General features: G+C 66.0%; 53 protein-coding genes (2 of these 53 cut by a window edge). 12 read left to right on the top strand and 41 right to left on the bottom strand.

Translation table 11 applies throughout. From position 1 onward, the window contains the following. The 5 genes in view from carA to pyrR are tightly spaced (each overlapping or abutting the next) and all read right to left on the bottom strand, a layout consistent with a single transcriptional unit that may run on beyond the window. A protein-coding gene (gene carA, locus VXJ37_RS08325; RefSeq protein ID WP_440589786.1) for a glutamine-hydrolyzing carbamoyl-phosphate synthase small subunit crosses the window boundary here: on the bottom strand, window positions 1–811 show its 5' portion. 431 nt of this gene lie to the left of the window's left edge; the window shows 811 of its 1,242 coding nt (coding positions 1–811); it begins with the start codon at window positions 809–811; the stop codon falls past the left edge of the window. Further along, window positions 792–1,310 carry a PH-like domain-containing protein gene (locus tag VXJ37_RS08330; protein ID WP_331322577.1) on the bottom strand — a complete coding sequence of 173 codons (519 nt, stop codon included), beginning with the start codon at window positions 1,308–1,310 and terminating at the stop codon, window positions 792–794. Before VXJ37_RS08330 ends, carA begins: the two co-directional genes overlap by 20 nt. Beyond that, complete coding sequence (locus VXJ37_RS08335) at window positions 1,310–2,650, bottom strand: dihydroorotase (RefSeq protein WP_331322578.1); 1,341 nt, start codon at window positions 2,648–2,650, stop codon at window positions 1,310–1,312. Before VXJ37_RS08335 ends, VXJ37_RS08330 begins: the two co-directional genes overlap by 1 nt. Then, window positions 2,650–3,678: an aspartate carbamoyltransferase catalytic subunit gene (locus tag VXJ37_RS08340; protein WP_331322579.1), complete on the bottom strand. Its 1,029-nt coding sequence runs from the start codon at window positions 3,676–3,678 to the stop codon at window positions 2,650–2,652. Before VXJ37_RS08340 ends, VXJ37_RS08335 begins: the two co-directional genes overlap by 1 nt. Continuing rightward, window positions 3,675–4,262 carry a bifunctional pyr operon transcriptional regulator/uracil phosphoribosyltransferase PyrR gene (pyrR, locus tag VXJ37_RS08345; protein WP_141941541.1) on the bottom strand — a complete coding sequence of 196 codons (588 nt, stop codon included), beginning with the start codon at window positions 4,260–4,262 and terminating at the stop codon, window positions 3,675–3,677. The genes VXJ37_RS08340 and pyrR overlap by 4 nt, the downstream gene beginning before the upstream one ends. 174 nt (window positions 4,263–4,436) lie before the next feature. Here pyrR and VXJ37_RS08350 point away from each other — a divergent pair, with 174 nt between their 5' ends. Next, window positions 4,437–5,714, top strand: coding sequence for a PrsW family intramembrane metalloprotease (locus VXJ37_RS08350; RefSeq protein WP_331322580.1), 1,278 nt, complete (start codon window positions 4,437–4,439; stop codon window positions 5,712–5,714). Between the two features lie 68 nt (window positions 5,715–5,782). Here VXJ37_RS08350 and nusB read toward each other — a convergent pair whose 3' ends face one another. The 14 genes from nusB to VXJ37_RS08420 all read right to left on the bottom strand — a co-directional run bounded on the left by nusB (window position 5,783) and on the right by VXJ37_RS08420 (window position 19,319). Then, on the bottom strand, window positions 5,783–6,193 hold the full coding sequence (gene nusB / locus VXJ37_RS08355; RefSeq protein ID WP_331322581.1) for a transcription antitermination factor NusB: 411 nt from the start codon (window positions 6,191–6,193) through the stop codon (window positions 5,783–5,785). Then, window positions 6,193–6,756, bottom strand: coding sequence for an elongation factor P (gene efp, locus VXJ37_RS08360; protein ID WP_141941547.1), 564 nt, complete (start codon window positions 6,754–6,756; stop codon window positions 6,193–6,195). Before efp ends, nusB begins: the two co-directional genes overlap by 1 nt. A gap of 173 nt (window positions 6,757–6,929) precedes the next feature. After that, window positions 6,930–7,448 carry a tetratricopeptide repeat protein gene (locus VXJ37_RS08365; protein WP_331322582.1) on the bottom strand — a complete coding sequence of 173 codons (519 nt, stop codon included), beginning with the start codon at window positions 7,446–7,448 and terminating at the stop codon, window positions 6,930–6,932. After that, window positions 7,448–8,539 (bottom strand): 3-dehydroquinate synthase, encoded by a 1,092-nt coding sequence (gene aroB, locus VXJ37_RS08370; RefSeq protein ID WP_331322583.1) that lies wholly within the window; start codon window positions 8,537–8,539, stop codon window positions 7,448–7,450. Before aroB ends, VXJ37_RS08365 begins: the two co-directional genes overlap by 1 nt. After that, complete coding sequence (locus tag VXJ37_RS08375; RefSeq protein ID WP_331322584.1) at window positions 8,536–9,105, bottom strand: shikimate kinase; 570 nt, start codon at window positions 9,103–9,105, stop codon at window positions 8,536–8,538. Before VXJ37_RS08375 ends, aroB begins: the two co-directional genes overlap by 4 nt. After that, complete coding sequence (aroC, locus tag VXJ37_RS08380) at window positions 9,105–10,304, bottom strand: chorismate synthase (protein WP_331322753.1); 1,200 nt, start codon at window positions 10,302–10,304, stop codon at window positions 9,105–9,107. The genes VXJ37_RS08375 and aroC overlap by 1 nt, the downstream gene beginning before the upstream one ends. A gap of 23 nt (window positions 10,305–10,327) precedes the next feature. Then, window positions 10,328–11,188 (bottom strand): shikimate dehydrogenase, encoded by an 861-nt coding sequence (locus VXJ37_RS08385; protein ID WP_331322585.1) that lies wholly within the window; start codon window positions 11,186–11,188, stop codon window positions 10,328–10,330. Next, window positions 11,185–12,897, bottom strand: coding sequence for an endolytic transglycosylase MltG (mltG, locus tag VXJ37_RS08390; protein WP_331322586.1), 1,713 nt, complete (start codon window positions 12,895–12,897; stop codon window positions 11,185–11,187). The genes VXJ37_RS08385 and mltG overlap by 4 nt, the downstream gene beginning before the upstream one ends. Continuing rightward, complete coding sequence (gene ruvX / locus VXJ37_RS08395; protein WP_331322587.1) at window positions 12,894–13,493, bottom strand: Holliday junction resolvase RuvX; 600 nt, start codon at window positions 13,491–13,493, stop codon at window positions 12,894–12,896. Before ruvX ends, mltG begins: the two co-directional genes overlap by 4 nt. A 7-nt stretch (window positions 13,494–13,500) precedes the next feature. Beyond that, a complete protein-coding gene (alaS, locus tag VXJ37_RS08400) occupies window positions 13,501–16,179 on the bottom strand; it encodes an alanine--tRNA ligase (protein ID WP_331322588.1) in 2,679 nt (892 codons plus the stop codon). Between the two features lie 123 nt (window positions 16,180–16,302). Beyond that, a complete protein-coding gene (locus VXJ37_RS08405; RefSeq protein WP_331322590.1) occupies window positions 16,303–16,533 on the bottom strand; it encodes a DUF6167 family protein in 231 nt (76 codons plus the stop codon). A gap of 16 nt (window positions 16,534–16,549) precedes the next feature. Continuing rightward, window positions 16,550–16,924: a DUF948 domain-containing protein gene (locus VXJ37_RS08410; protein WP_141941563.1), complete on the bottom strand. Its 375-nt coding sequence runs from the start codon at window positions 16,922–16,924 to the stop codon at window positions 16,550–16,552. Between the two features lie 144 nt (window positions 16,925–17,068). Further along, entirely contained in the window at window positions 17,069–17,695 is a 627-nt protein-coding gene (gene rpsD / locus VXJ37_RS08415; protein ID WP_141941565.1) for a 30S ribosomal protein S4, read from the bottom strand. 169 nt (window positions 17,696–17,864) lie between these two features. Beyond that, complete coding sequence (locus VXJ37_RS08420; RefSeq protein ID WP_331322591.1) at window positions 17,865–19,319, bottom strand: replication-associated recombination protein A; 1,455 nt, start codon at window positions 19,317–19,319, stop codon at window positions 17,865–17,867. A gap of 76 nt (window positions 19,320–19,395) precedes the next feature. Between VXJ37_RS08420 and VXJ37_RS08425 the strand changes: the two genes are divergently transcribed. Beyond that, entirely contained in the window at window positions 19,396–20,058 is a 663-nt protein-coding gene (locus tag VXJ37_RS08425) for an acVLRF1 family peptidyl-tRNA hydrolase (RefSeq protein ID WP_331322592.1), read from the top strand. 45 nt (window positions 20,059–20,103) lie between these two features. Here VXJ37_RS08425 and VXJ37_RS08430 read toward each other — a convergent pair whose 3' ends face one another. Both VXJ37_RS08430 and aspS read right to left on the bottom strand, forming a co-directional pair. Further along, window positions 20,104–20,883 carry a GNAT family N-acetyltransferase gene (locus tag VXJ37_RS08430; RefSeq protein ID WP_331322754.1) on the bottom strand — a complete coding sequence of 260 codons (780 nt, stop codon included), beginning with the start codon at window positions 20,881–20,883 and terminating at the stop codon, window positions 20,104–20,106. Window positions 20,884–21,004: 121 nt separating this feature from the next. Continuing rightward, complete coding sequence (gene aspS / locus VXJ37_RS08435; protein WP_331322593.1) at window positions 21,005–22,801, bottom strand: aspartate--tRNA ligase; 1,797 nt, start codon at window positions 22,799–22,801, stop codon at window positions 21,005–21,007. 97 nt (window positions 22,802–22,898) lie between these two features. Between aspS and VXJ37_RS08440 the strand changes: the two genes are divergently transcribed. Continuing rightward, window positions 22,899–24,152 carry an APC family permease gene (locus VXJ37_RS08440; protein WP_331322594.1) on the top strand — a complete coding sequence of 418 codons (1,254 nt, stop codon included), beginning with the start codon at window positions 22,899–22,901 and terminating at the stop codon, window positions 24,150–24,152. Window positions 24,153–24,161: 9 nt separating this feature from the next. Here the strand turns inward: VXJ37_RS08440 and hisS are convergent, their stop codons facing one another. Next, a complete protein-coding gene (gene hisS, locus VXJ37_RS08445; RefSeq protein ID WP_331322595.1) occupies window positions 24,162–25,532 on the bottom strand; it encodes a histidine--tRNA ligase in 1,371 nt (456 codons plus the stop codon). 230 nt (window positions 25,533–25,762) lie between these two features. On the opposite strand from hisS, the gene VXJ37_RS08450 reads away from it, so the two are divergent. The 3 genes from VXJ37_RS08450 (at window position 25,763) to VXJ37_RS08460 (ending at window position 28,944) form a co-directional block, all read left to right on the top strand. After that, window positions 25,763–26,581 carry a peptidylprolyl isomerase gene (locus VXJ37_RS08450; RefSeq protein WP_331322596.1) on the top strand — a complete coding sequence of 273 codons (819 nt, stop codon included), beginning with the start codon at window positions 25,763–25,765 and terminating at the stop codon, window positions 26,579–26,581. Window positions 26,582–26,647: 66 nt separating this feature from the next. After that, window positions 26,648–28,147: a DUF349 domain-containing protein gene (locus VXJ37_RS08455; protein WP_331322597.1), complete on the top strand. Its 1,500-nt coding sequence runs from the start codon at window positions 26,648–26,650 to the stop codon at window positions 28,145–28,147. Between the two features lie 98 nt (window positions 28,148–28,245). Then, entirely contained in the window at window positions 28,246–28,944 is a 699-nt protein-coding gene (locus VXJ37_RS08460; protein WP_331322598.1) for a hypothetical protein, read from the top strand. On the opposite strand, the gene VXJ37_RS08465 is transcribed toward VXJ37_RS08460, so the two are convergent. The 9 genes from VXJ37_RS08465 to pdxT form a co-directional block, all read right to left on the bottom strand. After that, window positions 28,873–31,263 (bottom strand): RelA/SpoT family protein, encoded by a 2,391-nt coding sequence (locus VXJ37_RS08465; protein ID WP_440589787.1) that lies wholly within the window; start codon window positions 31,261–31,263, stop codon window positions 28,873–28,875. The genes VXJ37_RS08460 and VXJ37_RS08465 overlap by 72 nt on opposite strands. 150 nt (window positions 31,264–31,413) lie before the next feature. Beyond that, on the bottom strand, window positions 31,414–32,430 hold the full coding sequence (gene secF, locus VXJ37_RS08470; RefSeq protein ID WP_331322599.1) for a protein translocase subunit SecF: 1,017 nt from the start codon (window positions 32,428–32,430) through the stop codon (window positions 31,414–31,416). Continuing rightward, the gene (secD, locus tag VXJ37_RS08475; protein WP_331322600.1) at window positions 32,430–34,187 is read right to left on the bottom strand and encodes a protein translocase subunit SecD; all 1,758 of its coding nucleotides are present in this window, start codon (window positions 34,185–34,187) and stop codon (window positions 32,430–32,432) included. The genes secF and secD overlap by 1 nt, the downstream gene beginning before the upstream one ends. 100 nt (window positions 34,188–34,287) lie before the next feature. Then, window positions 34,288–34,704, bottom strand: a complete 417-nt coding sequence (gene yajC / locus VXJ37_RS08480) for a preprotein translocase subunit YajC (protein WP_331322601.1) — start codon at window positions 34,702–34,704, stop codon at window positions 34,288–34,290. A 208-nt stretch (window positions 34,705–34,912) separates the two neighbouring features. Continuing rightward, entirely contained in the window at window positions 34,913–35,998 is a 1,086-nt protein-coding gene (ruvB, locus tag VXJ37_RS08485) for a Holliday junction branch migration DNA helicase RuvB (protein ID WP_331322602.1), read from the bottom strand. Further along, window positions 35,991–36,635: a Holliday junction branch migration protein RuvA gene (ruvA, locus tag VXJ37_RS08490; RefSeq protein ID WP_331322603.1), complete on the bottom strand. Its 645-nt coding sequence runs from the start codon at window positions 36,633–36,635 to the stop codon at window positions 35,991–35,993. Before ruvA ends, ruvB begins: the two co-directional genes overlap by 8 nt. A gap of 90 nt (window positions 36,636–36,725) precedes the next feature. Beyond that, entirely contained in the window at window positions 36,726–37,304 is a 579-nt protein-coding gene (ruvC, locus tag VXJ37_RS08495) for a crossover junction endodeoxyribonuclease RuvC (protein WP_331322604.1), read from the bottom strand. 68 nt (window positions 37,305–37,372) lie between these two features. Next, window positions 37,373–38,128: a YebC/PmpR family DNA-binding transcriptional regulator gene (locus VXJ37_RS08500; RefSeq protein ID WP_018761454.1), complete on the bottom strand. Its 756-nt coding sequence runs from the start codon at window positions 38,126–38,128 to the stop codon at window positions 37,373–37,375. A 4-nt stretch (window positions 38,129–38,132) separates the two neighbouring features. Then, window positions 38,133–38,843 carry a pyridoxal 5'-phosphate synthase glutaminase subunit PdxT gene (gene pdxT, locus VXJ37_RS08505; RefSeq protein WP_331322605.1) on the bottom strand — a complete coding sequence of 237 codons (711 nt, stop codon included), beginning with the start codon at window positions 38,841–38,843 and terminating at the stop codon, window positions 38,133–38,135. Window positions 38,844–38,933: 90 nt separating this feature from the next. On the opposite strand from pdxT, the gene VXJ37_RS08510 reads away from it, so the two are divergent. Beyond that, a complete protein-coding gene (locus tag VXJ37_RS08510) occupies window positions 38,934–40,226 on the top strand; it encodes a MurT ligase domain-containing protein (protein ID WP_331322606.1) in 1,293 nt (430 codons plus the stop codon). After that, on the top strand, window positions 40,223–40,978 hold the full coding sequence (locus VXJ37_RS08515) for a type 1 glutamine amidotransferase (protein ID WP_331322607.1): 756 nt from the start codon (window positions 40,223–40,225) through the stop codon (window positions 40,976–40,978). Before VXJ37_RS08510 ends, VXJ37_RS08515 begins: the two co-directional genes overlap by 4 nt. A gap of 40 nt (window positions 40,979–41,018) precedes the next feature. On the opposite strand, the gene VXJ37_RS08520 is transcribed toward VXJ37_RS08515, so the two are convergent. Beyond that, complete coding sequence (locus VXJ37_RS08520; protein ID WP_331322608.1) at window positions 41,019–42,380, bottom strand: ferredoxin reductase family protein; 1,362 nt, start codon at window positions 42,378–42,380, stop codon at window positions 41,019–41,021. A 164-nt stretch (window positions 42,381–42,544) separates the two neighbouring features. On the opposite strand from VXJ37_RS08520, the gene VXJ37_RS08525 reads away from it, so the two are divergent. Beyond that, window positions 42,545–44,557: a M3 family metallopeptidase gene (locus VXJ37_RS08525; RefSeq protein ID WP_331322609.1), complete on the top strand. Its 2,013-nt coding sequence runs from the start codon at window positions 42,545–42,547 to the stop codon at window positions 44,555–44,557. A 302-nt stretch (window positions 44,558–44,859) separates the two neighbouring features. Here the strand turns inward: VXJ37_RS08525 and pdxS are convergent, their stop codons facing one another. The 6 genes from pdxS to VXJ37_RS08555 form a co-directional block, all read right to left on the bottom strand. Beyond that, a complete protein-coding gene (gene pdxS, locus VXJ37_RS08530; RefSeq protein WP_141941605.1) occupies window positions 44,860–45,786 on the bottom strand; it encodes a pyridoxal 5'-phosphate synthase lyase subunit PdxS in 927 nt (308 codons plus the stop codon). A 137-nt stretch (window positions 45,787–45,923) separates the two neighbouring features. Then, window positions 45,924–46,547: a phosphatidylinositol phosphate synthase gene (gene pgsA / locus VXJ37_RS08535; RefSeq protein WP_141941607.1), complete on the bottom strand. Its 624-nt coding sequence runs from the start codon at window positions 46,545–46,547 to the stop codon at window positions 45,924–45,926. Continuing rightward, window positions 46,537–47,124 (bottom strand): HIT family protein, encoded by a 588-nt coding sequence (locus tag VXJ37_RS08540; protein ID WP_331322610.1) that lies wholly within the window; start codon window positions 47,122–47,124, stop codon window positions 46,537–46,539. Before VXJ37_RS08540 ends, pgsA begins: the two co-directional genes overlap by 11 nt. A gap of 18 nt (window positions 47,125–47,142) precedes the next feature. Next, window positions 47,143–49,152, bottom strand: a complete 2,010-nt coding sequence (thrS, locus tag VXJ37_RS08545; RefSeq protein WP_331322611.1) for a threonine--tRNA ligase — start codon at window positions 49,150–49,152, stop codon at window positions 47,143–47,145. A gap of 127 nt (window positions 49,153–49,279) precedes the next feature. Beyond that, window positions 49,280–52,771, bottom strand: coding sequence for a DNA polymerase III subunit alpha (locus VXJ37_RS08550; protein ID WP_331322612.1), 3,492 nt, complete (start codon window positions 52,769–52,771; stop codon window positions 49,280–49,282). Window positions 52,772–52,783: 12 nt separating this feature from the next. After that, window positions 52,784–53,134, bottom strand: a complete 351-nt coding sequence (locus VXJ37_RS08555) for a DUF6504 family protein (RefSeq protein WP_331322613.1) — start codon at window positions 53,132–53,134, stop codon at window positions 52,784–52,786. 131 nt (window positions 53,135–53,265) lie between these two features. On the opposite strand from VXJ37_RS08555, the gene VXJ37_RS08560 reads away from it, so the two are divergent. After that, a complete protein-coding gene (locus VXJ37_RS08560; RefSeq protein ID WP_331322614.1) occupies window positions 53,266–53,655 on the top strand; it encodes a hypothetical protein in 390 nt (129 codons plus the stop codon). Window positions 53,656–53,674: 19 nt separating this feature from the next. On the opposite strand, the gene VXJ37_RS08565 is transcribed toward VXJ37_RS08560, so the two are convergent. Continuing rightward, complete coding sequence (locus VXJ37_RS08565; protein ID WP_331322615.1) at window positions 53,675–53,998, bottom strand: chorismate mutase; 324 nt, start codon at window positions 53,996–53,998, stop codon at window positions 53,675–53,677. A gap of 16 nt (window positions 53,999–54,014) precedes the next feature. On the opposite strand from VXJ37_RS08565, the gene VXJ37_RS08570 reads away from it, so the two are divergent. Both VXJ37_RS08570 and VXJ37_RS08575 read left to right on the top strand, forming a co-directional pair. Then, on the top strand, window positions 54,015–54,437 hold the full coding sequence (locus VXJ37_RS08570) for a VOC family protein (RefSeq protein WP_331322616.1): 423 nt from the start codon (window positions 54,015–54,017) through the stop codon (window positions 54,435–54,437). A gap of 140 nt (window positions 54,438–54,577) precedes the next feature. Further along, entirely contained in the window at window positions 54,578–54,835 is a 258-nt protein-coding gene (locus VXJ37_RS08575) for a mycoredoxin (protein ID WP_043454512.1), read from the top strand. 37 nt (window positions 54,836–54,872) lie between these two features. Here the strand turns inward: VXJ37_RS08575 and VXJ37_RS08580 are convergent, their stop codons facing one another. Both VXJ37_RS08580 and VXJ37_RS08585 read right to left on the bottom strand, forming a co-directional pair. Then, window positions 54,873–55,622: a lipoate--protein ligase family protein gene (locus tag VXJ37_RS08580; RefSeq protein ID WP_331322617.1), complete on the bottom strand. Its 750-nt coding sequence runs from the start codon at window positions 55,620–55,622 to the stop codon at window positions 54,873–54,875. A 109-nt stretch (window positions 55,623–55,731) separates the two neighbouring features. After that, window positions 55,732–57,074 carry the 3' portion of an ABC1 kinase family protein gene (locus VXJ37_RS08585; protein ID WP_331322618.1) on the bottom strand. 367 nt of this gene lie beyond the right edge of the window, so only the last 1,343 of its 1,710 coding nucleotides appear in the window; its start codon lies off the right edge, out of view — the gene reads right to left on this strand; the stop codon is at window positions 55,732–55,734.

Here is a 57,074-nt window from a genome sequence, read left to right on the forward strand (position 1 = left end):
CGTCCAGGACGGAGCGCAGCAGCTTCACCTGGGCGTCGGCGGTGGCGGGGTCACCCGGGCCGTTGGACATGAAGAAGCCGTCCGGGTTGACGGCCTTGACGTCCTCCAGGGTGGCGCTGGCGGGAAGTACGTGGACGCGTACCCCTCGCTCCGCGAAACGGATGGGGGTCATGGATTTGATGCCGAGGTCGATCGCCGCGATGGTGAAGCGGGGTTCATCTTCCCAGCCGTGGTCCTTCGGTTCCACCACGTAGGCTTCGTCGACGCTGACTTCCTCGGCCAGGCGCGAACCCTCCATGGGGGCGCTGGCGAGGACGGCGTCGAGCAGTTCCTTGTCCGAGGCCTCGGCAGCCTCGCCGGAGAAGATGCCGGCGCGCATGGTCTTGTGCTCGCGCAGGTGGCGGGTGATGGCGCGGGTGTCCACGCCCTGGATGCCGACGATGCCCTGGGCCACCAGTTCCTCGTCCAGCGATCGCTCGGACCGCCAGTTGGAGGGCCGCCGCGCAGCGTCGCGGACGATGTAGCCGGCCACCCAGATGCGCCGGGACTCGGCATCCTCATTGTTCACGCCGGTGTTGCCGATGTGCGGGGCCGTCTGCACCACCAGCTGGCGGGCATAGGACGGGTCGGTGATGGTTTCCTGGTAGCCGGTCATGCCGGTGGCAAAGACGGCCTCGCCCAGGGCGGTGCCGGTGGCGCCGTAGCTGGTGCCGCGGAAAATGCGCCCGTCTTCGAGAACTAGCGCTGCCGGAGCGGAGGTGGTTGCTGTCAATGTATTCGCTTTCACTGTCTTACTTTCCACTGGTGGCACCAGCCGCTGGGGCTGACGAAATCAAATCCTGAAGGGCTTGGTACAGCACATCCTTGTCCGCGGCGCGGCGTGTCCGGAAGCCGGTGTCCAGCTCGTGCCTGCCAAGTGTCCAGGCAAGCACCAGCAGGCCATCCTTTTCTACGAACTTACCCGCCATGCCGCTGTCCTGGCGTACGCCGGTGAGGGACGCCGCCGGGATGTACAGGGCGGGCGCCCCGGCTCTTTCGTAAAGGACGCCGTGCGGGTACACGGCGAGGCTGGAATTGGTGCGGATGCCCAGCCCGTGAACCGCGATCCGGTCAAGCCAGTCGCCTGCGGTGGTGGTGGCCACATACTGGCCCTCGGCGACTGCGATGGGCTCCCCCGGTGCGCCGGGCACCTGGGGCAGCTGCTCGACGTCGGACTGGCGCTTCAGGCGGTTGCGCCACCCCACGGCGAGAAGGACAAAGACGACGGCGACAACCGCCAGCATGGCAAGGCCGGGAAGGATCTTGTCCATCAGGCCGCGCCCGCCGGGGTTGCGGCGGCTTCGGGGTGGGGCGTGTTGAGGACGCCGCCGAGTACGGTGGGGTGCCCCCTGAAGAAGGTGGCCACGACCTTGCCCGGAAGTTCCCTGCCCTTGAACGGGGAGTTGCGCCCCATGGTGGCCATCTGGAACGGGTCCACCGTCCAGCGTGCCGCCGGATCAACCAGGATGAGGTTGGCGGGTTCGCCTGCCTCGATGGGCCTGCCCTGGTCGCTGAGCCGGCCAATCTTCGCCGCCGCGGTGGACGTCACCCTGGCGAAGTCGGCCCATGTCATCAGGCCGGTGTCGATCATGGCGTGCTGGACCACGGAGAGTGCTGTTTCCAGGCCCGTCATGCCCATGGCTGCCTGCGCCCACTCGCATTCCTTGTGCTCGCTGGGGTGCGGGGCGTGGTCTGTGCCCACCACGTCGATGGTGCCGTCTGCCAGGCCGGCGCGCAGTGCCTGGACGTCGGCGTCGGTGCGCAGCGGCGGGTTGACCTTGAAGACGGGGTCGTAGCTGCGGACCAGGTCATCGGTGAGGAGCAGGTGGTGCGGGGTGACCTCGGCCGTGACGTCGATGCCGCGTTCCTTGGCCCAACGGATGATTTCCACCGAGCCTGCGGTGGACACGTGGCACACGTGCAGGCGGGAGCCCACGTGCCGGGCCAGCAGGACGTCGCGGGCAATGATGCTTTCCTCGGCCACCGCAGGCCAGCCGGTGAGGCCCAGCACGGCGGAGACGTCGCCTTCGTTCATCTGTGCCCCGGCGGTCAGGCGGGGTTCCTGGGCGTGCTGGGCCACGACGCCGTCGAACGCCTTGACGTACTCCAGGGCGCGGCGCATCAGGACGGGGTCATGGACGCAGATGCCGTCGTCGGAAAACATCCGCACCCGGGCACGGGAATCGGCCATGGCGCCGAGCTCTGCCAGCTGCTCTCCTGCGAGGCCGACGGTTACAGCGCCCACCGGGCGGACGTCCACCCAGCCGGCCGCACGGCCCAGGGTGTAGACCTGCTCCACGACGCCTGCGGTGTCGGCAACGGGCGTGCTGTTGGCCATGGCGTGCACGGCGGTGTAACCGCCGAGCGCAGCCGCACGCGTTCCGGTCTCCACGGTTTCGGCGTCCTCGCGGCCGGGTTCGCGGAGGTGCGTGTGCACGTCCACCATGCCGGGCAGTGCCACCAGGCCGGTGGCGTCGATAACGGTGGCGCCGTCGGCGGATAGGCCACTGCCGATCTCGGCGATGATACCGTCGCGGACCAGCAGGTCTGCGGGCTCGCCGCCGAGGATGGCGGCGCCCTGGATGAGGTAGGTTCCGGTGTTGGCTGCCATCAGATGCTCTCCTTGGTGGAAGGGGCGGCGGCAGCGTAGGCCGGTGCCCGGTGGGCGGCTGGTTCCCGGGTGTCACCGGAGAGCAGCAGGTACAGCGCGGCCATCCGCACGGACACGCCGTTGCGGACCTGCGCCAGGACGGTGGACCGCGGCGAGTCCGCGGCGGCGGCACTGATTTCCAGGCCTCGGTTCATGGGCCCGGGGTGCATGATGATCGTATCCGTCATGCCAAGGTCATCCAGGGCACGGAGGCGGTTGTCGTCAAAGCCCCACCGGCGCGAGTATTCCCGGGTGCTGGGGAAGAAGGAGGCGTTCATCCGTTCGCCCTGCACGCGGAGCATCATCATGGCGTCGACGCCGTTTGCGAGCGTCTGGTCCAGGTCGTAGCTGACGCTGCAGGGCCATTTTTCGACGCCGACGGGCAGCAGAGTGGGCGGGGCCACCAGGGTGACTTCCGCGCCGAGGGTGCGGAGCAGCCAGACGTTCGAACGCGCCACACGGGAGTGCAGAACGTCGCCTGCGATGGCCACCCGCATGCCTTTGAGGTCTGCCCCTTCGGAGCCGGTGCCCGCGAGGCGGGCCCAGTGCCGGCGCATGGTGAAGGCATCGAGCAGGGCCTGGGTGGGGTGTTCGTGGGTGCCGTCGCCTGCGTTGATGACGGCTGCGTCGATCCAGTCGGTCGCGGCGAGCCGGTGGGGTGCGCCTGACGCCCAGTGGCGGATGACGACGGCGTCCGCACCCATGGCGGACAGCGTTTGGGCCGTGTCCTTGAGGGATTCGCCCTTGGAGACGGATGATCCCTTGGCGGCGAAGTTGATGACGTCCGCCGAGAGCCGCTTGGCTGCGGCTTCGAAGGAAATGCGGGTGCGGGTGGAGTCCTCGAAGAAGAGGTTGACCACGGTGCGTCCGCGCAGGGCCGGGAGTTTCTTCACTTCCCGCTCCCCCACGGCCGACATTTCCTCGGCGGTGTCGAGGATGCGGATGGCGTTCGAAAGGCTGAGGTCCTCCGTGGACAGAAGGTGCTTCATGCGCCGCCCTCGATCACGACTTCATTGACGGGGACGCCGGCGTCGGACATGTCCGTTTCTTCGAGCCGGACCCGGACCTTCTCGGAGGCAGCGGTGGGCAGGTTCTTGCCAACGTGGTCGGCGCGGATGGGAAGTTCCCGGTGCCCGCGGTCGATGAGGACGGCCAGCCGGACGATGCGGGGTCGGCCCAGATCGACGAGGGCGTCGAGGGCAGCCCGGATGGTGCGTCCCGAGTAGAGGACGTCGTCGATGAGCACCACCACTTTGTTGTCGATGCCGGTGCGGGGCAGACGGGTGGGATACGGCGGCCGTGTGCCCTGGTGGGAGAGATCGTCACGGAACATGGTGACGTCAAGCTGTCCCACGATGGCTGCGGCGTCAACGGTGTTGTCCGCGGCGGCAATTTTTTCGGCAAGCCGGACAGCCAGCGGGTAACCGCGGCGGGGAATGCCCAAAAGGACCAGGTCCCGGGATCCCTTGTTGGCTTCGAGGATCTCATGGGCGATACGAGTGAGTGCCCGGTCAATGTCCGCCTGGCTCAGGACGACCCTGGCTGGAACCGGTGCGCTGGTGACAGAAGTCAACGCTCGTCTCCCCTTTCCCCGCCTCACAGGACGGAATTAAAAAAGGAATGTTTGCTTTTCAAAATTACCACACGGTCCCCGGGCCCCGGCCCCGGAACAACGCGGCGCTCATCACACCCGGTCCCCGGACGCGGGTCCTTGGTGGCGCGGTAGGCCCAGCTTAGGCTGTCGGTTATGCCGATGTATTCGCAGCACCCTTCCCCCGGCCTGCCCGACGACCCTTACCACGGGCCGGGCGGCCCCGTCCCCCGGCAGGCCAACCCGAGCTGGATGGGACAGGTGCAGCCGCAGCACTACCAGGCCGCGCCGGGCCACCAGGGCCAGCCGCTGGCTGCCGTGGTGCCGATGCAGGCGCAGGGGGCGGTGCTGCAGGCATCCCGCACGCGCAGCGGGCTGGTGGGCCTGGCGGTGGCCGGTGGCATCCTGGCTTTCCTGAGCCTTTTCCTGGTGGTGCCGTTCCTGTTGTCCAACACCGGCGTCGCCGGGTTCGTGATTGGCTTCCTGGCCTCGCTCATTCCGTTGACGGTGGTCCTGGCGGCGGTGCACATCATCGACCGGTGGGAACCGGAACCCAAGCGGCTGCTGTTTTTCGCTTTCATATGGGGCGCGGCGGTATCCGTTGCCGTGACCCTGCTCATCCAGCCGTTCTTCGTGATCGCCTTCCAGTTCAGCGGTGAACCTGACCTGCAGACCTACATGGCCACCGTGCAGGCCCCCATCGTCGAGGAGTTCGCCAAGTCGTTGGGCCTGCTGATCCTCCTGCTCGCGGCGCGGCGGCAATTCGATGGACCGGTGGACGGTGTGGTGTTCGCCTTCACCATCGCCGGCGGGTTCGCGTTCACCGAAAACATCCTCTACTTTGGCCGGGCCGTCGCGGAGTCGGCGTCCCCGGCCAGCGACTTCGCCCAGATTTTCTTCCTCCGCGGCGTCATGTCCCCGTTCGCCCACGCGATTTTCACCGGCACCACCGGCCTTGTCATGGGCTTTGCCGCGAGGCGGTTGCACACGGGCGCGTCGATCGGGGCCTTCTTTGTGGGGCTGCTGCCGGCCATGTTCCTGCACAACCGGTGGAACAGCATGGGGCAGGGGTTCGTGCTGGACTACATCGTGGTCCAGGTGCCGATATTCCTCCTGGCGGTGGGCGGCATCATCTTCCTGCGGGTTGCCGAGAAACGCCTGACCCGGCAGCGCCTGCTGGAATACTCGGCGGCGGGGTGGTTCACGCCCGCCGAGGTGGAACTCCTGGCCACCCGGGCGGGGCGGCGCACAGCCCTGGCATGGGCGGCGGGCTCAGGCAGGAAGCCGCAGATGAAGCAGTTCGTGAAGACGGCCACCCAGCTTGCCAACACCCGCCAGCGGATCCTGAGTGGACGCGACGTGCCGCTGCACCAGGCGGAGGAAAGGCAGCAGCTACAGCAGATCCTCTCCCTGCGGGCAGCTGTGGCCGCCTGAACTGTTCCGCGGCAACGCAAAAGGACCCCGCCAACGGCGGGGCCCTTTGCATGTTCCTGAGGCGGAGCCTACGCGAGCAGCGAAGGCTTCAGCTGCTGCAGGCGGCCAAGAAGGCCGTTGATGAACTGGGGCGACTCGTCGGTGGACAGCGACTTTGCCAACGCAACTGCCTCGCTGACGGCTACGCCGTCGGGGACGTCGTCGTTGTAAAGAAGTTCCCAGGTGCCGATGCGCAGGATGATGCGGTCTACCGACGGCATACGCTCCAAGGTCCAGCCCTGCGAGTAGGTCTCCAGGAACTCATCGATTGCAGCCTGGTGGGACAGCACGCCTTCGACGATTTCCAGGGTGTAGGGGTTGACCACCTGGTCGGTCTTTTCCCGGCGTGCACGGAGCACGTCGAACGCCGAAACAGAGCGCTGCTCCGCTTCGAAAAGAACATCCAGTGCCCTGTTGCGGGCTTTACCGCGGGCGCTCACTACTCAGTGACCCGGCCCAGGTAGCTGCCGTCGCGGGTGTCCACCTTGACCTTGGTGTTGTTTTCGATGAACAGCGGAACCTGGATCTCGTAGCCGGTTTCCAGGGTGGCCGGCTTGGTGCCTGCCGAGGAGCGGTCGCCCTGCAGGCCCGGCTCGGTGTAGGTGATTTCCAGGACAACGCTCGGCGGCAGCTCGATGTAAAGGGGGGTGCCGTCGTGGATGGCGATGTTGACCATCTGGTTTTCAAGCATGAAGTTGGTGGCGTCGCCAACGGTGGCGCCGGAGACCGTGATCTGGTCGTAGTCGGAGGTGTCCATGAAAACGAAGTCCGCGCCGTCCTGGTACAGGTACTGGTAATCGCGGCGGTCCACCGTGGCAGTCTCGATCTTGAGGCCGGCGTTGAAGGTTTTGTCAACAACCTTGCCGGACATCACGTTGCGCATCTTGGTGCGCACAAAGGCGCCGCCCTTGCCAGGCTTGACGTGCTGGAATTCGATGATGTTCCAGAGCTGGCCCTCGAGCTTCAGGACCGTTCCGTTCTTAATGTCATTAGTGGTTGCCACTGGGTTCCTCTGGTTTCTTTGTCCGGCCGCGCGGGCCGGATGCTGTATGCCGGGCGGGCACGCCACAACGGCCCGCCTGCACGTGTTTGTCAAAAATCGCGTGGATGCAAAAATTCCACAACCATTCTACCGGTAAATAGCGGGCAGCCTCTCCGCAGCCGCTGCCTGCCGCTTCAGCAGGCGAGATCCAGGACGTCCCGGGCCCGCTGGAGCGCGACGGTTGAAGAGTAGATTTGGGCGGCGTCGGCCGATTGAGCCACCCTCAGGTCCAGGGCTTTGGAGAAAGACTCCACCGCCGCCGATGTTTGTCCGGCCGCGTACTGCGTCCTGCCCAGGTACTGGAGGGCCAGCGCTTCCCGGGGCGTGCCGTGCACCTCCGCGAGGAGCTGGCGGAACAAATCGATGGCGCGGTCGAGGCGGTGGGAGACGCTCAGCACCTCGGCTTCGAACACCCGCAAGCGGAACGACTCCGGGTCCTTGAACCGTGCCTCGGCCAGCAGCTCAGCCGCCTCGGATGCGTGCCCTTCCACCAGCAGCACGAAGATGTGATCGGCAGGATCAGCTGAGGCCGCCAGGGCTTCCCGGACGGCGTCTTCGTTGACGACCTGGGGCCGGAGTGAGTCCGGGTTGATGCGGATTCCCGGGAACCCGGCCTCGGGCCAGTCGGTGGTGCCGCTCATGTCGCCCTGCATCAGGAAGCAATTTCCTGGTAGGCCGCAAAGAGCAGCGAGGTGTCCGGCACGTCAAGGATGCCCGGCTTTCCAATACCGTCCAGCACGACGAAGCGCAGGAGGTCGCCGCGGGACTTCTTGTCGCGGCGCATCCCGTCCAGCAGGCCCTGCCACCGGTCCCGCCGGTAGGTGACCGGCAGGCCGAGGCCGTCCAGGATGCGCCGGTGCCTGTCGGCGTCGGCATCGCTGAGCCGCCCGACGCTGCGCGCTAGTTCGGCTGCGAACATCATGCCCACGGAGACGGCCGCGCCGTGGCGCCACGAGTAGCGTTCCACCAGCTCGATGGCGTGGCCCAGGGTGTGTCCGTAATTCAGGATCTCCCGCAGTCCGGACTCTTTGAGGTCCTCGGAAACCACTTTCGCCTTCACGGCGATGGCCCGCTCGATCAGTTCACGAAGGGCGTCTGAGCGGGGGTCCACCACTGCGGCGGGGTCCTTTTCCACCAGGTCCAGGATGGCGGGGTCGGCGATGAAGCCGCACTTGATGACCTCCGCCAGGCCGGAAATGATCTCGTTTTTCGGCAGGGTGTCCAGGGTGTCCAGGTCCGCCAGGACGGCAGCGGGTGGGTGGAAGGCACCTACGAGGTTCTTTCCCTCGGCGGTGTTAATGCCGGTCTTGCCCCCGACGGAGGCATCAACCATGCCGAGCAGGCTGGTGGGCATGTGGATCACCTTGACGCCCCGCAGCCAGGTGGCGGCGACAAAGCCGGCGAGGTCCGTGACGGCCCCGCCGCCCACGGCAACGATCGCGTCCGAGCGGGTGAAGTCGTTCTGGCCCAGAACCTGCCAGCAGAAGGCAGCCACCTGGATGTGCTTGCCTTCTTCGGCGTCGGGGATTTCCGCAGTCAGGGACGTGAAGCCGGCTTCTGCGAGTTCATCACGGACGGTGTCGCCGGTAAGGCGCAGGGCGCGGGGGTGGATCACCAGGACCCGGCGGACACGCTCTCCGAGGAGGGCGGGAAGGTCACCAAGAAGGCCGCGGCCGACGACGACGCCGTAGTTGTTGCCGGCGCCCTCGCCGGTGACGTTGATGACTGATGATTGCGTGTTCACTTTTCAACTTCCTGTTTGGCAGCTGCATGGTGGCGCAGGGCTGCTTCCAGCCGGCCGCCGAGTTCGGGTATGGAACCGTGGCGGACGTCCAGGGTGATGTCGGCCAGCCTCTCGTAGACCGGCCTGCGGGTGGCGAACATGGCCTTCCAGCGGCCCATGGCGTCGCCGGCAAGGAGCGGGCGGCCTGAGTTCCGGGCAATCCTGTCCGCCACGGTATCGGAATCGCATTCGAGGTACACGACGGTGCAGCGGCCAATGAGCTGCTGGGTTCCGGAGTCGAGTACCGCGCCGCCGCCGAGGGAAATGACGGTGGGCGTCCCGTCGGCCTCCTCAACTGCATCGGCTACTGTCCGGGCCTCAATTTCCCGGAACGCGTGCTCCCCGCGCCCCGCGAAGATTTCGGCAATCGATCCGTGACCCGCGACGATGACGGCGTCCGTATCCACAAACCGGACGCCAAGCTGTTGTGCCAGCTGCTGGCCGATGGCCGACTTGCCCACGGCCATGGGGCCGATGAGCACAATCGGACGGTTGCCGAACGGGCCGGCACTGCTGAGGTGGAGCACTACTGGCCGATCGAGTCCAGGGATGCCGGGATGTTGTCCAGGTAACCCTTGATGTTGCGGGCGGTCTCCGACACCGAGTCACCGCCGAACTTCTCAATGACGGCTTCGGCAAGGACCAGGGCCACCATGGCCTCGGCCACCACGCCGGCGGCCGGGACGGCACAGACGTCCGACCGCTGGTGGTGCGCCTTGGCCGGCTCGCCGGTGCTGACGTCGATGGTCCGCAAAGCGCGGGGCACGGTGGCTATGGGCTTCATGGCGGCCCGGACCCGGAGGACATCGCCGATGCTCATGCCGCCTTCGATGCCGCCGGCGCGGTTGCTGGCACGCACGATGCGGCCTTCGCCGTCGCGCACAATTTCGTCGTGCGCTGCAGAACCACGGCGGGCCGCGGTGAGGAAGCCGTCGCCGACCTCCACTCCCTTGATGGCCTGGATGCCCATGAGTGCGGCGGCCAGCCTGGCGTCCAGCCGGCGGTCCCAGTGCACGTAGCTGCCCAGTCCGGGCGGGAGTCCGTAGGCCAGGACTTCCACCACTCCGCCGAGCGTTTCGCCTTCCTTGTGCGCAGCGTCCACCTCGGCGACCATGGCGTCCGAGGTTTCGCGGTCGAAGCAGCGGAGAGGGTCAGTGTCCAGGGCGATGACGTCCCCGGGCACGGGCAGCGGTCGGCCTTCCGGCACGGTCACGCTGGCGATGGAAACGGTGTGGCTGACCAGTTCGATGCCGAGGTGCTTGAGGAACTGCGCAGCCACGGTGCCCAGCGCAACGCGGGTGGCGGTTTCCCGGGCACTTGCGCGCTCCAGGACCGGGCGGGCTTCGTCAAAGCCGTATTTCTGCATGCCGGTGAAATCCGCGTGCCCGGGGCGGGGACGGGTCAGCGGCGCGTTGCGGGCCTGGTCCGCGAGGAGTTCGGCGTCCACAGGATCGGCGGACATGATCTGCTCCCATTTGGGCCACTCGGTGTTTCCCACCTGGATGGCAACAGGACCGCCCTGCGTGCGGCCGTGCCGGACGCCGCCGAGGATGGTGACCACGTCCTGCTCGAACTTCATCCGCGCACCGCGGCCGTAGCCAAGGCGGCGGCGGGCGAGGGAGTCTGCGATGTGGCCGCTGGTGATCTCCACACCGGCGGGGACGCCCTCAATAATTCCCATCAGAGCCGGACCATGGGATTCACCGGCAGTCAACCAACGCATAATTTCCATCCTGCCACGTAGGGCGGTCAGAACGCCCGCCGGGCAAGGCCGACTGCGTCACACATCACATCTATGACAGCTGCATTAACGTCTTCCCCGAGCCGGGTGAAGAGCCGTACCTGCTCCACGGCCTGGTACAGCAGCATTTCCAGGCCCGGCACCACGCGGCCGCCGCCGGTCTGCCAGACGGAGGCGATCAGGCTGGGCCAGGGGTCGTACGCCACGTCCAGCAGCACGCCGGGAGTGGTGGTCTTCAGGGCCGCGATTTCCGCGGCGAGTCCGTCGGCCGCGCGGGGCGGCAGCGTGGAAATCACGACGTCGGCTTCCGCGGTTGCGCGGGCGGCACCGGCCAGTGGGCGGATCTCCAGGGAGATACCAAGGCTGTCCGCAGCCCGGCGCACCTCACCCGTCCGGGACGCGTCGCGGACGAACACCTGCACTGTTCCGGTTCCCATGTCCTTCAGGGCAGCCACGGCTGAGGCAGCAGTCCCTCCCCCGCCCAGGACAACGGCGGATGGGGCTGCGGCAGTGCCGGCATGGCGGAGCGCGTTGACGATGCCCGTGACGTCCGTGTTGGAGCCCACCGTCCTCACGCCGCCGTCGGAGTCCTCGAAAGTGACCGTGTTGACCACACCAAGGGTCCGGGCCACGCCCCGTACCTCATCAACCTGCGAGAGCACTGCCGTTTTCAAGGGCATGGTGACGGACAGCCCCCGCCACCCGGGCTGGTTCCGGATCTGCCGCATGAAAGACGGCAGCAGCTCCTCCGTCACGTCGATCGCCGTGTAGCTGATGCCGGCCCCCAACTGCCCGTAAGCCGACAGGTGCAGCGCAGGGGACTTTGAATGGCTGATCGGGTGGCCCAGGACGGCAGCACGCAGGCTCATGTGCAGCGGCCAGGGTTGGCCTGGCACCACGCGTTGTACTGCTCCACGTAGGTGTTGTGTTCAGCCAGCGTCTTGGCGAACTTGGTTTCCTTGGTGTCCAGGTTCACGGTCACCCAGAACAGGTAGTCATTGGCTTTGGGCTTGGCCGCTGCATCGATCGCGGTCTTGCCGGGAGACCCGATGGGTCCCGGTGGCAGGCCCGGGTTCGCGTACGTGTTGTAGGGGTTCGACTTGTCCTTGCGTTGCTCATCCGTGAAGTTGAAGCTCCTGGTGCCCAGGCCGTAGGTGACGGTGGAGTCGACCTGCAGGAAGCCGCCGGTCTGGTCGTTGGGCTTGAGCCTGTTGTAGATGGCGCCGGCCACGTCGCCGTAGTCTGCCTGGCCGCCCTCGGCCTGGACGATGCTGGCCACCGTGACGGCTTCATACTGCTTGGCGGGGTCGGTAATACCCTGCGCTACCAGTTCATCGGTGGTGGCTTTCACCAGCGCCTGCAGTATGTCCTTGGGAGCCGTTCCCAGGGGGAAGCGGTACTCGCCGGGCGCAAGGTAGCCTTCGAGGTTCTTGGCGTTGGCGGGCAGGCCGAACTGTGCCGGCTGGTTGCTCAACGCCTGGAGCTGCTGCATTGAGATCCCGGAGCCCTCGGAAATGGCCTGCAGGGACTCGCCGATACGAAGGCCTGCGCTCAAGGCGAAGTAAATGACCTTGGTCTTGTCCTTGCCGAGCAGGACATTCACTGCGTCGGCGTTCTTCATCTCGGTCTTGAAAGTGTAATCACCCGGCGACAGCGTTCCACCGGAAGCGTGGAACGCCTGCAGGAAGGTATCCGCGTTGGCAACAACGCGCTGGCTTTCCAGTTCGGTGGCAACAGACCGGGTTCCTTCGCCGCTCTGTACCGTCACCTGGACCTCTCCTGTTCCAGGCCCTGGGAAATCCGACGGCTTGCTGCCGCCGAGGAGGGGCTTGAGGAACTGCGCACCCACGGCCACTGCTGTCACGAAGACAGCCAGCGTCAGGAAAAGGGCCAACAGGCGGCGGCGACGGCGGACCTTCTTCGAGGGCCGTTTCACTTCCTGCGTTGCCGACCCCGCCGGAAGCAGTCCGTGGACCGCGTCGTGGTGGGGGACGTCTTCGTGTGCGTCGTCGTGGTAGCCGGCCGCGTCGTATGCGTGGTCGCCGTGCACCTCATCCGGGAAGTCGTGCGCAGGGACGTCATGCTGCAGGCCGTCATCGTGGTGCAGGTTGTCTCCATGCTGCAGGCCGTCGTCATGGGCCTCTGCAGCGTGGTGCGGGACGGGCTCGTGGTGGGCAGCATCAAGCCGGGGCCCGTTTGCGTCCTGCAGGACGTCGAAGGGGTGTGCGCCGTCGTCGTGCCCGGAGACAACCGGCAGGGATTCTGCAGCGTCCCCAGTGCCGGTGGCAGCGGCGTCAGGCTGTTCTTCCTGAATGGACGGCGGGACTTCCGGTGCCGCCGGAACATCACCGGCCCCGGGAAGCGGAGCGTAGGTGGATTCGGCTGCCGGGGACGGGGCTGCGGGCGGGGCCTCGGGGGCCGGCGGAACATCGAGCGTCTCGTAGGCCTGCGGGGGCACGGCATCCTGGCCAGCGGTATTAAGGCTCTTCTCCCGCGCCCGCAGTTCCTTGCGGGTCAGCGGCCTCGCTGCCCCCGTGCCCAGCGGGCTGGAGGTGTCGTCAATGTTGGCAGGGCTCACTGTTGCCTTCCATTATCTGAAGATCGGGCCGTGTCTGCGGAGGTGGCGCGGACGGATTCGTCCAGGCCCCCGGCCCCCAGGTCCACGGACGGGGATGGCGCTGTCACGCGTGAGCCGACATCCGCTCCCCTGGCTTTCTGCATGTCGATGGCGTGCTGAAGAATACCGGCCGCCGCGACCTGATCAACTACTTTACGGTGGTCCCTGCTGCTCATGCCAGCTTCGTGGAGGTTCCGGTGGGCCGTGACACTGCTCAGCCGCTCATCCACCAGGTTGACCGGGACTGCCAGTCCGCGGCTGGAAAACTCGGCAACCAGCAACTGGGCGTAGTCCGTGGCCATCCTCGCAGAGGCGTGTTCTTCACCCTTCAGGGTCCGGGGCAGTCCCACAAAAACCTGCACCGCCCCGAGTTCCTCCGCCAGCCTGGCAATGACGCGCACGTCTGAGTTCTTCTTGGGATTCCGGTCCAGGGTCTTGTAGGGCGTGGCAAGGATGGAGTCCCGGTCACAGATCGCCACCCCTACCCGGACCGTGCCGACGTCCACCCCCAGTTTGACGCCCTGGGGGCAGCCGCCAACAGCAACAGGATTGGTCATGGCGGGATTAGCGCCTGGAGATGGCGTCGACGACGGCTGCCAGGGCGGCGCCGACCTTGCCGGCGTCCGTGCCGCCGCCCTGGGCAACGTCATCCTTACCGCCGCCACCACCGCCGAGGACACCGGCGGCGACGCGCACCAGCGCTCCGGCCTTGACGCCGGCTTCCCGGGCGGCCTCGTTGGTGGCCACCAGGATCAGGGGGCGGTCGTTGGCGACGCCGGCGACGGCCACCGCAGCAGCCTCGGAGCCCAGCCGGTTTCGCAGGTCCAGGGCCAGTCCGCGCAGGTCGTCCGCACCGCTGACGGTGCCGGCGTCGTGGGCCACCACCCGGACACCTGCGGCATCCTGGGCGGTGTTGACCAGCTGCGCGGCGGCAGCGGCCAGCTGCTCCTTGCGCAGCCGGTCCAGTTCCTTCTCCGTGGCCTTCAGCTTGGCCAGGGTGGCGGAAATCCGGTCGGCGAGCTGGCCGGACGGGACCTTCAGCAGGTCCGTCAGCTCCGTCACCAACGCGCGCTCGGCGGCGAGGTGGCGGAAGGCCTCCATGCCCACGAACGCTTCAACGCGGCGGTTGCCCGAACCGACGGACTGCTCGCCAAGGAGGGACAGGCTGCCGATGAGCGAAGTGTTGGCAACATGGGTGCCGCCGCACAGTTCGCGTGACCATGCGCCGTCGATCTCCACCACGCGCACTTCGCTGCCGTAGTTCTCGCCGAACAGCGCCATGGCACCCATGGCCTTGGCCTCGGCAAGGCCCATGATCTTCGTATCCACCGCGTAGTTGTTGCGGATGGCCAGGTTGGAGACCTCTTCGATCTCGGACCGGGTTGCAGTGCTCAGTCCTTCACCCCACGCGAAGTCAAAGCGCAGGTATCCGGCCTTGTTGAATGATCCACGCTGGGTGGCTTCCGGCCCGAGGATCTGGTGCAGGGCAGCGTGCACGATGTGCGTGCCCGTGTGCGCCTGCTCCGCGGCGTGCCGGCGTTCACGGTCGACGGCGGCGCGCACCAGGGAGTCTGCGCCGATTTCGCCTTCGCGGACAATCGCCTTGTGGACGCTCAGGCCCTTGATGGGGCGCTGGACGTCCAGGACCTCGACGACGAATCCGTCGCCGGTGATGAGGCCGGTGTCGGCGGCCTGGCCGCCGGCTTCGGCGTAGAACGGGGTTTCTGCCAGCACGAGTTCGATCTCGTCGCCGGTGGCTGCCTGCTGGACCTGGCGGCCTGCGCTGAGCAGGCCGCGGACGCGGGACTCGCCCTCGAGCTCCGTGTAGCCCGTGAAGACGGTCTCGCCCTGGCCCAGGAGCTCCTGGAAGACGCTGACGTCGGCGTGGCCGCCCTTCTTGCCCTTGGCATCTGCCTGGGCGCGCTGGCGCTGTTCCTGCATGAGGCTGCGGAACGCCGCCTCATCAACCTTCAACCCGGCCTCTTCGGCCATCTCGAGCGTGAGGTCGATGGGGAAACCGTAGGTGTCATGCAGGGTGAAGGCGTCCTCGCCGGACAGCGGCTTGTTGGCGGCCTTGGATTCCTTGACCGCGTCCTCCAGCCGGGCGGTGCCGGATGCGATGGTGCGCAGGAACGCCTTCTCCTCGGCGTAGGCGATGCGGCTGATCCGCGCGAAGTCGGTCTCCACCACGGGGTACACGCCCTTCATGGCGTCGCGGGAAGCCGGCAGCAGCTCAGGCAGGCAGGCCTGCTCGACGCCCAGCAGGCGCATGGAACGCACGGCACGGCGGATCAGGCGGCGCAGGACGTAGCCGCGGCCTTCGTTGGAGGGGGTGACGCCGTCGGAGATCAGCATCAGGGCAGAGCGGATGTGGTCGGCCACAACGCGCATGCGGACGTCGTCAGTGTGGTGGGGATCCTCAGGAGTCTCTGCGGAGGTGTATTCCTTGCCGGACAGTTCAGCGGCCTTGTCGATGACCGGACGGACCTGGTCGGTCTCGTACATGTTCTCGACGCCCTGCAGGATCATGGCGAGGCGTTCCATGCCCAGTCCGGTGTCGATGTTCTTCTTGGGGAGCTCCCCCACAATGTCGAAGTCGACCTTGGAGCGCACGTTTTCGATCTGGTACTGCATGAAAACGAGGTTCCAGATTTCGATGTAGCGGGTCTCGTCAGCCAGCGGGCCACCTTCGACGCCGTAGGCGGGGCCGCGGTCGTAGTAGATCTCTGAGCAGGGACCGGCGGGGCCGGGCTGGCCCGTTGACCAGTAGTTGTCCGACTTGCCCATGCGCTGGATGCGTTCAGCGGGGACGCCGGTGTTCTTGAGCCAGAGTTCCTCGGCTTCGTCGTCCTCCTCGTAGACCGTCACCCACAGCCGCTCGGGCGCAAGGCCGTAGCCGCCGTCGTCAACGCTGGTGGTGAGCAGCTCCCAGGCGAACTTGATGGCGTCTTCCTTGAAGTAGTCGCCAAAGGAGAAGTTGCCGCACATCTGGAAGAACGTGCCGTGGCGCGCGGTCTTGCCCACTTCCTCGATGTCGCCGGTGCGGATGCACTTCTGCACGCTGGTGGCACGGGAGTAGGGCGGTTCCTCGCGGGCGGTGAGGTAGGGAATGAACGGGACCATGCCGGCCACCGTGAACAGCAGCGAGGGGTCGCTGGAGACCAGCGACGCGGAGGGAACCGCGGTGTGGCCCTTGCTGACAAAAAAGTCCACCCAGCGCTTTGTGATCTCCTGCGACTTCATGAGCTGTTTTCTTACCCTTCTTGGTCCGCGCCGATGGGGCACGGATATTTCGTTCAGGTGGCGGGTTTCCGGATCGGATCCCTGCCGGTTGTTGACTGGCTGCCGGTGACGGGCCCCGCGGGCCTAGCGGCGAACCACTTCCGCGGACTCGATGCCGAGCGCGGTCCTCAGGTCGGTTTCCCGTTCGTGCATTCCTGCCCGGACGGCGTCGGCGAAGTCGTACACACCGTCGGCAAGCCGGCCCACAGCACGGTTGAGGCCCTCGGGCCCAAGGCTGGACTGGGCCTGGTTGATTTTGCGGAAGGCGATGACGCCAATGGCCACGCCGATTCCCATCCACACAATTCTTTTCATCGTCTTCTTTTCGAATCTAGCGGCTGCGGCGCCCGGCAGCGGGCTTCCGGCGGTTGGCGAAAGCACTGCGCACGCCGTAGCTGAACGCGGCAACCTTGATCAGCGGGGAACCCACCGTGGCGGCAACCAGCGATGACAGGGCGGAGATGTTTGCGGAAGCGTCCGAAACGTTCGACGAGATGCCGTCCACCTTCTTCAACTGCTGGTTGGTGGTGGAAACGGTGGCGGTGACCTCATCCATGAGGGGGGTGGCGCCGTCGCTCAGGGACCTGATGGTGGTGCGTACCTCATCGAAGACCTTCCCCAGTTTCAGGATGGGGACCGCAAGCAGCAGGACCAGGAGTGCAAAAACCCCGGCAGCGATCAGGCCGGCAATATCGCCACCAGTCATAGACGTTCATCTCCTCGAAATTCCGTGGGTGGGTTCAGTCCTGCGCACGCCCGGAAGGGCGGAACGCAGATGTCCCCCAAGTACCTTACATACAAAGAAGCCCGCGGCGCTTGCCACGGGCTTCTTTGGATACGCTGCTGGGATTTAGCGTGCGTAGAATTCGACGACGAGCTGCTCTTCGCAGGTCACCGGGATTTCCGAACGCTTGGGGCGGCGGACCAGGCGTGCCTGCAGGGCCTCCAGCTTGACGTCCAGGTAGGCCGGAACGGCAGGCAGGACGTCGCGGTGGCCACCTGCTGCGGCAACCTGGAGCGGAACCATGGTTTCGCTGCGGGTGTGGACGTGGACCAGCTGGCCCTCGCCGACGCGGAACGACGGGCGGTCAACGCGGATGCCGTCAACCATGATGTGGCGGTGCACAACCAGCTGGCGGGCCTGGGCGATGGTGCGGGCAAAGCCGGCACGCAGGACCAGGGCGTCCAGGCGCATTTCGAGCAGTTCGATGAGGTTTTCACCGGTCAGGCCCTTGGTGCGGCGGGCCTCTTCGAAGGCACGGGTCATCTGTGCTTCGCGGATGCCGTACTGGGCGCGCAGGCGCTGCTTTTCGCGCAGACGAACGGCGTAGTCGGAGTCCTGCTTCTTGCGGGCACGGCCATGCTCACCGGGGCCGTACGGGCGGCGCTCCATGTACTTGGCGGCCTTGGGGGTCAGAGCAATGCCGAGGGACCGCGAGAGGCGGGCCTGACGGCGAGCACGAGTGTTGTTAGCCACTTGTGTCCTTCCAATATCTGCGGTGTGTCAGTGTTACTGGCCTCCATCATGGAGAGCATCGGCCAACCGCTGCCTTTTGCTACTGGGCGCAGGGCATAACCTGTCCAACGAAAATTGGGGAGATTGTGCGCCGGCGCCTTGCCAGACAAGGATTCAGCTTACCACGTGGTTACTTGCCCCGGACAATCTTCCGCAGCCGCTCAAGCCGCTGGGCAATATCCCGTTCGGCACCGTTGCCGGTTGGCTGGTAGTAGTCCCGGCCCACCAGGTCATCCGGCGGATACTGCTGCGCCGCCACTCCGTGCGGCGCATCGTGTGCGTACTTGTAGCCCACACCGTGGCCAAGCTGCTTGGACCCGGGATAGTGGGCATCGCGCAGGTGGGCGGGTATGCCCACGCCGAGTCCCGCACGGACGTCCGCGATCGCCTTGTTGATACCCATGTAGGCGGCGTTCGACTTCGGCGCCGTGGCGAGGTGGACCACGGCCTCGGCCAGGATGATCCGCCCTTCGGGCATGCCGATGAGCTGCACCGCCTGCGCGGCGGCGACGGCGGTCTGGAGCGCCGTGGGGTCTGCCATGCCCACATCCTCAGCGGCGGAGATGACAATCCGGCGGGCTACGAACCGCGGGTCCTCCCCCGCTTCGAGCATCCGTGCAAGGTAGTGGAGGGCCGCGTCCACGTCCGAACCCCTGATGGACTTGATGAACGCGCTGGCAACGTCGTAGTGCTGGTCGCCCGCGCGGTCATAGCGGACGGCGGCGGCGTCCAGGGCGCGCTCGGTGTGGCGCAATTCCACGGTGACCGGGGCGTCGGGTGCCTCTTCCTCCCCCACCGGACGCCCGACGTCGTCCGCGTCACCGAAAGCGACGCCGGCCGCAGCCTCAAGCGCTGTCAGCGCCCTGCGCGCATCCCCGCCGGACAGCCGGACCAGGTGTTCCAGCGCGTCGTCGCTGAGCCTGACGCTGCCGCCCAGCCCGCGCGGGTCCTCCACGGCCCGCAGCAACAGTCCCTCGATGTCCGCGTCGGTCAGGGGCCTCAGCGTGAGGAGCAGGGAGCGGGACAACAGGGGCGAGACCACCGAGAACGACGGGTTTTCCGTGGTGGCGGCCACCAGGACCACCCAGCGGTTTTCGACGCCGGGCAGCAGCGCGTCCTGCTGGGCCTTGTTGAAGCGGTGGATCTCGTCCAGGAACAACACTGTGGTGGTTTTGTACAGATCCCGCGCCGTCAGGGCATCGTCCATGACGCGGCGGACATCCTTGACGCCGGCAGTGATGGCGGACAGCTCCACGAACTTCCGGCCCGGTCCACGGGCAATGACGTGCGCCAGGGTGGTCTTCCCGGTACCGGGAGGCCCCCAGAGGATCAGGGAGCTGGGACCGGCGGGACCGGCGGCGTCGGCGCCTGCTCCGGCTGCCAGCTGGCGCAGCGGCGAACCCTGGCCGAGCAGGTGCTGCTGGCCCACCACCTCGTCAAGGGTGCGGGGACGCATGCGGACGGCAAGGGGGCTTCGCGGCGAACCCTGTCCCCGCGCACCCTGTCCGCGGGAACCGGCGCCAGTCCCTGCATCGGAACGGTCGTCGTCGTCGTTTTCCGGCCCGTTCCCGAAGAGATCATCCACATAGATAGGCTACTTCCAGTCCAGCACCTGTTTTTCCCGGCCTTCCCGCCGGCCCCCTGACACCGGAGGAACCGCCATGCCCGCCCCAGGTTCGCCCGGCACCCCGCCCCCGGTCCGGACGGCATTCGTCTCCGGTGCCCGGCTGGCCGGCTGGGCGGAACGCTTCGGCGCCTCCCACGGCGGTTACCGGATGCAGGATGACGACGACGGCCTCCGCCTGGTGGCAGGCGACGGCGCGGAAGCACTCCTGCAGCCGCCCTGGCCGGCAGACGGCCGCCCCGGACGCGGCGCCGGACCCCTGGAACGGCTGGTTGCCCTTGCATCGCAGCCGCGCCGGCTGGGACTGCTGCTGGTACGGCGCGGCGGTTACGGCGTCGGGGTGGCAAGCGAAGGCGTGTTGCTTGCAGCGAAGGCCGGCACCGGGTACGTGCAGTCCCGCACCGCCGCCGGGGGCCAGTCCCAGCAACGGTTTGCCCGGCGCCGTTCCAACCAGGCGGACGCGTTGGTAGCGGCGGTGGCGGAGCAGGCAAGGCTGGTTTTCGCCGGCCACGCCTTCGAATACATAGTTCCGGGCGGTGACAGGGCACTGGCCGACCTGGTCCTTCAAGAACCCCTGCTGCGTGACTACGCGCGCCTGCCGCGCCTTGCCTACCTGGATGTGGTTGAGCCCCGGGCCGCCGTGTTGAAGAAGGCGGCGGCGGACGCCTGTTCGGTGCGGATCACGGTGACGGATGCCTAGTGCGGCGGAAGTCCGGTTTCGACGGGCCCAACCAACTGCTGTCAGTCAGCAGCCGGTGAGCGCACGCCGGGGCCGTTCCTGGCGGTAGAGGTAGCGGGCCGTTTCGCGGAACCCGGCTTTCGCATACAGCGTTTGAGCGCCATGGTTCGCCGCTGTTACCAGCAGCCAGAAGCCTGCGGCTCCATGCTCCCTGCCGGCCTGCAGCAGGGCCTGCAGGATTGCTCCCGCGAAGCCCTGCCGGCGTGCTTCCGGCAGGGTGGCCATGCAGTACAGGCCGGCCTGGTTGCTCCCGGCGGGAAGGGCAAGGCGCCCGACGGCGGCGGCCCGGCCTTCGCTGTCCCGCACCAGGGCATACAGGGACGGACAGCCCCGGAGGATCTTTTCGGCGACGGCCAGGGAGTCCGCCCCGCCACGGCCGTCCACCTGCCACCAAACCTGCAGCCACTCCTGCGATGGTTCCGTGGAGAGTTGCACGGCCGGCGTGGCGCCTGCGGGAACCGGGATGTCCGTGGCGCTGCGTGTCATAACGAAAGTCTCGGACTGGCTGGTGAAGCCCTCGGCGTCCAGCAGCCGGTGGAGTGCGGATGCTGCTGGAGTGTCGAAAAGCTGGAAGATGACCGGCAGCCGCCGGCTGCGGTACCAGGACCGCGTCTCGCGCAGCAGGGCGGTAAGCGCCTGCTGTGAATGACCGGAAGGGTCACGCGGCCAGACCGAGTTGGCCCGCTGGGTGACGCCTTCCGCCGCCCTGAGTATCCAGCCGCCTGCCGCTTGCTTTTCCAGGGCCGGCCACGCAGCATCCATGGCGCTTTCGAGGTCCACGGCCATGGGCTGGATGGGGCTCTCGGTGGACACGGGCTTCTCCTTCACGAACGGCTGTAAACGGCAGGAGGTCCCCCGGCGGACCGGGGAACCTCCATGAGTACGGCCTGTGGCCGCGCTCTGTGTGTTACTGCTTGCCTTCGGGCTTCTTCTCTTCCGGCTTTTTGGCCTCCGGCTTGAAGTCCACGCCTGCTTCCTTGCGCTGCTGCGGCGTGATGGGGGCCGGCGCCTCGGTGAGGGGGTCGTGGCCGCCGCCGGACTTCGGGAAAGCGATGACGTCGCGGATTGACTCGACTCCTGCCAGCAGCGACACCACGCGGTCCCAGCCGAAGGCGATGCCGCCGTGCGGGGGTGCGCCGTACTTGAAGCCTTCCAGCAGGAAGCCGAACTTGGTCTGGGCGTCCTCCCTGTCCAGGCCCATCAGCTCGAAGACGCGTTCCTGCACCTCGCGCTGGTGGATACGGATGGACCCGCCGCCAATTTCGTTGCCGTTGCAGACGATGTCATAGGCGTAGGACAGCGCCGACTCAGGATCCTTATCGAAGGTGTCCAGGAACTCCGGCTTGGGTGAGGTGAAGGCGTGGTGCACCGCGGTCCACTGCCCCCCGCCGACGGCGACGTCGCCGGAGGCAACGGCGGCAGCTGCCGGCTCGAACATGGGTGCGTCCACAACCCAGCAGAAGGCCCACGCGCTGGGATCGATCAGGCCGGTGCGGTGGCCGATCTCCACGCGGGCAGCACCCAGGAGGGCACGCGAGGGCGTCTTCTCACCGGCGGCGAAGAAGATGCAGTCGCCGGGCTTGGCGCCAACGGCGTCGGCCAGTCGCGCGCGCTCGATGTCCGTGAGGTTCTTGGCGACCGGACCGGCGAGCTCGCCGTCCTCCTTGTACAGGACGTACGCCAGGCCCTTGGCGCCGCGCTGCTTGGCCCATTCCTGCCAGGCATCCAGGGCACGGCGTGCCTGCGAAGCACCGCCGGGCATGACCACTGCACCCACGTAGGGAGCCTTGAACACGCCGAAGTTGGTGTCCCTGAAGAATTCAGTGAGCTCGGTCAGCTCCTGGCCGAAGCGAAGATCCGGCTTGTCGGAGCCGTACCGGGCCATGGCGTCGGCGTAGGTGATGCGCTGGATGGGCGTGGGGATGTCCACTCCAATGAGCTGCCACACTGCCTTGACGATGTTTTCGCCCAGCCGGATGATGTCGTCCTGGTCAACAAAGCTGGCCTCGATGTCCAGCTGGGTGAATTCCGGCTGCCGGTCCGCGCGGAAGTCTTCGTCGCGGTAGCAGCGTGCGATCTGGTAGTACTTCTCGAAACCGCCAACCTGCAGCAGCTGCTTAAAAAGCTGCGGGGACTGCGGCAGGGCATACCAGGAACCCGGGGCCAGGCGTGCCGGAACCAGGAAGTCGCGGGCGCCTTCCGGCGTCGAACGGGTCAGCGTGGGGGTCTCGATCTCCACGAAGCCCTCCTGGTGCAGCAGGTCGCGGGCCACGCGGTTGGCTTCGGAGCGGAGGCGCAGGTTGCGGCTGGGGCCAGGGCGGCGCAGGTCCAGGTAGCGGTGCTTGAGGCGGGCTTCCTCGCCGACTTCCACGTGCTCATCAATCTGGAACGGCAAGGGATCCGAGGTGTTGAGGATGGTGACGTCCTCCGCGATGACCTCGATCTCGCCGGTGGCCAGCGCGGGATTTTCGTTGCCTTCCGGACGCCTGGAGACAGTGCCCTTGACCTGCAGGACGTACTCGTTGCGCAGCCCGTGGAACACTTCTTCCTCGCGGACCACCACCTGGGCGACGCCGGAAGCGTCGCGCAGGTCCACGAATGCCACACCACCGTGATCACGACGGCGGCCCACCCAGCCGGCCAGGGTTACGGTTTGTCCAATGTGCTCGGAGCGAAGGGATCCGAGGTCATGTGTGCGCAGCACAGCACGCCTTTCTGCGGGAAAACAGTGGGAAGTTCAATATGATCGTTGCGGGAACGATCCCGTCCGAGTTTACCCGCTGGAAAGGGACTGCCGCCGCATGAGCGAACCGCAGCAGCTGCAACGCCGCTTGGGAACCTTCGATGCTACGGCCATTGGCCTCGGTTCCATGCTGGGCGCCGGCGTGTTTGTGGTATTCGCCCCGGCGGCCGCGCTTGCGGGGAACTTGCTGGTCCTGGCGGTGGTGGTCGCGGGCATTGTGGCGTACTGCAATGCCGTTGCTTCCGCAGCCCTCGCCGCGAAGTACCCCACCAGCGGCGGGACCTACGTATACGGCCGCAAACAGCTCGGTGAGTGGCCGGGCTTTATTGCCGGGTGGGGTTTCGTGACAGGCAAGACGGCATCGTGCGCGGCCATGGCTTTGACATTCGGCAGTTACGTGGCGCGGGACTATGCCGTACCGGTGGCCGTAGCTGCCGTGATAGCCCTCACCGGCGTCAACCTGCTGGGCATTACCCGTACCGCCCTGCTGACACGGATCCTGCTGTGCATGGTCCTGGCGACGCTCGTCTTTGTTGCCATCGCCTCGGTGCTGGGCCCGCACCCTGCCGCAGGGACAGCGGGCGCGCAGTCCGGCGGCCTGGCAGGGGTCCTCCCGGCCGCGGGCCTGATGTTCTTCGCGTTTGCCGGCTACGCCCGGATTGCCACCCTTGGCGAAGAGGTCAGGAATCCGGCGAAGGCCATCCCGCGGGCGATTTTGGCGGCCCTGGCAGCCGCCTTCGCCATTTACCTGCTCCTGGCAGTGCTCCTGCTGGCGCATCTCGGAGGGCGGCTTTCCAATTCCGGAGCCCCCTTGCTTGATGCAGTACTGGATTCCCGTCTGGCCCCTGCCGCGCCGCTGGTGCAGGCGGGCGCCGCCGCCGCGTGCCTGGGCGCGCTCCTTGCGCTGATCACCGGCGTGGGGCGGACCACCCTGGCCATGGCACGGGAACGCGATCTTCCAGGCCCACTGGCAAAAGTGGGCGGCACCCACACGGTTCCGGTCGTGGCGGAACTTGCCGTGGCCGCCGTCGTCATCCTGCTCCTGCTGACCACCAACGTGATGACGGTAGTGGGCTTCTCAAGCTTCGGTGTGCTGGTGTATTACGCGGTGGCGAACGCGGCTGCCTACACTCTTGCCGTCCACCCGGGCTATGCTCCCCGGTGGCTCAACGCGGTGGGTTTCGTGGGGTGCGTGGTCCTTGCCTTCACGCTGCCGGCGGCCCCGGTCCTGACCATGGCGGCGGTCATCGCCGCGGGCGTGGCGGGACGCTGGCTGGTGCTCCGATTCCGGCAGCACCAGCCACGTCGTTAGACGGCCGCGCTACACCGAAGCCGGAGCCGGTGCGGTTGTTTCAACCTGCACCGTGAGGTCCTCCAGCGGCGGCATCCAGGTTTCGGGGGCTGCCAGTACCTGCTCGCCGGTGCGGATGTCCTTGACCTGGTGGGTACCGTCCTCGTCCGTAAACCAGACGAAGGGAATGCCGCGCCGGTCGGCGAACTTGATCTGCTTGCCGAACTTGTCCGCCTTCGCCGCAACTTCGGTGGGGATACCCCGGCTGCGCAGCAGGGCGGCGACGTCCTGGGCGGCGCCCCAGCTGTCGTCATGGTTCAGGGCCACCAGCACCGCGGTGGGGACTGAGCGGGAGGCCTTGGCCAGGTCCTGGCTCAGGATCCGGGACACGAGGCGGGTGACGCCGATGGACAGGCCTACGCCCGGGAACTTGCGGTTGCCTTTGGACGCCAGGGCATCGTAGCGGCCGCCGGAGCAGATGGAGCCCAGCTGTTCGTGGCCCACCAGCACGGTCTCGACCACCGTCCCCGTGTAGTAGTCAAGGCCGCGCGCGATGCTGAGGTCTGCGAGGACCTTGCCCGGAGCTCTCTGCACCGCGGCGTCAATCACCTGTTCCAGTTCGTCCAGGCCTTCGTCCAGGAGGTCATCGCTGACGCCCAGGGCGCGGACCTGGGCCACGAAGGACGTGTCCTCGGTGCGGATGGCGGCCAGTTGCAGGGCTTTGGCGGCCTGCTCGTCAGAGGCGCCGAGCTCAGTCTTCAGCAGTTCGGCCACCTTGTCGGGACCGATCTTTTCGAGCTTGTCGATGCTGCGCAGTACCCCTGCGGTGTCATCGAGCCCGATGCCGCGGTAGAAGCCTTCGGCGAGTTTCCGGTTGTTGATCCGGAGCCGGAAGTCCGGGATGGGCAGGGAGCTGAGGGCCTCGGCGATCACCAGCGCAATCTCCACGTCGTAGCGGAAGGGAAGGTCGCCGTCGCCCACCACGTCGATGTCGGCCTGGGTGAATTCCCGGGCGCGGCCTTCCTGGGGCCGCTCCCCCCGCCACACCTTCTGGATCTGGTACCTGCGGAACGGGAAGGACAGGTAGCCGGCGTTCTCCACGACGTACCGCGCAAAAGGCACTGTCAGGTCGAAATGCAGGGCAAGCGCGTTGGGATCGGCCTTGCCGCCCTTGACGGGGTTGTCACTCTCGTCCTCCTGGAGCCGGCTGAGCCCATACACTTCCTTGTCGATCTCACCCTTGCGGAGAAGCTGGCCAACAGTTTCCACTGCGCGGGTTTCGATCGAGCCGAACCCATGCAGTTCAAAAACCCGGCGCAGGGTATCGAGCACATGCAGCTCCACCAGCCGCTCCTCGGGAAGCCACTCGGGGAATCCGGACAGGGAGGCGGTGCGTGCCATGGGGAAGGTTCTCCTTAGGGATGGAAGGCACGGCGGGCTGCCTGACGTACCCCGTTAAGAGGCAACGTGCGGCGGCAGCACAGCCAGCCATGCATAAACTATGTGCGGCAGCCAGTTTATGCGGCATCCGTGTGCATCTCTAATGCGGCGGAAGCGGGCAGTCTGGCGCCTGATGACTGCGCCCTGCGGCCAACCGCCGGGCACCAGCAGACCGACGATGAGGAGGACCCTTGGCGGCCAGTTCACGCAGTGCCCGCGAAGCAAAACGGCGCATCCAGCAAATGGAAGCCAAGCGTGAGCTCCGGCGCGGCCAGGAGAAGCGACGGAAGCGCGACAACCTCGTCGCCGCCGGTGCGGGGGCCGCCGCCGTGGCGCTCGCCGTCGTCCTTCAACTCACCGCATTCGCCGGAAACCCAACGGAGGACGAATACGCTGCCGCGCAGGCAGGACTGACGGAACCATCCGCCTCGGCAAGCCCGTCCGCCACGCCGTCGGCACCGGCAACCAACGGACCGAACATTCCCGCTGCAGACACTGCCGCCGGCAAGACCTTCACGGGCCAGCTGCTGCTGAACGGCAGCCCGCTTGGCGTGGAAGTGGATGGCACCAAGGCGCCGCAGGCGGCCGCAGTCTTCAAATCGCTCAGCGACCAGGGCTACTTCAACGGCAAGACGTGCCACAGGCTGACCACTGCCGACAAGTTCGGCGTGCTCCAATGCGGGTCCCCCAACGGAGACGGCCAGGGCGACCCCAATTACACGTGGGGCCCGCTGGAGAACACCCCTGCTGACAACACCTACCCTGCCGGCACCATCGCCGTCGCCCGTACGGGCAACAACGCTTACGGCAACGGCACGCAGTTCTTCATCGTGTACAAGGACACCGTTATCCCGGCGGACGCCGCCGGCGGCTACACGGTAGTGGGAAAGGTGACGTCCGGCCTGGATGTTGTGTCCAACATTGCTGCCGCGGGAATCACCCCCGGCGCCAGCGACACGGACGGCGCGCCAAAACAACCAGTCACGATAGACTCGTTTTCTCTGAAGTAGGAAGCCGGGCCGCACGGGCCACGGTGAGCACGTGAGTATTTCCCTCCAAGCGAAAGACTTTTAGCGGTGACAGACAGTCAGAAATCCGACGAAACAGCAACAGACCTGACCGAAACGGCGGCGGCTTCGGACGCCAACGAAGGTACGGACGCACCTGCCGCCCAGTCCCCTACGGCCCCTGAGGCGCCCGCAGCGCCGGCACCTGCTCCCGGACCGCGGCCGTCTGCACCCTCCCCCGCAGCCTTCGCATCGCGGCCCAAGCCCGCTGCCGCCGCCCCGGCCGCAGCTCCGGTTCCTGCCGCGCCCAGCACGTCTGTCGCCGAGGCTTCCAAATGGGGCCGGGTAGAGGGAGACGGCCACGTTTACCTGAACATCGACGGCGGAGAACACCCGGTCGGCCAGTACCCCGGCGTCAGCGACGACGAAGCCCTGCTTTACTTCGCGCGGAAGTACGACGACGTGCTGGCGCAGATCGTACTGCTGGAGCAGCGGGTCAGCTCCAAGGCCCCCAGCACCGACATGCAGAAGACGGTGACGCACCTGCATGAACAGCTGGCCGAACGCAACATGGTGGGCGACCTCCGCGCAGCCGAGGCACGTCTGGACAACCTGTCCGGCCAGATCGCCGAGCTGGAAAAGGCCGAAAAGGCTGAGCACGACGCCGTGCGTGCCTCTGAGCTGGCGGCGCGCGAGGCCATCGTCGCCGAGGCCGAACAGATTTCCGGCCAGGATCCGACCCAGACGCAGTGGAAGACCTCCAGTGCCCGGATGAACGAGCTTTTTGAGAACTGGAAGGCAGCCCAGAAGAGCGGCGTGCGGCTGGGCCGCAGCAATGAGGACGCACTGTGGAAGCGGTTCCGTGCCGCCCGGACCGTCTTCGACCGCCACCGCCGCGCCTACTTCTCCCAGCTGGACAGCAACAACTCCGCCGCAAAGGCCGCCAAGGAGAAGCTGATTGCCGAGGCTGAGGCCTTGTCAACGTCCACGGACTGGGGTTACGCCGCCGGCGAGTACCGCAGGCTGATGGACCAGTGGAAGGCATCCCCGCGGGCCAGCCGCAAGGATGACGACGCGCTGTGGGCCAGGTTCCGTGCCGCCCAGGACGTCTTCTTCACCTCCCGCCAGGCCGCCAACGACGAGATCGACCAGGAATACGCCGCGAACCTCACGGTCAAGGAAGCGCTCCTGGCAGAGGCCAACACCATCCTCCCGGTCAAGGACCTGGCGGCCGCGAAGAAGGCACTCCAGTCCATCCGCGACCGTTGGGAAGAGGCCGGCAAGGTGCCACGCGCTGACATGGGCCGGGTTGAGGCCGGCCTGCGGAAGGTGGAGGACGCCGTTCGCCAGGCGGAGGAAGAGCAGTGGCAGCGGTCCAACCCGGAGCGCAAGGCGCGTACCAACAGCGCGTTGTCCCAGCTGGAGTCAGCCATCGCAGGCCTTCAGGAAGACCTGGCCACGGCTGAGAAGAGCGGCGACGACGGCAAGATCAAGGCCGCCCGCGAAGCCTTGGAGGCGCGCCAGGCCTGGCTCGACCAGATCCAGCGATCCGCCAGCGAACTCTCCTGACCTTTTCGGCCAGCTGACGCGCACAGGCCCTGTCCCGGTTATCCACATAACCTGGACGGGGCCTGTGCCTGTTAAGGGCACGCGGGCAGGATGGGGATATGGCCACACCTTCAGTTGCCCCCGCCGGCGCTCTCCGCCCGGACCGCCAGGCCACTTCAGCCGACGCCGCCGTTATCGCCCGCTTTCCGGAGTTATACGCTCCGGGGATGCCCTTCGCAGGGCCCGAACTGCAGTCCCTCGCGGCAGACGGACTGCTGGCCCGGTTCCATCACCAGGGCTACACCCTCCCTGGGGTAACCGCTTCTCCACAGCTGCGGGCCAGGGCGGCGGCCGGCGCGGTCCCGGCGGCCATCCGGCAACGGGTGGTGGCCGGGCGGATGACAGCAGCATGGATCTACGGATGCGCTGCCGAGCCTGACCGGCTGGCGCTGCTGGTGGACGCGAAACGGAGGGTGTCCAGCCTTCGGAATACCCGCGGCTGTACTTTGCATGAGGTCCGGCTGGGGCCCCTGGATGTGGTCAGCCTGGGCGGACTCATGGTCTCCAGCCCCTTGCGGACAGCACTTGATGTCGCCCTGCATGTTGAACCCGAGCGGGCCGTTCCGGCCCTGGCTGGCCTGCTGGCCCGCCCGCAGAACGATGTGAAGCTTCGTCTCCTGGTACGCGCCATCGAGGCGACACCCCGGGTCCCACACAAACGCGCTGCCCTGGAAAAACTTGCCCGGCTAGCTCCGGCGTTTGTTCCCGGTGGTCCGGTAGACGTCGAAAACCCCGTCGATCCTGCGGACGGCACTTAGTACGTGGCTGAGGTACTTGGGGTCGCCCATCTCGAAAGCGAACTTCGAGATGGCCACCCGGTCCGTGGAGGTGTGGACGCTGGCCGCGAGGATGTTCACGTGATTGTCGGAGAGCACACGCGTCACGTCCGAGAGCAGCGACTTCCGGTCCAAAGCCTCCACCTGGATTTCCACCAGGAAGACGCTGGATTGCGTAGGGGCCCAGTCCACATCGACGATCCGGTCCGGCTGGTCCTTCAGGTCGGAGATGTTGGTACAGTCCGTGCGGTGCACGGAGACCCCGGACCCGCGGGTCACAAAGCCAAGAATGGGGTCCGGCGGAACGGGCGTGCAGCAGCGGGCGAGCTTGACCCACACATCGCCCACGCCGCGCACCACCACGCCGGAGTCCGAGAAGCGGGCCTTCGTGACCTGCGTGGGGATGCTGACTTCTTCAACGTCGTCATCGGCGCTCTCGTTGCCGCCCAGGCTCTCGATGAGCTTTTCCATGACCGACTGGGCGGAGGTATGCCCGTCGCCTACGCCGGCGTAAAGGCCCGAAATGTCGGCGTACTTGAACTCTTCCGCCACGGCGGCCAGCGCCTCATGGGTCATCAGGCGCTGCAGCGGAAGGTTCTGCTTCCGCATGGCACGGGTCAGCAGTTCCTTGCCGCGGTCGATTGCCTCTTCGCGGCGTTCCTTGCTGAACCACTGGCGGATCTTGTTGCGCGCCCGGGCGCTCTTGACGAAGTGCTGCCAGTCCTGGCTGGGCCCGGCGCCCTCGGCCTTGGAGGTGAAGATCTCCACCCAGTCGCCGTGGTTCAGTTCGCTGTTGAGCGGCACCAGTTTGCCGTTGACCCTGGCGCCGATGGTGCGGTGGCCAACTTCCGTGTGCACGGCGTAGGCGAAGTCCACCGGCGTGGATCCGGCGGGCAAGGCCATTACCTCGCCCTTGGGCGTGAAGACGAACACCTCGCGGGCGTTGATTTCAAAGCGCAGCGAGTCCAGGAACTCACCCGGGTCCGAGGTCTCCTGCTGCCAGTCCACCAGGGAACGCAGCCAGCCCATGTCGCCGTCGCGTGGGCTGCCGGGACCCACTGCGGTGCGGTTGGGCTGGTCCTTGTACTTCCAGTGGGCCGCCACGCCGTATTCTGCGCGTCGGTGCATCTCGTGGGTGCGGATCTGGATTTCCACCGGCTTGCCGCCCGGACCGATCACCGTGGTGTGCAGCGACTGGTACATGTTGAACTTGGGCATCGCGATGTAGTCCTTGAACCTGCCGGGCAGCGGGTTCCAGCGCGAATGCATGATGCCCAGGGCGGCGTAGCAGTCCCGGACCGAGTCCACCAGGACGCGGACGCCCATGAGGTCGTTGATGTCGTCGAAGTCTTTGTCGCGGACGATCATCTTTTGGTAGATGGAGTAGTAGTGCTTGGGCCGTCCCGTAATGGTCGCCTTGATCCGGGCGGTGCGCAGGTCCTCGGTAATCTGGTCCCGGATCACCCCCAGGCTCTTTTCCCGCTCAGGGGTCCTGTCCCCCACCATCCGGACGATCTCTTCGTACACCTTGGGGTAGAGCGCTGCGAAGGACAGGTCCTCAAGTTCCCACTTGATGGTGTTCATGCCCAGTCGGTGCGCCAGCGGAGCGAAGATTTCAAGGGTTTCACGCGCTTTGCGGGCTGATGATTCGGCGGAGACGAAGCGCCAGGTGCGGGCATTATGCAGCCGGTCAGCAAGTTTGATCATCAGGACCCGGATGTCTTTGGCCATGGCCACGACCATTTTGCGGACTGTCTCCGACTGGGCGGCCTCGCCGAAACTGACCTTGTCCAGCTTGGTGACCCCATCAACGAGCATGGCCACTTCCGGGCCGAAGTCCCGTTTGAGGTCCGCAAGCGTGTAGGGGGTGTCCTCCACGGTGTCATGGAGGAGGGCCGCGGCCAGTGTGGTGCCGCTGAGGCCTAGCTCAGCAAGGATGGTGGCCACGGCCACCGGGTGGGTGATGTACGGGTCGCCGCTCTTGCGTTTCTGGCCCCGGTGGCTGCGTTCAGCTACGTCGAAGGCACGCTGGATGAGGTCGAAGTCCTCTTTGGGATTATTGGCGCGGACAGTCCGGAGCAGCGGCTCAAGGATGGGCGAGTAGGTTGCGGTGCCCCGGCCGGTCAGGCGGGCCAGGCGGGACCGGGTGCGTTCACGGCGGCCAGGGAATGTGGCACGGGATCCCGAGTTGTCCACCGGGACCAGGGAACCGGGGCGCGCCGGGGCTGCCGAACCGGCCTGAACACCGGCAGGATTCTTTTCTTCCTGTGCCGTTGGCGCCGCCGCCGAACGTTCTTCCAATGAAGCACCCCTCACCACCGTTTTAATTACCCCAGTCTATTCCTCAAGGCACCCACTTTTATAACCGGGAAAGAATGGGAAGAGGCCGGGCAGCGCACAGTGTGCGCTGCCCGGCCTCTTCCGGATCGCGGGACGGCCTTCCGGGGCTGGTCAGGCCTGGGCCGGCGACGCCGGGGCCGGCCGTTCCGCCGCCCCCGCCCGGCGTTGCTGCACCCGCCGCGCCTGCTTGACCAGGTCCGGTTCGCCCTGCCGGAGCCATGCGTACATCGGAGCGGCAACGAAGATGGTGGCTGCGGTGCCGATCAGGATCCCGACGAACAAGGCCAGCGACAGGTCCCGCAGGGTTCCCGCCCCCAGGAGCCCTGCACCAATGAACAGGATGGCGCCCACGGGAAGGATGGCCACCATCATGGTGTTGATGGACCGCACCAGCGTTTGGTTGACGGCGAGGTTTACTTCTTCGGCGAAGGTGCGCCGCGTGGACGCATCAATGCCCGAGGTGTTCTCGCGGATCTTGTCGAAGACCACCACGGTGTCGTAAAGGGAGTAGCTCAGGACCGTCAGGAAGCCGATGATCGCCGACGGCGTGACCTCGAAATCGCTCAGCGCGTACACGCCGGCAGTGATGAACATAGTCACGGCCATGCCGGCGAGGGCAGAGACGGACATCTTCCATGTGCGGAAGTACAGGGCCATCAGCAGCGCCGCAAGCAGAACGAACACCACCAGGCCGATCAATGCCTGCTTGGTCACATCAGCACCCCAGGTAGGTCCAACGAACGTGGACGTTACCTCGTTGTCGGTGACCCCGTAGGCCCCGGTGAGGCCCTGCTTGATCCGCAGGGTTTCATCGTCGGTCAGCTTGTCCGTCTGGATCCGCATGGTGTTGCCGGCCACGTTGGCCACCCGCGGAACACTGCCGGACACGACGTCCGTGACAGCCTTCTCGCCAACGGTGGCATCTGTGGTCTTGACGTTCGAAACCGTGAACTCGGAACCGCCACGGAACTCGATGCCGAGGTTGAAGCCGCCCTTGGCCACCGGGATGATGATGGAAAGGGCCACTCCCACCGCGGCGATGATGAACCAGATTTTCTTGGCGCCGACGAAGTCGTAGGAGCGTTTCCCGGTGTAGAGCTCGTTGCCGAAAGTGGCGAAGCCTGACATTACTTGTTCTCCTTCGCGGAGGTCTTGGACGAGCCGGCCAGCTGTTCCTGCTTCTCTGCCAAACGCCGTTCGGCGATCGTCATGCGGCGCTCGGCCTCTGCAGCCGCCCCGGTGTTCTTGGAGCGGACTGCCACAGGCCTGTCTTCCGGCGTTCGGATGCGTCCGGCACCGCGGTACAGCGGTACGGCGCCCAGCCGTTCGGGATCCAGGCCGGAGAACTTGTGTCCTTCGCCGAAGAAGCGTGTGCGGGCCAGGAGCTGCAGCGTGGGGTGGGTGAACATGAACACCACGATGAGGTCGGCGATGGCGGTCAGGCCAAGCGTGAAGGCGAAACCGCGCACGTTACCCACGGCAACGAAATACAGCACGAGTGCCGCGAGCAGGTTGACGGCCTTGGAGGCCAGGACGGTGCGCTTTGCGCGCTTCCAGCCGTTTTCGACGGCGGACACCAGGCCACGCCCTTCGCGCAGTTCGTCGCGGATTCGCTCGAAGTAGACGATGAAGGAGTCTGCCGTCTGGCCAATGGCCACGATGATGCCTGCCACGCCGGCCAGCGAAAGACGGTAGTTCTCCGTCCATCCAAGGATGGCGATGGCGAGGTACGTCAGGGCACCTGCCACCACCAGGGAGGCGATGGTGACGAAGCCGAGGGCACGGTACTGGAACAGCGAGTACACCACCACGAGCAGTAGCCCGATCAGGCCGGCAAGCAGGCCCATCCGCAGCTGCTCCCCGCCGAGGGTGGCGGAAATCTGCTGTTCGCTCTGGATGTCGAAGCTGATGGGCAGTGCGCCGAACTTCAGCTGGTCGGACAGTGCCTTGGCCGTCTGCTCGGTGAAGCCGCCGGTGATCTGGGGACGTCCGTCGGTGATCACTGCCAGCGCGCGCGGCGCGGAAATGACCTGGTCGTCCAGGACGATGGCGAACTGGGACTTCGGGTCGGTGCCCGATTCACCGCCGGCGGCCACGTAGAACTGGTTCAGGCGCTCGGTGACGTCTTTGAACTTTGCTGTTCCTTCGGCGTCGAACTGGATGTTCACGGCCCAGTCATTGGTGACGGCACCCTGCGCACCCTGCTGCAGCTGGAAAGACGACGTGACGATGTTGCTGCCCTTGACCTCCACGGGACCCAGGATGTACTTGATGGCCGGAGACTTGGCGGTGGCAGGCTCGCAGGTGACCAGCGGCTTGGTGGGATCCGAGCGCTGGGACTTCTCGGCGGCAGCACTGTTGCAGTCCAGTGCCTCAAACTGCTTGTAGATGTCGGCGGTGATCCAGTTGGTGTCGCTGCTGTTGGCAGGCTGGGCCGTGGGCTTGGGCAGCTTGTCGTCCGGCGTACGCGACTCGGGCGGCACCGCTGCTCCGTCTCCGTTGAGGAGGACGGGGCGGAAGTTCATGTCCGCGGAGGCCTGGATCAGGTTGCGGGTTTCCGCGGAGGGTGTGCCCGGAAGGCTGACCACCACATTGCGCCCTGACTGGGTGCTGATTTCAGCTTCCGAAACGCCGGAGCCGTCGACGCGCTGGCGGATGATCGCCACGGCCTGGTTGAGTTGCTGTTCGTTGATGTCCGAACCGCCCTCGACCTTCGGGGCGAGGATCATTTGCGTGCCGCCCTCAAGGTCCAGGGCGAGTTTGGGTGCCCAGCTGGCCTGTCCGACGGCGGTCCCGCCGGCGAGGACGGCAGTCAGCGCTGCCAGGAGTACGCCAAGCCAGACCAGGACGCGGAGCCCCGGCTTCTTGCGGCCAGTTCGTGCCATTGTCGATCTTTCTCTTATTCGCGGAGGAACCGCCGGCGCGGGCTGCTGCCTGCGCCGGCGGTGGTCCGCAGCGGTAGAGGGAGGAAAGGGGCCAGCGGGCCTAGCTGTCCTTCTTGCCCTCGTCGTTGAGGCGCTTCAGGGTTTCTTCGGGAGTCTCGGAGCCCGTGGCCGTGCTTCCGGTCTCCCCGTAGGTGAGCGAGGAAGCGTCGTTCGGCACCACCGGCGAGGCGGCAGCGGTGTCGCCGGCTTCGGCCGGGGGTTCGACGGCCGGCTCCACGACCTTGGTAACTGCCTGACGGTGGACGGTGGCCAGGTTTCCGGGGGAAAGTTCGAGGGTGACCTTGTTGTCGGCCTCGTCGATGTCAACGATCCGGCCGAAAAGACCAAAGCTGGTCATGACCTCCACGCCCGGGGCGAACTTCGACTGGAGCTGTGCCTGCTGCTGCTGCGTCTTCTTGTTGCGGCGGAACATCATGAAGACGAACACGCCGAGCATGACGAACAGGAGAATTGACATTGGATCCAAGGGGGAATTCCGTTCTTTTGCGGGTGCAGCTTGTTTACCAGCGACGTCGGCTTCGCTTCGGCCGGGGCTGGCATGATGCAGGCAGAACACCTGACAACTACTTCCCCACGCGACGGGGGCGTCAGGGCCTCCCGCGAAACAAAGACCCGAACGTGCCGGGCGTCATACCAGTCTAAAGGGAAAAGCTGAAGGGAGCCTGCTATTGGCCGTCCGGGGCCAAGTCTGCGGTCGGGGACTCATCTGCGCCGGCATCAAAAAGGTCCAGTTGCTCCTGCGCGAAGACACCGGCCGGGATGGCGTAGCCCAGGTGCGTCCACGCCGCCGCCAGGGCGATCCTTCCCCGCGGGGTACGTCCAAGCAGGCCTTCACGGACCAGGAAGGGCTCGGCGACCGTCTCCACGGTTTCGGTCTCTTCACCGACGGCGATGGCCAGGGTGGACAGGCCCACGGGACCGCCGCCGAATTTGGTGATGAGGGCGTCAAGGACTGCCCGGTCCAGCCGGTCCAGTCCCTTCTTGTCCACTTCATACATGTCCAGGGCAGCGGAGGCGGACCTGGCATCGATTTGTTCCACACCATGCACCAGGGCCCAGTCCCGGACGCGGCGCAGCAGTCGGTTCGCGATGCGCGGGGTCCCACGGGAACGGCCGGCGATTTCGGCGAACCCGGCGGAATTGACTTTGAGGTCCAGCAGCCCTGCGGAGCGGCGAAGGACCAGCTCCAGCTCAGGAACGGAGTAGAACTCAAGGTGTCCGGTGAAGCCGAACCGGTCCCGGAGAGGCCCCGGCAGCAATCCGGCCCGGGTGGTGGCACCCACCAGGGTGAAAGGTGGCAGCTCGAGGGGAATGGCGGTGGCACCGGCGCCCTTGCCCACCACGATGTCCACCCGGAAGTCCTCCATGGCCATGTACAGCATTTCCTCGGCAGGCCGGGACATGCGGTGGATCTCGTCGAGGAACAGGACCTCGCCTTCGGACAGCGAGGACAGGATGGCCGCGAGGTCCCCGGCGTGCTGAATGGCTGGTCCGCTGCTGAGGCGCAGCGGAGCGTTCATTTCTGCGGCGACGATCATGGCAAGGGTGGTCTTGCCCAGGCCCGGCGGACCGGAGAACAGCACGTGGTCCGCCGTCCGTCCGCGCATCCGGGAAGCCTGGAGCACCAGCGACAGCTGCTTGCGCACCCGGTGCTGGCCAACGAAGTCGTCCAGGTTCTTGGGCCGGAGCGCGGCCTCGATGGCCCGCTCCTCCGGCTCCTCCCCTGCGGCAACCAGTGAGGGTTCAGCCACGGGTGCCTACGCGGTTGCCGGCGCGTGCGCCGTCCTGGCCCAGCCAGCGGAGGGTGGTGCGCAGGATTTCCGGGACGTTGCCGCGGAAGGACACCTCAGGATCGTCGGCCAGGGCTTTGTCGATGCTGGCGGAGGCGTCTTTCTCGGACCAACCCAGGCTTGTCATGGCGGCCACCACCTGCGGCTTCCATGCCGCTTCTGCCGGGGTGGCGGCACCGGGGGCTGCCGGAGTTCCATGCGGCACGAGTTTCCCGGCCAGTTCCAGCACGATCCGGCCGGCCACCTTGGGCCCGATTCCGGGGACCTTGGTGAAGGTCTTGCTGTCCCCCGTGTGCGCTGCGACGCGGATGGCCTCCGGATCATGCACCGCCAGTACCGCCAAGGCCAGGCGGGGGCCGACACCGCTGACACTGAGCAGGATGTCGAATACCTCACGTTCGTCATCCGAAGCGAAGCCAAAAAGCGTCAGCGAGTCTTCCCGGACGATCAGGGAGGTGAACAGTTGCCCCTCTTCGCCCACCCGCAGGCGGCTGAGGGTCTGCGGCGTGGCGTAGACACTCATGCCCGCACCGTTGAGGTCAATCACTGCCGTTGACAGGCCAACGTGCGCTACGGTTCCGCGGAGGAAACTGATCAAGGCCGGGCTCCCGTTTTTCTGCCGGACCCAATATTGTGGCCCCGACTATCCGAACATATCTACGAATACCCTAGCAAGCAGCAGGGACAATCAGCGTGCGCGGCGCGCCTTCGCCTCGGCTTCGGCCCATGCCCGCTGGGCAGGCGTGAGGGATGAACTGCCGGGGCCGGTGGTTGCCAAGGCCGCCCCGCTTCCGGCCCGCCACGCGTGTGTGATAGCCAGCGCCAGGGCGTCGGCAGCGTCAGCCGGACGCGGCGGGGCATCAAGCCGGAGGATCTTGGTGACCAGCTTGGTCACGGCGTCCTTGTTGGATGACCCGCTTCCGGTCACCGCCGCCTTGACCTCCGACGGCGTATGCAGCGCCACCGGGATTCCCCGCCGGGCCGCAGCCGCGATGACCACGCCGGAGGCCTGCGCAACGCCCATCACGGTGCTGACGTTGAGCTGTGAGAAGACGCGCTCGACGGCGAGGACCTCCGGCTCATAGCGGTCCAGCCATTCGTCAATGGCGGTGGCGATCACCAGCAGGCGCCGGTCGAGGGTCTCGTCCGGGGATGTGCCCACGACACCGACAGCCACCATGCTGGCGCGGCGGTTCCGCTCGACATCCACCACACCGATGCCGCACCGGGTGAGGCCGGGATCGACGCCGAGGACGCGGAGGGTCACGCCTGCACCCGCGCCCTGGACGCTGCCGGGGCCAGCCCGCGCGGCCGATTAACTGGCAAGGCCGGACGTCACTCTGATTCCAGGGCAGCCTGGACTTCGTCGCTGAGGTCGGCGTTGCTGTACACGTTCTGCACGTCGTCGAGGTCCTCGAGGGCGTCGGCGAGCTTGAGGAACTTGCGCGCGCCGTCCACGTCGAGTTCAACCTGCATTGAGGGCACGAACTCCACTTCGTCCGTGTCGTATTCGATGCCGGCTTCCGTCAGCGCTTCACGGATGGCTTGGAGGTCGCCCGGCTCCGAGTGGATCTCAAAGGTCTCGCCGTTGTCCTTGACTTCCTCCGCGCCCGCGTCGAGGACTGCCATCAGGACGTCGTCCTCGCTCAGGCCGTTCTTGGGCAGGTTCACCACGCCCTTCCGGGTGAAGAGGTAGCTGACCGAACCGGGGTCGGCGATGGTGCCGCCGTTGCGGGAGATGGCCAGGCGCACTTCGGAGGCCGCCCGGTTCTTGTTGTCGGTAAGGCACTCGATCAGCAGGGCGGAGCCCTGGGGGCCGCGGGCCTCATACATGATTTCGGTGTAGTCCACCACTTCGCCGGTGAGGCCGGCGCCGCGCTTGATGGCGCGGTCGATGTTGTCGTTGGGAACGGACGTCTTCTTGGCCTTGGTGACAGCCAGTTCCAGGCCGGGGTTGCCGGCGAGGTCCGGTCCGCCCATGCGGGCTGCAACTTCGATGTTCTTGATCAGCTTGGCAAACGACTTGGCGCGGCGGCTGTCAATGATCGCCTTTTTGTGCTTGGTCGTTGCCCATTTGGAGTGGCCTGACATGGCTTTACGCTTCTCCTCTGATCATTCGGATAAAAAGTTCATGTACGCGTTTTTCGCCGGTCACTTCCGGGTGGAAGGAGGTGGCCAGCAGCTGGCCGGAACGCACTGCGACAATTCTAGCCGCCCCGGGGAGCGATGCGGCGTGCGACGCCTGCCCGGGATCCGCCGGTTCCACCTGGGCCAGGACCTCCACGTCCGGCCCCACGCGCTCCACCCAGGGACCGCGAATGAAGACCGCGTGCACCGGGTCCACCCCGGATTCGGTGGCGCTGAAGTCCAGCCCCTTGAAGTCCAGGTCGGTTTCGAAGGACTCGCGCTGCCGGCCGAACGCGTTGCGGCGGACGGTGATGTCCAGGCCGCCGAAGGTCTGCTGGGGCGCACCGGACAGATCGGTTGCGGGGTCTGCGATGTCCGAGGCGAGGAGGATCAGGCCTGCGCAGGAGCCATAGACGGGCAGTCCCTCGGCGATGTACTTGCGGAGGGGGTCGGCGAGCTCGAACGCCCGCGCGAGCTTGTCGATGGTGGTGGACTCGCCACCTGGAATGATGAGGCCGTCCAGGCCGTCCAGTTCCTCCGGACGGCGCACGGGCACGGCCTGGGCGCCCGTGGCTTCCGCGGCACGCAGGTGCTCGCGGAAGTCTCCCTGGAGGGCCAGGACGCCAATCTTCAGGCCCGAACCCACGCGTGCAGGAGCAGCAGATGGGGGATTTGTCATCCCTCCAGCATACGGGCCGGGACGGATGGCCGAAGCCGCAGGCTCGCGGCCGGCAAAGGTTGCATGCCCCTGCTGGGATATATTCAAAACATGGTCTTCTTCAGTGTTCCGCTCGGCAAGCTGGTCCGCAGGGTGTCCCGGCTCCGGGGTGGCGGATCCGCCCTGCCAGGCCTGGTGGTCGAGAAAATCGACCCCGGCTTCATGCGGCGCACGCTCACCACCCTGCCCCACGGTGTTGCGGTGGTCAGCGGCACGAACGGCAAGACCACCACCACCAAAATGGTGGTTGAGCTGCTGGAAAGCCAGGGCCTGAAGGTGTTCACCAACCGCACCGGAAGCAACTTCACGCGGGGTGTGGCGGCTGCCCTCCTGGGCGAGGTTGACTGGCGCGGGAGGCTGGACGCGGACGTCGCTGTCCTGGAGCTGGACGAAGCGCATGCGGTCCACTTCGTGAACAGTGTCCCGCCCCGATACTGCCTGCTCCTCAACGTGCTGCGCGACCAGCTGGACCGCTTTGGCGAGATCGACAAGACTGCGCAGCTGCTGCAGCACATCGCCGCCAAAACCACCGGAACCGTCGTCCTGAACCGTGAAGATCCAAGGGTCGCCAGGATCGCGGACACGCTGACGGGGCAGGAAGTCAAGTACTTCGGGCTTGACCACTCCCTGCTCAGCACCTTTCCCAACGACGACGACATGCGCGCCGCTCCCGGCAGCCCGGCTCCGGCGGGCCTGCCGGAAAAGCCCGCAGCCGACGTCGTACTCCGTAAGGTGGGCGCGGACAGCGCCGAGTTTGAGTACGACGGCGGGACGGTCACTACGGCGATGAAGCTGCGCGGCGTCTACAACATCTTCAACGCCGCCGCAGCCCTGACGCTGGCCCGGAGCATCTGCGGCGCCGGCGCCGCAACGGCAGACCACGCCACCTTGCTGGAGGCCCTGTCCCGGGTGGCCCCGGCCTTCGGCCGCGGTGAAAGCCTCACCGTGGAAGGCCAGCCGCTGGACCTGGTGCTGGTGAAAAACCCGAGCGGTTTCCGCCTGGGGTTGAAGTCTTTCCCCGCCGCCGGGTACGCAACCATGGTCGCCATCAACGACAACTACGCGGACGGCCGCGACATGTCCTGGCTCTGGGATGTCGAATTCGACTCCCTCCGCGAGGGCGGGGTGGACGTTTTGACCGGGTCACGGGCCTACGACATGGCACTGCGGCTGCAGTATGACCTGGTTCCCGTTGGAGCGGTGGAAACGGAAATCCCCGCCGCCCTGGCAGCGTTCATCCGTGAGGGGCGGGGCAAGCCCAAACGCATCTTCTGTACCTACACCGCCATGCTGGCCATCCGCCGCGAACTGTCCAAAATCACCACCGTGGAGGTTGTCTCGTGAACCAGGCAGAAGCAGCGGCCACGGACGGCCGGTCCAAGGGCACCATCCGCGTGGTCCAGCTGTACCCGCGCGACATGAACATCTACGGCGACTGGGGCAACGCCCTGGTGCTGCAGCGCCGCATCCAGTGGCACGGCTACACCCCGGAACTGCTTGAGTACAACGTTGGCGATCCTTTTCCGGAGGACGTGGACATCATTGTCGGCGGCGGTGGCCAGGACAGCGGCCAACTGGTCATCCAGGACGACCTGCAGGCCCGTGCCGGGCAACTGAAGGACCTGGCGGAGGACGGCGCACCCATGCTTGTCATCTGTGGCCTTTACCAGCTTTTCGGCCGGTTCTTCAAGACCCGCACGGGCGCGGTCATCCCGGGCATCGGCATCCTTGACGTGGAAACGCACGGCACCGATGAGCGCCTGATCGGCAATGTCAAGGTTTCTACCCAGGAGTTCGGCGAAGTCCTGGGCTACGAGAACCACAGCGGCCAGACGACCCTGGGCACTGGGGTCCGCCCGCTCGGCACCGTCCCCAAGGGCACGGGAAACAACAGCAACGACGGCCACGAGGGTGCCCGCTACCGCAACATCGTGGCCAGCTATCTGCACGGCTCGCTGCTCCCCAAGAACCCGGCCATCGCGGACTTTCTGATCCGCACGGCCGCTGAGCGCAAGTTCGGCAGCTTCTCCCCCGGCAACCCGGACGACGCCTACGCACTTCTGGCCCGCGAGCACGCCGGCCGCCGTCCCCGCTGACCCCAAAAGGGCCGCAGGAACAGGAGGTTTCAGGGGCGCGTTACCGCCATTGGAAGTACTCCCGGTGGATGTTGGCGCGGCGCACACCTGCTGCCCGGAAGCCTTTCCGGAACTGCCGCAGCATGGCGTCGGGGCCGCCCATGAAGACAGACAGATGGCGTGGCTCCGTGTCCACCGCCGCGATGACGGCCTCCGGCGTCAGCCTCCCGTCCCTTCCGGTGTCAACAAGATGGACCGCCAGCCGCGGATGGTTCCGGGCGATGGCGGTGATCTCGTCCGCAAACGGGGACTGCCCCGCCGAGGTAACGAATAAGTGGACGTCTTCCTGGAGTTCCCCGTCAAGGGACCGCAGCCAGCTGAGGAAAGGCGTGATGCCCACACCACCGGCAACCCATACCTGATGGGCAGTGCCGCGGTGCCTGTCGAAACGGCCATAGGGTCCGCCCACCACCGCAGGCATTCCCGGCTGGACCACGTCGGGAAGCCTGGTGGTGTGGTCACCCAGGGCTTTGACGGTAATGCTGATCCCGCCTTCCGGCGCGGGGCCGGAGATGGAGAACGGGTGCCGCTGCCAGCCATCCGCCGTCTCGAGATAGACCATGGCGAACTGTCCCGGCTTGAAAGCCAACGGCCGCCCGAGGGGCTTGAGCGCAACCTCCAGCAGGTCCGGCGCAACCGGCCGCACGGCTGCCACCTGGTAATCGTGGTGCGGCAGGAAGTGGCGCGCCAGCAATTCACGGTAGGCGTAAAACGCAAGTCCCGTTCCACCGATGGCCACGTAGCTCCACCGAAGTGCGGGCACGGCAGCGAACGCGCTGGCATCGAGCAGGCCGTGCAGGAAGCCCGCCGCCAGGAACAGGCCGGTGAGCCGGTGGAAACCCCGCCAGCGTTCGTAGCCACCGAGCAGGCGGGCCACCAGCCGGGCCGGCCGGGTTTGCAGCGTGGCGACCACCAGGCGGCGGACAGGCGCCGGAAGCATGGTGCGCCAGCGCGGCAGGACGGCCCACACCACCAGGGCCGCGAGACCGGAAATAGCCACTACCGCCAAGGTCTTTCCGAGGCTGGTGGCTTCGGGATTGGACGCCATTTCTATGTGCGGCAGCAGCAGGACGGTTGCCGTGATGGCCGCCCTGCGGTGCCAGATGGCGGCGTGGTCGATCCCGCCGAAGATCGGCTCGACATGGGGAAGGGTACTGACCAGGACCAGTGCTATTGAGTACAGCAGCACCGATTCCCCGCCGAACAACTGCCCCACGTGTCCCAGGACAGGTTCACTGGCCGGGCGCGCCAGGTACCAAAAGATGCCGTAAACAGCCACCAGCGCCAGGATGACGGCGGGTCCCACCCACCGGAACGGTAAGCCCGCCAAGGCGCTCCCCGACCTCGTGCCGCGTTCGGTCATGGACCTGGCTCCCTTCGTCAGTGCCCAACCCCAGCGCTGCCAAGCATGACGCGCAGAATGCGGCCCGGACTGGACCCCATAGCGGCCATTGTAGGGATGGACGCTGGGAACGCGGGCTTTTCCGAACGATTGAGAAGCGTTGCACCTTGTGAAATGTTTGCCTGATGACGAACCCGCTCCTTTCCACCAGGCCGCTGCCCTACGCCCTCCCGCCCTTTGAGGGGCTTGCGGTGGACCAGTACCGCGAAGCGATAGAAGCGGGGATTGGTGCGCACCTGAAGGAAATCGAGGGCATCGCCGGCAACAGCGAACCGGCAACGTTCGGGAACACGGCCCTCGCGATGGAACGGTCCGGGCAGTTGTTGAACCGGGCAGCCGCCGCTTTCTTCACCCTGGTATCAGCGGACGCTTCGCCGGAGATCCGGGAACTCGAAACGGATCTTTCTCCGAGGTTCTCCGCCCACCAGGACGAGGTGTTCCTCAACCGGCAGCTGTTCGATCGTTTTGCCGCCATTGATACCGCAGGCCACGACGCCGAATCCGCCCGTCTTGTGGAGGAGTACCTTAGGGAGTTCCGGCAGTGCGGAATCCAACTGGATGCACCGGGCCAGGCGCGGCTGCGTGCCATCAACGGGGAGCTGGCACGGCTGGGCACCGAGTTCGGACAGCGGGTCAAGGAGGGAATGAAGTCCGCTGCCCTGCTGGTGGAGGATGTCCGCGAGCTGGCGGGACTGCCGGCCGACGACGTCGCCAGCGCAGCGGAAGCTGCCCGTGCCGCCGGGCACGGCGGCAAGTACCTGCTCACCCTGATCCAGCCGGGGAACCAGCCGGCACTGGCCGCGCTTGAGAACCGGGACGTCCGCCGTCGTCTGTTCGAGGCTTCCGTGGCAAGGGGCAGCGGTGGCGGCAGCCTCGATGTCCTGGATCTGGCCCGGGAGATGGCCGGACTTCGGGCGGAGAAGGCCCAGCTGCTGGGCTTCGCCAACTATGCCGAACTTGTGGCGGACCGCCAGACGGCACCGGATTTCGACACGGTGCGGACCATGCTCAGCCGGATGGCGCCGGCAGCCGTTCGCAATGCCGACGCCGAGGCTGAGGCACTGGCTGGGGTTGCCGGACACCCGCTGGAGCCGTGGGACTGGGCCTACTATTCGGCGAAGGTGCGGCGGGAGAAATACGACGTCGACGAACAGGCTCTGCACCCGTACTTTGAACTGGACCGGACCATAACGGACGGCGTGTTCTTTGCCGCCACGTCCCTGTATGGTGTCACTTTCCACGAGCGGACCGACCTGCATGCCTATCACCCGGACGTGCGCATCTGGGAAGTCCGCAACCAGGACGGCAGCGGCCTGGGCCTGTTCCTGGGCGACTACTATGCCCGTGAATCCAAACGGGGGGGCGCCTGGATGAACTCGCTCGTGGACCAGTCGGCGCTGCTCGGCACCAAAGCCGTGGTGATCAACACGTTGAACATCTCCAAACCGCCCGCAGGTGAACCGACCCTCCTGACCCTGGACGAAGTGCGTACCCTGTTTCACGAGTTCGGCCACGCCCTGCACGGGCTGTTCTCCAACGTGGCTTATCCGCGTTTTTCCGGCACCGCAGTGCCGCGGGACTTCGTGGAATACCCGTCCCAGGTGAACGAAATGTGGATCCTGTGGCCGGAGGTGTTGTCCAACTACGCGCGCCACCATGTCACGGGCGAGCCGCTTCCCCAGGACATTGTGGACCGGCTTGACGCATCCGCGCTTTGGGGCGAAGGCTTCGCCACCACCGAGTACCTGGGCGCAGCCCTGCTGGACCTCGCCTGGCACACGCTGGAGCCGGGCAACATTCCGGACGACGCCCTGGAGTTCGAGGCAAAGGCCCTTGCCGCGGCAGGGATAGACCATCCGCTGATCCCGCCGCGCTACCGGACTGGCTACTTCCAGCACATTTTCGCCGGCGCCGGATACGCGGCCGGGTACTACTCCTACATCTGGAGCGAAATCCTCGACGCGGACACCGTCGATTGGTTCAGGGAGAACGGAGGCCTGACCCGAAGCAACGGCGAACGCTTCCGGCAGGAGCTCCTCAGCCGCGGCAACAGCCGCGACCCCCTGGAGTCCTTCCGGGCCCTGAGAGGCCGCGACGCAGACCTGGCCCCGCTGCTAAAGCGCCGCGGCCTCGAGTAACCCCCCATCGATTGCTGAGCACTTGTCGTTTAGAGCCCCGAAAACGACAACTACGGAGCAATCGATGGTTCAAAACGCTTAAAGATGGACGACGCCGGTCCCCCACCAGGAGAGGTGAGGAACCGGCGTCGTCATAAAACGCAAGGCAAGGCGATCAAGTGCGACCAGGCGGTGGTGATCCGGCAGCACGCGTAAAAGGGGCCCCACGCTCCGCTCGCCGCGAAGCGGCCTCAGCGGAGCGCGGGGAATAGCGTGCAGAGGATCAGCGCCGCCAGGCGCCCCAATAGGACGCGAAGAGAGACTTACCAGCCGCGCTCAGCGAGACGGTGTGGCTGGGGGATCTCGTCGACGTTGATGCCCACCATGGCTTCGCCCAGCCCGCGGGAGGCCTTGGCGATGACGTCGGGGTCGTCGTAGAAGGTGGTGGCCTTGACGACGGCGGCGGCGCGCTGGGCCGGGTTGCCGGACTTGAAGATGCCGGAACCGACGAAGACGCCGTCGGCGCCGAGCTGCATCATCATGGCCGCGTCGGCGGGGGTGGCGATGCCGCCTGCGGTGAACAGGACCACGGGAAGCTTACCGGCTGCGGCAACTTCCTTGACCAGTTCGTACGGGGCCTGCAGTTCCTTGGCCGCCACGTACAGCTCGTCCTCAGGCAGCGAGGAGAGCTTGGCGATCTCCGAGCGGATCTTGCGCATGTGCCCGGTGGCGTTGGAGACGTCGCCGGTGCCGGCCTCGCCCTTAGACCGGATCATGGCCGCGCCCTCGTTGATGCGGCGCAGGGCCTCACCGAGGTTGGTGGCACCGCAGACGAAGGGAACCTTGAAGTTCCACTTGTCGATGTGGTTGACGTAGTCGGCCGGGGTGAGGACCTCGGACTCGTCGATGTAGTCAACGCCGAGGGACTGCAGGACCTGGGCTTCGACGAAGTGGCCGATGCGGGCCTTGGCCATGACCGGGATGGACACGGCGTCGATGATCTGGTCGATCATGTCGGGGTCGGACATGCGGGACACGCCGCCCTGGGCCCGGATATCGGCCGGAACGCGCTCCAGCGCCATGACTGCCACAGCACCGGCGTCTTCGGCGATGCGGGCCTGCTCGACGTTGACGACGTCCATGATGACGCCGCCTTTGAGCATCTCGGCCATGCCGCGCTTCACGCGGCTGCTGCCCGTGACGCTGTTCGCGGACGAACCGGCCTCGTTGCTTACATCAGGTGTAGACACAAAAACCCCTATGGGTAGACAGATGATCTTCGCCGGGCATGCGGCGGCAGCTGCCGGACGTGCACGCACGGATTGCCGGGTCCGTTGACCGGGCACTTATATACTAGTCCCCCGTAGCCCGGGGGACTTAATCAGGCTTAATCAGCCGGAGTGGGTTCTGCCAGGGCCTGCCGGCGCACCGAGGCCACCCGCTGCGCGACGGTGACCAGGCTCGCGGCTGCCAGCAGAACCAGCGTCACCAGGAGCACCACCGGCGGGAGCCCAAGCCCCGTCAGGCCCGTCACCACCAGGACGGAGACCAGGCGTTCGGCCCGCTCCGCAATCCCGACATTGGCGGTGAATCCCAGCGACTCCGCCTTCGCCCTGGCGTACGAGACAACCATGCCGAGGACAAGGCACAGAAGCGCGGAGACGGCGATGGGGGTGTTGCTGCCGCCGGTGAAGAACCAGACGGACACGCCCGCGAACAGCGCGCCGTCGGCGATCCTGTCCAGCGTTGAGTCGAGGAAGTTTCCCCAGCGGCTCTTCACGTTCTGCATCCGGGCCATGATCCCGTCCAGGACATCCGAGAAGATGAATGCGGTAATGAAGAGGGTGCCCCAGAAGAGCTGGCCCAGGGGGTAGAAGACGAGGGCCCCGGCAGCCACGCCGGCAGTGCCGAGGATGGTGACCGCATCCGGGGAGACGCCGATCTTCAGGAGCCAGCGGGCCAGCGGGGTAAACAGCGCGGTGAAGAAGCCGCGGGCATGCTTATTCAGCATCCGACTCCCCGGGCCAGGCGTCGGCCACCTGCTGCCGGACCTCGTCGAGCGTCTGGGTGATGGCCTTCGTCTGGGCGATGATGGGGAAGAAATTTCCGTCGCCGCCCCATCGTGGAACGATGTGCTGGTGCAGGTGGGCGGAAATGCCGGCGCCGCCTACCACTCCCTGGTTCATGCCGAGGTTGAACCCGCCGGGATTGGACACTTTGCGCAGGACGCGCATGGCGGTCTGGGTCAGGTCGGCAAACTCGGCTGTTTCTTCAACCGTGAGGTCTGTGTAGTCCGGGATATGCCGGTACGGGCAAACCAGCAGGTGCCCCGGGTTATACGGGAAGAGGTTCAGCACTACGTAGCAGGTCTTGCCACGGTGCACAATGAGCGCCTCTTCGTCGGTGCGGCCGGGGCCTACGCAGAAAGGGCAGTCGTTTTCGTTCTTGAACTGGTGCTGGCCGCCCTTGATGTAGGCCATGCGGTGCGGAGTCCACAGGCGCTGGAAGGCGTCCGGGACACCGGCGAGGGCAAAGTCGTCGGTAACGCCGTCATCGCCTGGATAGCCGGCGCCTGTGTTCTCCTGCACTGTGCTGATTCCGTTCGGCTAGCTGGTCCGGTTGCGGACGGCGTCGGTGATCCGCTTGACTGCTTCCGTCACGGGCACGCCGTTGTCCTGGCTTCCGTCGCGGAAGCGGAACGAAACGGCGCCCGCCTCGGCGTCGTCGCCACCGGCGATCAGCACGAACGGGATCTTGTCCTTGCTGGCGGTGCGGATCTTTTTGGGGAACCGGTCCGAGGAAGTGTCCACCTCAGCGCGGATGCCGGCAGCTTTAAGCTGGTCGACGACGTCGAACATGTACTCGTTGAAGGCCTCGGCCACCGGGATCCCCACCACCTGCACGGGTGCCAGCCAGGCAGGGAATGCTCCGGCGTAGTGCTCTGTGAGGACGCCCATGAACCGCTCCACGGATCCAAACAGGGCGCGGTGGATCATGACGGGGCGCTGGCGGCTGCCGTCGGCGGCCTGGAATTCCAGTTCGAAACGTTCGGGCAGGTTGAAGTCCAGCTGGATGGTGGACATCTGCCAGGTCCGGCCCAGCGCATCCTTGGCCTGCACGGAAATCTTGGGGCCGTAGAACGCGGCTCCGCCCGGATCCGGTACCAGCTCCAGCCCGGACTCCTGTGCCACCTCGGCCAGGGTCCTGGTGGCTTCCTCCCAGGTGGCGTCGTCGCCCACGTACTTCTCGGGGTCCTTGGTGGACAGCTCCAGGTAGAAGTCGTTCAGCCCGTAGTCCTTGAGTAGGTCCAGGACGAAGGTGAGGGTCTTGGTGAGCTCGTCCTTCATCTGCTCGCGGGTGCAGTAGATGTGGGCGTCGTCCTGTGTCATCCCGCGGACGCGGGTGAGGCCGTGCACCACGCCGGACTTCTCGTAGCGGTAAACGGAACCGAATTCGAACAGCCGCAGGGGAAGTTCGCGGTAGGACCGGCCGCGGGAACGGAAGATGAGGTTGTGCATGGGGCAGTTCATCGGCTTCAGGTAGTAGTCCTGGCCGGGCTTGCGCACGGTGCCGTCCTCGTTGAGTTCGGCGTCCACGTGCATGGCGGGGAACATTCCGTCCTTGTACCAGTCCAGGTGCCCGGAGACCTCGTAGAGGTGGCCCTTGGTGATGTGGGGGGTGTAGACGAACTCGTAACCGGCTTCAACGTGACGCTGCCGGGAGTAGTCCTCCATCTCCTTGCGGATGATGCCGCCCTTGGGGTGGAAGACGGGCAGGCCGGAGCCCAGTTCGTCCGGGAAGGAGAACAGGTCCAGCTCGGAACCCAGCTTGCGGTGGTCGCGGCGCTCGGCCTCGGCGATCCGCTCCTGGTAGGCCTTCAAGGCGTCCTTGGTGGGCCAGGCGGTGCCGTAGATGCGCTGAAGCTGCTGGTTCTTCTGGTTGCCCAGCCAGTAGGCGGATGACGAACGGGTCAGTGCGAAGGCGTTGGAGATGAGCTTGGTGTTGGGCAGGTGGGGGCCGCGGCAGAGGTCGCACCAAACGGTGGTGCCTTCCTTGCGCTCCACGTTGTCGTAAATCGTGATGTCGCCGGCGCCGACCTCAACGTTGACGCCTTCCCCGGCTTCGGCGGCTTCGTTCTTTTTCCCAAGGAGCTCGAGCTTGTAGGGCTCGTTCTTCATTGCTTCGCGGGCCTCATCCTCGCTGACCACGCGGCGGACGAACTTCTGGTTCTGGTTGATGATCTTCTGCATCATCTTCTCGAGGGTCTTGAGGTCCTCGGGAGTGAATGGCTCGGCTACGTCGAAGTCAAAGTAGAAGCCATCAGTGATGTAGGGGCCGATCCCAAGTTTGGCGTCAGGACGCAGCTGCTGCACGGCCTGGGCCATGACGTGGGCTGTGGAGTGGCGCAGGACGTTCAGGCCGTCCGGCGACTCAATGGTGACACCCTCCACTTCGGCGCCTTCGGGGAGTTCCTGGTCCAGGTCCTTCAGTTCGCCGTTAACGCGGGCTACAACGACATCACGGCGCTCAAAGAAGAGTTCCGCACCGGTGGTCCCGGTAGTCACCTTGGTCTCTTCGCCGTCGACGAGAAGGGTGATCTGCTGGGCATCTGACACGGGTGTCTCCTATTCAAAGTTGAGGCTTCATAGCTTGCGGCATACGGGGACCACAGCCAGCCACCGTCAATGCTATCGGTTCGGCTCAGGGCCGACCAACGCGGCACACGGGTGCACCGAACGGATGTCAGCCGTTGAAACCGGTGATGGCAAGGGCCCTGCTGATCCCATCAAGGGGATGTGGCACGTCCTCGACGGAGGCGGGAACGGACTCCGGGAAGGGCAGGGTCTCCGTCCGGCTCAAGTCCCACGCCATGCTTGCACTCAGGCTGATGCCCCGCGGCCCCGTCCTCCGGGTAGTGCCGCGGATCAGCAGCAGCCGGGTCCCGAACAGGAGCGGACCAGCGCTTTCCTGCGCTTCGTGGAAGAAGACCGCATCCACGCAGCCGGTGCCGTCGTCGATACTGATGAACACCACCCTCCTGCCGCCGCGCATGGGAGGCGTCTGGGTGGCCACCCGCACGCCTGCCACCAGCACTTCAGTTCCGTTGCGCAGGCTGAGGAGCTGATCCGCGGTGGTGACACCCAGTTTTTCCAGCAGCGGCCTGTGGCTGTCCATCAGGTGGGTGCTGACGTCCACAGCCATAAGGTCGAGCTCGGCCCTGACGTTTTCCACCAGTGTGGGAGCCGGAAGCCCGGGTTTGAGGTTGCGCAGTTCGACGTCGCCCAGGGGAAGCGACAGCTGCCCTTCCACCACTTCAACGCTTTTACGCGGGTTGTTCGCGGCCTGGAGTTGCTGCAGGTGGTGCACCAGGTCAGCCCGGTTGGCAGGGCCACCTGCTTCGCGGTGCAGGGAGTCAAAAGCCCCCAATTGCGCAAGCCGCCTGATGCTTGGCTTGCTGAGCCGCGAGCGCGCCCTGAGGTCTGCCAATGAGTCATAGGGCTGTCCGGCCACGATCCGTTTCAGTTCAGCAGCAGACAACCCGTAGATCCCGTTGAGGCTGAGCCGGATCCCCAGCTTTCCTTCGTCCCGGCCGGACGCTATCCGCTCAACCCGGTATTCAGCTTTGCTTCGGTTGATGTCCAGGGGAAGGATGGGAATGCCCATCCTGCGGGCCTCAGCCACCAGCAGCCGTTTTGGGTACATGCCGGGGTCGTGTTCCCACAGTCCGGCAAGAAAGGCTTCGGGATGGTGTGTCTTCAGCCAGGCCGACTGGTAGGTGGGTACGGCGAATGCGGCTCCATGGGCCTTGCAGAAGCCGAAACTGGCGAAGGACTTCAGTGTCCCCCACACCTTGTCCACCACATCAGGGGTATATCCCCTGTCTTTGGCGTTCTTGCGGAAGTATTCCTCCACCTGCGCTTCACCGCTCTCGCTGCCCAACGCCCGGCGGAATTCGTCTGCTTTGGCCAGCCCGCAGCCGGTCATGGTGTCCAGGGTTTTGAGGATCTGCTCGTGGAAGACCGTGACGCCATGGGTTTCCTGCAGCACCGGTTTGAGGTCCGGGTGGGGATAGACCTCAGGAGCGAACCCGTGCCGGTGTTCCAGGAAGGGCCGCACCATGTCCGATTTCATGGGTCCCGGGCGGAACAGTGAGATGTCGATGATGAGGTCGTTGAACTCCCTTGGCGCCATCTTGCCGATCAGTTCCCGCTGCCCGGGGGATTCAATCTGGAAGCAGCCAAGGGTGTGGGTGCTCCTGATCAGCTCATAGGTAGCTTCGTCGTCGAGGGGAACAGCGTTGAGGTCGATCCTGCCATCGGCTGCTATGTAGTCGGGGCCGGAGCCATCAGGGCCTTGGGGGTGTCTGCCTGCCGCCACCACCTCCTCTTTGCCGGGGTGGATCCGGATAATTTCCCGGACGGCGAACGCCATGGCACTTTGCATCCGGACGCCAAGGACATCGAGTTTGAGCATTCCCATGGGGTCCATGTCATGTTTATCGAATTGGCTCATGGGCAGTCCCAGGCCGCTTGGCTGGACCGGGGTCCTGTCCAGGAGCGTGGCATCACCCAGGATGACCCCGCAGGGGTGCATGGAAATATGCCTGGGGAGCCGGTCGAGGCGTTCGGTCAGGTCCACCAGCAGATCCAGCTGCTGGTTCCCGTCGGCGTCGCGCCGCTCAACCCGGCCAGCAAATTCCCGCAGCTCGGGTTTTTCCTGCAGCGCCTCACGGAACTTCCGCGCTGAGAACCGCCACAACTGCTTGGCGATCTCCCCCACTTCGCCGTCGTCCATGCCCAGCGCCAGCCCGGCGTCGCGCACTGCTCCCCGCGCCCGGTATCCGTTCTGCATGCTCATCAGGGTGACCCGCTCGGATCCAAAGCGTTCGAAAATACGGCGGTAGACGTTGTGGCGCTCCGCGCTTTCGACGTCGATGTCAATGTCCGGAAGGGTGGCGCGGTCGTTGGAGAGGAAGCGTTCAAAAATCAGGTCATGCTGAAGCGGGTTAACGTGGCTGACCTCGATCAGGTAATTGACCAGGCTGGAGGCACCCGACCCCCTGGCCGCGGCCCTGACCCCCATGTCCTGGATCATCCGGGATACTTCAGCCACCGTCAGGAAGTAGGAGGAGAAGCCAAGGTTTTGGATGATCGCAAGCTCATGGTCCAGCCGGGCAAGCACTTCCTGTTCCGCCTTACCGTTGACGCCAGGGAAACGCCTGCCGATTCCTGACTGGCAGCGCTGGATAAGTTCGGCGTGGGGATCCTGGTTGATGCCGATGACCGATGCCTCCGGAACCACGGGCTGCTTCCAGCCCATGTCGGTGACGGGATCGATCCGGCAGAGGTCCGCGAGCGCCTCTGTCTGCGCCATCAGCTGCTTAAGGTCCGCGGCACCATACCCTGCAGCGGAAATGATTTCCCTGCCCAGCCCCAGCATCTGTTCCCGGGTTTTCAGCCATCCCTGTCCGGTGGGCTGCAGGAGCGGCTCGCCCGCCAGTTCCGGCAGGGACTTCAGGGTCCGGGCAGAGTCAAGGACGTCGGCGGTGGGCGCTCCGTCCGCTGCGCAGTACCGCACAGCGTTGGTGAGGATGGCAGGTATGCGGTGTTCCTCGGCCAGCCTGAGCATGCGGACAGCATGCGCGGTGCTCAATGCCGTCCCCGGCGCACTGAGCTGGGAGACGATTTCCGCCGCCACCGTTCCTGCCGGCATGGCGTCCACCCATTGCTTGAACAGGGTGCGGGGACGCAGGTAGCGACGTCCGCCCATGGCCCGTCCCACATCTGAATCAGGGCCCAGCAGGACGGTCAGCACCGGTTTAAGGGTTTGCGGATCAAGGGTACGGGAGGCGAGTTCGGCACGGGTGACCGCCGCAGGAACCACTCCCCCGGCTTTCCCTGAGGTCCTGGCATGGGCATCGGACACCAGCCGGCAAAGCGCACGGTACCCTGCGCCGTTGTTCTGGCCCCTGGCGAGGACCACTACCCTGCCGGAGACCTGGGTGCGGTGATCACCGTCGACGTCAAAAACCGCAAGATCCACCCCCACGATGGGGTCGATGCCCGCAGCCATGCAGGCTTTGAGGTGCTTAATGGTTCCGTACAGGCCGTCCCTGTCCGTGCATGCAAGGGCGGTGGCGCCGTCCGCGGCGGCTGCCATGGCAAGTTCCTCGGGCCAGGAGACGCCGTAGTGGGCACTGAACGCAGTGGAGACGTGAAGGTGGGTGAAACTCATGCTGTTCCGCGTTCAAGCAGTTCTGTGGCGTAAACCGTCATGGATCCGCAGCAGGCGCCAGCGGCCGCTGCGGATATGGCGGGTCAGGTCAAGGGTGAGGGGTTCTACTCCGGCGGGTTCTTCCGGAGATCCGGGGCGGGATGCCCTGCCGGCAGGCAGGACCTGGACCCGCCAGATCTCGTGGTCCACCACACCGGGCCCGCTTCCCAGTGGTGCCCTGCTGTCCTCAGCCCACCACTGCCGGCGTTCGTACCAGCGCACGGGTTCGGCGCAGAGTGTGTAGGACCTGCCTGCCCATGTCAAGGATTCTGGCTTACCGGAAACGGAACACACCACGTCAACGGATTCGCTGAACATGCCCACGCACACCTCCCGGACTAGCTTCCTGTATTGGTATTCGAATATGTATTCGAATAAAAACCAGTCTACGCCGGGTGGGAAGTAAAAAATAGCCGGGGGTGGACGGAGCGTGCGGCAGGGAGCAGGATGTTGGCATGAGTACCGATGACGCACTCCTTAAGCAGGCAAGCATCAAGACCCAGGACTCCACACTGGTGGCCACATTCGATATCGATGGCGCCATTCCGGGATCCGGCGCCTACGTGGTAGGCCTGATGGGAGCTTCGCCGGACTATTCATTACAGCGCCGGCTGTGCATCGAGTTTATGAACGGGGAGGCGATCGCCTGCTACTCGTTCAACCGCGACCAGGGAATCGAAGAAGACTACGACCTGGCAGGAGTGTCACATTCGAAAAACAGCATCACTGGAAGCTTTCCCCTGGCAGCCTTGAACGGGCTCGGACAGGGCCACCTATTGTCCGCCTTCAGCGAGGCGGACGGGCGTGAGTTCCAGCATGGAGTGCCGGTGGAGGAAGCCCTTTAGGGCATCCCCCACCCCCGTGCTAGCTGTTTTCCTTGTGGATCTTCAGTTCAAGTTCGATGAACGCTGAGATCATCGCCCGGTAGGTTGACTCCACAATGTCCGGATCAATGTCCTTTTTCTCGGCGGCGGAGCGCACATGTTCGATGATGCGTTCCACCCGGCCAGGGGCGCGTACTTCGGCGTCATCGCCCTTGAGCGTCCCGGCAATCCGGATCAGCCGTTCGCGGCGGGCGATGAGCGTGACAATCTGCTCATCCACCTCGTCAACGGCAATCCGGACGGCAGCGAGCTGTTCCCTGTCGGCCCGGGCATCCCTATCGTTTCCTTGAATTGTCGCCATCATCTGACAGTATCGAAGCATGGAGCCCAGAGTCGACTTTATCTCCCTCGGTGTCCGCAGCGTCCAGGATTCCCGCGCCTTCTATGTCGATGGCCTTGGCTGGCCAGTCCATCGCGAGGTTGCCGGCGAGGTGCTCTTCATCCAGGTGAACCATGGTCTGGTGCTTTCACTGTGGGACGCCCGACAGATGCAGGCGGAGGCCCTCACCAACGCACCCGCCGGCGTTCCGTGCATCACCCTCAGCCATAACTGTCCAAGCCCCGCAGCGGTGGACGCGGTGATGGAAGAGGCGGCGGCAGCAGGCGCTGCCATCATTGCGGAACCGGTTACCCAGCCGTGGGGCGGCTACACGGGGTACTTCGCCGATCCTGACGGCTTCCGCTGGGAAGTGGCGTACAACCCTGCGTGGGCAGTGGACGACGCCGGCACGGTCACCGTGTAATGACGCGCCCCGCCGCGCGGGGCTGCTGGGACGGGGACCCCATATAGCCACCTCCGCGGCGCAACAACACCAGGGAATACCCAAAGCCGCGCTACCGTTGACCGTAAGGAAACCTTTCAAGCGACGTTTAGGAGATCCCTGTGGACTTCACTCCCGAATCCGGCACCATCACCATGTTTTCCACCACTTGGTGCGGCTACTGCAACCGGCTGAAGAAGCAGCTGGATGCGCAGGGCATCGGCTACACCGAAATCAACATCGAAGAGGTTGACGGCACCGCCGAACTCGTGGAACAGCTCAACGGCGGCAACCGCACCGTTCCCACGGTCCTCTTCCCGGACGGCTCCGCAGCCACCAACCCGTCAGCTGCCGAGGTCAAGAGCCGCCTGGCCGCCTAGGCACTCCACGGCGGCGCTGCCGCAGGACTGATGCGGGTCATGCCCCCAGGCTGCTGAACGAGGCAGTTTCCAGGGTGGCATGGCCCGCATACGTTTCCAGGAGGGCCTGCTCAACGGCCGCGACGTCCACTCCGGGCACCAGGTCATCCGCGGCGCCCGCGGTGGCGGGGTCCCATTCCAGGCCCAGGGCCGCATAGGTGTCTGTGAGGACTTTGCGGATGGGTGCGGAATTTTCCACCACAATGACGGAGCTGAAGAGCCAGCCGCCGGACACCACCCGCTGGGCAGTTCCCACCAGTTTCACCCGCCGCGAGCTGTCCGCCGGGTCGGTGCCGTGCACGCTGAATTCGCCCGGGCAGTACTCCCCCGGAATTTCCCCCACCGCTGCCTGCACGCCGACGCGCTGCAGCGCCTGAGCAAAGAGCTCCCCGAAGTAGCCGAACCGCGCTTTGGACCCGGCAACGGCGTCCGCATCCGGTTCGATGTGGTCCACTACAAGGGTGCCCTGGTGATAGGCCGCTGCGCGCCCCCCGGCCCTGCGGACCAGTGGTTCAAAGCCGTTGTCGCGGCAGGCCTGCGTGGCCACATCGAAGCCGGGCAGCCGGGTGTCCCGCTGTCCGAATGCCACGGTGGGAGCCGGACGGTACAGCCGCAGGGTGGGACCGATGCTGCCACTCCTTGCCCTGGCCAACAGCTCGAGTCCGAACTCCAGGTCGCGGCCCGCGCCGAGCGACACGTCCTGGCGGACAACGGTGAGCGTGCGGAGTCCGGTTCCCGTGTGGTGCATCGTGGCGAAACTCCCTTGGGCTCAAGCGCCGGCAGGTTCAGTGCCGGCAGGTTCGACGGTGGCGGCCGGAGAGGCCTCACCTAGGTTACGCCCGACGGCGGCAGCAGCCTTAACGCCGGCGCCCCACCCACAGCGCATGCAGTAAAGGGACTGCCGAAACAGCCATCAGCACATTGCCCAGCACCAGGTCGTCGGCGCGCACGATGGCACCGGCGACCAGCAGGGAACCGAAGACAACCGCGGAAGCGGAGCGTCGTACGGCCCTTTCCACGCGGGCAGTCTGCCGCTCCAGCCGCGGAACGGCCACCTGCAGTGACCCCTCCTCCATGCGGGCGGCAAGGGCGTCCAGCCTTCCGGGCAGGCGCAGGGCAACACCCGCAGCGTCGAGGGCCTGCCGGGCCACGTCCTGCACCACGTTGCCGCGTTCGTCGCGCAGCAATTGCGCCGCATACGGTTCCACCGAATCCCACAGGTTGAACCGCTCGTCCAGGGCACTGCAAACACCGGACGTCAGCGACATGGCCCGGATGATGAGCAGGAAATTCTCGGGAAGCTGGAACGGCAGGGAGCGGACCACGTCACCGAACTCCACGGCAAAGTCGCGGAACTCCCGCGGGTCCACTTCGCGCAGTTGGGCGAAGCCCATGCCGCCAAAACGGGCAAAGAGCTGCGTCATGGCCCGCTCCAGCGCCGCACTGTCAGCTGACGGCATGAGCACGCCCACGTCATTGATGGCTGCCACGAGTCCCTTGCCATCGCGGGCGGCTGCAGCAATCACCAGCTTCCGCAGCCCGCTGCGGGTGGAGGCGGTCACCTCGCCCATCATGCCGAAATCGATGAACGTGAGCTTCCAGGGCGGTCCCCCTGTACCTGCCGCCGCCGGGGTAACGAAGATGTTTCCGGGGTGCGGGTCGGCATGGAAGAAGCCGTTGGTGAAGAGTTGGTCGAACATGATGGCCGCAAATGCGGGGGCAACCTCGGCAGGGTCGATGCCGGCGGCACGCAGTGCGTGGACGTCGGTGATCTTGATGGCCGTGACGTCTTCGAGGGTGAGTACCCGGCGCGTCGTCCGTTCCCAGACCACGGACGGTACCGCCACGCGGCCGTCGCCGGCGAAGTCCGCCGCGAAGCGCTCTGCGTTGACGGCTTCCTGGAGGTAGTCGATTTCCGCAAGGCTGGTTTGGGCAAATTCCTCTACCAGCGCGGGCATGTCGGCGCGGCGGGACACGAGCCGGACGTGGCTGAGCCAGCCCGCCACCTTCCGGAGGGCAGCGAGGTCGACGTCGACGACGGCGCCGATGCCCGGCCGCTGAACCTTGACCACCACCGCTCCAAGTCCCGTGTCGGCGGCGTCCATTGGATTCAGGTGGGCGCGGTGGGCCTGGCCCAGCGAGGCTGCCGCGATGGGCGTCTGGTCCACGGAGTCGAAGACACGCGCGAGTGGAGTTCCAA

The sequence above is a fragment of the Pseudarthrobacter phenanthrenivorans genome (genome assembly GCF_036455295.1).
In the GTDB taxonomy this organism is placed as follows: Bacteria; Actinomycetota; Actinomycetes; order Actinomycetales; family Micrococcaceae; genus Arthrobacter; species Arthrobacter phenanthrenivorans_C.

Excerpts from the sequence above, each read along its gene's own strand:
- VXJ37_RS08330 (WP_331322577.1), bottom strand. The coding sequence starts at position 1,310 with ATGGACAAGATCCTTCCCGGCCTTGCCATGCTGGCGGTTGTCGCCGTC.
- VXJ37_RS08335 (WP_331322578.1), bottom strand. The coding sequence starts at position 2,650 with ATGGCAGCCAACACCGGAACCTACCTCATCCAGGGCGCCGCCATCCTC.
- VXJ37_RS08340 (WP_331322579.1), bottom strand. The coding sequence starts at position 3,678 with ATGAAGCACCTTCTGTCCACGGAGGACCTCAGCCTTTCGAACGCCATC.
- VXJ37_RS08350 (WP_331322580.1), top strand. The coding sequence starts at position 4,437 with ATGCCGATGTATTCGCAGCACCCTTCCCCCGGCCTGCCCGACGACCCT.
- VXJ37_RS08365 (WP_331322582.1), bottom strand. The coding sequence starts at position 7,448 with ATGCAGGGCGACATGAGCGGCACCACCGACTGGCCCGAGGCCGGGTTC.
- VXJ37_RS08385 (WP_331322585.1), bottom strand. The coding sequence starts at position 11,188 with ATGAGCCTGCGTGCTGCCGTCCTGGGCCACCCGATCAGCCATTCAAAG.
- ruvX (WP_331322587.1), bottom strand. The coding sequence starts at position 13,493 with ATGACCAATCCTGTTGCTGTTGGCGGCTGCCCCCAGGGCGTCAAACTG.
- alaS (WP_331322588.1), bottom strand. The coding sequence starts at position 16,179 with ATGAAGTCGCAGGAGATCACAAAGCGCTGGGTGGACTTTTTTGTCAGC.
- VXJ37_RS08405 (WP_331322590.1), bottom strand. The coding sequence starts at position 16,533 with ATGAAAAGAATTGTGTGGATGGGAATCGGCGTGGCCATTGGCGTCATC.
- VXJ37_RS08410 (WP_141941563.1), bottom strand. The coding sequence starts at position 16,924 with ATGACTGGTGGCGATATTGCCGGCCTGATCGCTGCCGGGGTTTTTGCA.
- VXJ37_RS08425 (WP_331322592.1), top strand. The coding sequence starts at position 19,396 with ATGCCCGCCCCAGGTTCGCCCGGCACCCCGCCCCCGGTCCGGACGGCA.
- VXJ37_RS08430 (WP_331322754.1), bottom strand. The coding sequence starts at position 20,883 with ATGGCCGTGGACCTCGAAAGCGCCATGGATGCTGCGTGGCCGGCCCTG.
- VXJ37_RS08440 (WP_331322594.1), top strand. The coding sequence starts at position 22,899 with ATGAGCGAACCGCAGCAGCTGCAACGCCGCTTGGGAACCTTCGATGCT.
- hisS (WP_331322595.1), bottom strand. The coding sequence starts at position 25,532 with ATGGCACGCACCGCCTCCCTGTCCGGATTCCCCGAGTGGCTTCCCGAG.
- VXJ37_RS08460 (WP_331322598.1), top strand. The coding sequence starts at position 28,246 with ATGGCCACACCTTCAGTTGCCCCCGCCGGCGCTCTCCGCCCGGACCGC.
- secF (WP_331322599.1), bottom strand. The coding sequence starts at position 32,430 with ATGTCAGGCTTCGCCACTTTCGGCAACGAGCTCTACACCGGGAAACGC.
- secD (WP_331322600.1), bottom strand. The coding sequence starts at position 34,187 with ATGGCACGAACTGGCCGCAAGAAGCCGGGGCTCCGCGTCCTGGTCTGG.
- yajC (WP_331322601.1), bottom strand. The coding sequence starts at position 34,704 with ATGTCAATTCTCCTGTTCGTCATGCTCGGCGTGTTCGTCTTCATGATG.
- VXJ37_RS08500 (WP_018761454.1), bottom strand. The coding sequence starts at position 38,128 with ATGTCAGGCCACTCCAAATGGGCAACGACCAAGCACAAAAAGGCGATC.
- pdxT (WP_331322605.1), bottom strand. The coding sequence starts at position 38,843 with ATGACAAATCCCCCATCTGCTGCTCCTGCACGCGTGGGTTCGGGCCTG.
- VXJ37_RS08510 (WP_331322606.1), top strand. The coding sequence starts at position 38,934 with ATGGTCTTCTTCAGTGTTCCGCTCGGCAAGCTGGTCCGCAGGGTGTCC.
- VXJ37_RS08520 (WP_331322608.1), bottom strand. The coding sequence starts at position 42,380 with ATGACCGAACGCGGCACGAGGTCGGGGAGCGCCTTGGCGGGCTTACCG.
- VXJ37_RS08525 (WP_331322609.1), top strand. The coding sequence starts at position 42,545 with ATGACGAACCCGCTCCTTTCCACCAGGCCGCTGCCCTACGCCCTCCCG.
- pgsA (WP_141941607.1), bottom strand. The coding sequence starts at position 46,547 with ATGCTGAATAAGCATGCCCGCGGCTTCTTCACCGCGCTGTTTACCCCG.
- VXJ37_RS08550 (WP_331322612.1), bottom strand. The coding sequence starts at position 52,771 with ATGAGTTTCACCCACCTTCACGTCTCCACTGCGTTCAGTGCCCACTAC.
- VXJ37_RS08560 (WP_331322614.1), top strand. The coding sequence starts at position 53,266 with ATGAGTACCGATGACGCACTCCTTAAGCAGGCAAGCATCAAGACCCAG.
- VXJ37_RS08565 (WP_331322615.1), bottom strand. The coding sequence starts at position 53,998 with ATGATGGCGACAATTCAAGGAAACGATAGGGATGCCCGGGCCGACAGG.
- VXJ37_RS08570 (WP_331322616.1), top strand. The coding sequence starts at position 54,015 with ATGGAGCCCAGAGTCGACTTTATCTCCCTCGGTGTCCGCAGCGTCCAG.
- VXJ37_RS08580 (WP_331322617.1), bottom strand. The coding sequence starts at position 55,622 with ATGCACCACACGGGAACCGGACTCCGCACGCTCACCGTTGTCCGCCAG.